Origin of the sequence: Streptomyces sp. NPDC051173 (genome assembly GCF_040689515.1) — a bacterium.
Taxonomy (GTDB): domain Bacteria; phylum Actinomycetota; class Actinomycetes; order Streptomycetales; family Streptomycetaceae; genus Streptomyces.
The window spans coordinates 1-57,671 of sequence record NZ_JBFBBD010000017.1; the positions used below are offsets into that span (position 1 = coordinate 1).

The 57,671-nt window shown below is 71.0% G+C and carries 44 protein-coding genes and 1 pseudogene (1 of these 45 running past the window's edge); 20 read left to right on the forward strand and 25 right to left on the reverse strand.

Annotated elements, in window-relative coordinates; genetic code table 11:
* Nucleotides 1–990, forward strand: a pseudogene (locus tag AB0435_RS12470) (hypothetical protein); the annotation flags it as partial.
* A gap of 79 nt (nucleotides 991–1,069) precedes the next feature.
* Here the strand turns inward: AB0435_RS12470 and AB0435_RS12475 are convergent.
* Both AB0435_RS12475 and AB0435_RS12480 read right to left on the reverse strand, forming a co-directional pair.
* Nucleotides 1,070–1,450 carry a hypothetical protein gene (locus AB0435_RS12475; protein ID WP_366426852.1) on the reverse strand — a complete coding sequence of 127 codons (381 nt, stop codon included), beginning with the start codon at nucleotides 1,448–1,450 and terminating at the stop codon, nucleotides 1,070–1,072.
* Nucleotides 1,447–2,046, reverse strand: a complete 600-nt coding sequence (locus tag AB0435_RS12480; protein WP_366426853.1) for a hypothetical protein — start codon at nucleotides 2,044–2,046, stop codon at nucleotides 1,447–1,449. Before AB0435_RS12480 ends, AB0435_RS12475 begins: the two co-directional genes overlap by 4 nt.
* 508 nt (nucleotides 2,047–2,554) lie before the next feature.
* Between AB0435_RS12480 and AB0435_RS12485 the strand changes: the two genes are divergently transcribed.
* From AB0435_RS12485 to AB0435_RS12495, 3 genes are all read left to right on the forward strand, one after another.
* The gene (locus AB0435_RS12485; RefSeq protein WP_366426854.1) at nucleotides 2,555–3,415 is read left to right on the forward strand and encodes a hypothetical protein; all 861 of its coding nucleotides are present in this window, start codon (nucleotides 2,555–2,557) and stop codon (nucleotides 3,413–3,415) included.
* 326 nt (nucleotides 3,416–3,741) lie between these two features.
* Nucleotides 3,742–4,011, forward strand: coding sequence for a hypothetical protein (locus AB0435_RS12490; RefSeq protein WP_366426855.1), 270 nt, complete (start codon nucleotides 3,742–3,744; stop codon nucleotides 4,009–4,011).
* The gene (locus tag AB0435_RS12495; protein ID WP_366426856.1) at nucleotides 4,008–5,288 is read left to right on the forward strand and encodes a hypothetical protein; all 1,281 of its coding nucleotides are present in this window, start codon (nucleotides 4,008–4,010) and stop codon (nucleotides 5,286–5,288) included. Before AB0435_RS12490 ends, AB0435_RS12495 begins: the two co-directional genes overlap by 4 nt.
* Here the strand turns inward: AB0435_RS12495 and AB0435_RS12500 are convergent.
* Nucleotides 5,285–5,710, reverse strand: a complete 426-nt coding sequence (locus AB0435_RS12500) for a hypothetical protein (RefSeq protein WP_366426857.1) — start codon at nucleotides 5,708–5,710, stop codon at nucleotides 5,285–5,287. The two genes, AB0435_RS12495 and AB0435_RS12500, sit on opposite strands and share 4 nt — an antisense overlap.
* 340 nt (nucleotides 5,711–6,050) lie before the next feature.
* Between AB0435_RS12500 and AB0435_RS12505 the strand changes: the two genes are divergently transcribed.
* From AB0435_RS12505 to AB0435_RS12515, 3 genes are read left to right on the forward strand one after another with little or no spacing between them, the layout of a single operon-like run.
* Entirely contained in the window at nucleotides 6,051–6,584 is a 534-nt protein-coding gene (locus tag AB0435_RS12505) for a hypothetical protein (protein ID WP_366426858.1), read from the forward strand.
* Between the two features lie 30 nt (nucleotides 6,585–6,614).
* Nucleotides 6,615–6,890 (forward strand): hypothetical protein, encoded by a 276-nt coding sequence (locus AB0435_RS12510; RefSeq protein ID WP_366426859.1) that lies wholly within the window; start codon nucleotides 6,615–6,617, stop codon nucleotides 6,888–6,890.
* Nucleotides 6,883–8,277: a zeta toxin family protein gene (locus AB0435_RS12515; protein WP_366426860.1), complete on the forward strand. Its 1,395-nt coding sequence runs from the start codon at nucleotides 6,883–6,885 to the stop codon at nucleotides 8,275–8,277. Before AB0435_RS12510 ends, AB0435_RS12515 begins: the two co-directional genes overlap by 8 nt.
* An 82-nt stretch (nucleotides 8,278–8,359) precedes the next feature.
* On the opposite strand, the gene AB0435_RS12520 is transcribed toward AB0435_RS12515, so the two are convergent.
* From AB0435_RS12520 to AB0435_RS12560, 9 genes are all read right to left on the reverse strand, one after another.
* Complete coding sequence (locus tag AB0435_RS12520) at nucleotides 8,360–22,750, reverse strand: DNA translocase FtsK (RefSeq protein ID WP_366426861.1); 14,391 nt, start codon at nucleotides 22,748–22,750, stop codon at nucleotides 8,360–8,362.
* 101 nt (nucleotides 22,751–22,851) lie between these two features.
* On the reverse strand, nucleotides 22,852–23,379 hold the full coding sequence (locus AB0435_RS12525; protein ID WP_366426862.1) for a hypothetical protein: 528 nt from the start codon (nucleotides 23,377–23,379) through the stop codon (nucleotides 22,852–22,854).
* Entirely contained in the window at nucleotides 23,372–25,096 is a 1,725-nt protein-coding gene (locus AB0435_RS12530) for a type IV secretory system conjugative DNA transfer family protein (protein WP_366426863.1), read from the reverse strand. The genes AB0435_RS12525 and AB0435_RS12530 overlap by 8 nt, the downstream gene beginning before the upstream one ends.
* Nucleotides 25,093–26,619: a type VI secretion protein gene (locus AB0435_RS12535; RefSeq protein ID WP_366426864.1), complete on the reverse strand. Its 1,527-nt coding sequence runs from the start codon at nucleotides 26,617–26,619 to the stop codon at nucleotides 25,093–25,095. Before AB0435_RS12535 ends, AB0435_RS12530 begins: the two co-directional genes overlap by 4 nt.
* Before the next feature lies 1 nt (nucleotide 26,620).
* Nucleotides 26,621–28,150, reverse strand: a complete 1,530-nt coding sequence (locus AB0435_RS12540) for an SCO6880 family protein (RefSeq protein ID WP_366426865.1) — start codon at nucleotides 28,148–28,150, stop codon at nucleotides 26,621–26,623.
* Nucleotides 28,147–30,024, reverse strand: a complete 1,878-nt coding sequence (locus AB0435_RS12545; protein ID WP_366426866.1) for a hypothetical protein — start codon at nucleotides 30,022–30,024, stop codon at nucleotides 28,147–28,149. Before AB0435_RS12545 ends, AB0435_RS12540 begins: the two co-directional genes overlap by 4 nt.
* On the reverse strand, nucleotides 30,008–30,745 hold the full coding sequence (locus AB0435_RS12550; RefSeq protein ID WP_366426867.1) for a hypothetical protein: 738 nt from the start codon (nucleotides 30,743–30,745) through the stop codon (nucleotides 30,008–30,010). The genes AB0435_RS12545 and AB0435_RS12550 overlap by 17 nt, the downstream gene beginning before the upstream one ends.
* A gap of 5 nt (nucleotides 30,746–30,750) precedes the next feature.
* Entirely contained in the window at nucleotides 30,751–31,062 is a 312-nt protein-coding gene (locus tag AB0435_RS12555; protein WP_366426868.1) for a hypothetical protein, read from the reverse strand.
* Nucleotides 31,025–31,879, reverse strand: coding sequence for a hypothetical protein (locus AB0435_RS12560; RefSeq protein ID WP_366426869.1), 855 nt, complete (start codon nucleotides 31,877–31,879; stop codon nucleotides 31,025–31,027). Before AB0435_RS12560 ends, AB0435_RS12555 begins: the two co-directional genes overlap by 38 nt.
* Nucleotides 31,880–32,134: 255 nt before the next feature.
* On the opposite strand from AB0435_RS12560, the gene AB0435_RS12565 reads away from it, so the two are divergent.
* The 3 genes from AB0435_RS12565 to AB0435_RS12575 are packed head-to-tail and all read left to right on the forward strand — an operon-like array spanning nucleotide 32,135 to nucleotide 34,113.
* Nucleotides 32,135–32,395, forward strand: coding sequence for a helix-turn-helix domain-containing protein (locus tag AB0435_RS12565; RefSeq protein ID WP_366426870.1), 261 nt, complete (start codon nucleotides 32,135–32,137; stop codon nucleotides 32,393–32,395).
* 30 nt (nucleotides 32,396–32,425) lie between these two features.
* Complete coding sequence (locus AB0435_RS12570; RefSeq protein WP_366426871.1) at nucleotides 32,426–33,511, forward strand: NlpC/P60 family protein; 1,086 nt, start codon at nucleotides 32,426–32,428, stop codon at nucleotides 33,509–33,511.
* An 11-nt stretch (nucleotides 33,512–33,522) separates the two neighbouring features.
* Nucleotides 33,523–34,113 carry a hypothetical protein gene (locus tag AB0435_RS12575; protein ID WP_366426872.1) on the forward strand — a complete coding sequence of 197 codons (591 nt, stop codon included), beginning with the start codon at nucleotides 33,523–33,525 and terminating at the stop codon, nucleotides 34,111–34,113.
* A gap of 16 nt (nucleotides 34,114–34,129) precedes the next feature.
* Here AB0435_RS12575 and mobF read toward each other — a convergent pair whose 3' ends face one another.
* A complete protein-coding gene (gene mobF, locus AB0435_RS12580) occupies nucleotides 34,130–38,047 on the reverse strand; it encodes a MobF family relaxase (RefSeq protein ID WP_366426873.1) in 3,918 nt (1,305 codons plus the stop codon).
* A gap of 394 nt (nucleotides 38,048–38,441) precedes the next feature.
* Between mobF and AB0435_RS12585 the strand changes: the two genes are divergently transcribed.
* On the forward strand, nucleotides 38,442–38,792 hold the full coding sequence (locus AB0435_RS12585) for a hypothetical protein (RefSeq protein WP_366426874.1): 351 nt from the start codon (nucleotides 38,442–38,444) through the stop codon (nucleotides 38,790–38,792).
* Nucleotides 38,793–39,011: 219 nt separating this feature from the next.
* On the opposite strand, the gene AB0435_RS12590 is transcribed toward AB0435_RS12585, so the two are convergent.
* From AB0435_RS12590 to AB0435_RS12610, 5 genes are all read right to left on the reverse strand, one after another.
* The gene (locus AB0435_RS12590) at nucleotides 39,012–39,623 is read right to left on the reverse strand and encodes a hypothetical protein (protein ID WP_366426875.1); all 612 of its coding nucleotides are present in this window, start codon (nucleotides 39,621–39,623) and stop codon (nucleotides 39,012–39,014) included.
* A 193-nt stretch (nucleotides 39,624–39,816) separates the two neighbouring features.
* Nucleotides 39,817–40,983 carry a hypothetical protein gene (locus AB0435_RS12595; RefSeq protein ID WP_366426876.1) on the reverse strand — a complete coding sequence of 389 codons (1,167 nt, stop codon included), beginning with the start codon at nucleotides 40,981–40,983 and terminating at the stop codon, nucleotides 39,817–39,819.
* Nucleotides 40,984–41,130: 147 nt separating this feature from the next.
* Complete coding sequence (locus tag AB0435_RS12600; protein ID WP_366426877.1) at nucleotides 41,131–41,382, reverse strand: hypothetical protein; 252 nt, start codon at nucleotides 41,380–41,382, stop codon at nucleotides 41,131–41,133.
* An 848-nt stretch (nucleotides 41,383–42,230) separates the two neighbouring features.
* On the reverse strand, nucleotides 42,231–42,773 hold the full coding sequence (locus AB0435_RS12605) for a flavoprotein (RefSeq protein WP_366426878.1): 543 nt from the start codon (nucleotides 42,771–42,773) through the stop codon (nucleotides 42,231–42,233).
* Entirely contained in the window at nucleotides 42,770–44,008 is a 1,239-nt protein-coding gene (locus AB0435_RS12610) for a helix-turn-helix domain-containing protein (protein WP_366426879.1), read from the reverse strand. Before AB0435_RS12610 ends, AB0435_RS12605 begins: the two co-directional genes overlap by 4 nt.
* A gap of 81 nt (nucleotides 44,009–44,089) precedes the next feature.
* Here AB0435_RS12610 and AB0435_RS12615 point away from each other — a divergent pair, with 81 nt between their 5' ends.
* Nucleotides 44,090–44,473: a DUF6415 family natural product biosynthesis protein gene (locus AB0435_RS12615; protein WP_366426880.1), complete on the forward strand. Its 384-nt coding sequence runs from the start codon at nucleotides 44,090–44,092 to the stop codon at nucleotides 44,471–44,473.
* Between the two features lie 11 nt (nucleotides 44,474–44,484).
* A complete protein-coding gene (locus tag AB0435_RS12620; protein WP_366426881.1) occupies nucleotides 44,485–44,685 on the forward strand; it encodes a hypothetical protein in 201 nt (66 codons plus the stop codon).
* Nucleotides 44,686–44,789: 104 nt separating this feature from the next.
* Here the strand turns inward: AB0435_RS12620 and AB0435_RS12625 are convergent, their stop codons facing one another.
* The 7 genes from AB0435_RS12625 to AB0435_RS12655 form a co-directional block, all read right to left on the reverse strand.
* Complete coding sequence (locus AB0435_RS12625; RefSeq protein ID WP_366426882.1) at nucleotides 44,790–45,047, reverse strand: hypothetical protein; 258 nt, start codon at nucleotides 45,045–45,047, stop codon at nucleotides 44,790–44,792.
* Nucleotides 45,044–45,400, reverse strand: coding sequence for a hypothetical protein (locus AB0435_RS12630; RefSeq protein ID WP_366426883.1), 357 nt, complete (start codon nucleotides 45,398–45,400; stop codon nucleotides 45,044–45,046). Before AB0435_RS12630 ends, AB0435_RS12625 begins: the two co-directional genes overlap by 4 nt.
* A gap of 103 nt (nucleotides 45,401–45,503) precedes the next feature.
* On the reverse strand, nucleotides 45,504–45,932 hold the full coding sequence (locus AB0435_RS12635) for a hypothetical protein (protein ID WP_366426884.1): 429 nt from the start codon (nucleotides 45,930–45,932) through the stop codon (nucleotides 45,504–45,506).
* A gap of 73 nt (nucleotides 45,933–46,005) precedes the next feature.
* Nucleotides 46,006–47,427, reverse strand: coding sequence for a replicative DNA helicase (locus AB0435_RS12640; protein WP_366426885.1), 1,422 nt, complete (start codon nucleotides 47,425–47,427; stop codon nucleotides 46,006–46,008).
* A 191-nt stretch (nucleotides 47,428–47,618) separates the two neighbouring features.
* Nucleotides 47,619–48,740, reverse strand: a complete 1,122-nt coding sequence (locus tag AB0435_RS12645; RefSeq protein ID WP_366426886.1) for a hypothetical protein — start codon at nucleotides 48,738–48,740, stop codon at nucleotides 47,619–47,621.
* A 524-nt stretch (nucleotides 48,741–49,264) separates the two neighbouring features.
* Nucleotides 49,265–49,897, reverse strand: coding sequence for a GNAT family N-acetyltransferase (locus AB0435_RS12650; protein ID WP_366426887.1), 633 nt, complete (start codon nucleotides 49,895–49,897; stop codon nucleotides 49,265–49,267).
* A gap of 3 nt (nucleotides 49,898–49,900) precedes the next feature.
* Nucleotides 49,901–50,659: a GntR family transcriptional regulator gene (locus AB0435_RS12655; RefSeq protein ID WP_366426888.1), complete on the reverse strand. Its 759-nt coding sequence runs from the start codon at nucleotides 50,657–50,659 to the stop codon at nucleotides 49,901–49,903.
* A gap of 495 nt (nucleotides 50,660–51,154) precedes the next feature.
* Here AB0435_RS12655 and AB0435_RS12660 point away from each other — a divergent pair, with 495 nt between their 5' ends.
* The 7 genes from AB0435_RS12660 to AB0435_RS12690 all read left to right on the forward strand — a co-directional run.
* Nucleotides 51,155–51,523 (forward strand): hypothetical protein, encoded by a 369-nt coding sequence (locus AB0435_RS12660; protein WP_366426889.1) that lies wholly within the window; start codon nucleotides 51,155–51,157, stop codon nucleotides 51,521–51,523.
* Between the two features lie 109 nt (nucleotides 51,524–51,632).
* Nucleotides 51,633–51,923, forward strand: coding sequence for a hypothetical protein (locus AB0435_RS12665; RefSeq protein ID WP_366426890.1), 291 nt, complete (start codon nucleotides 51,633–51,635; stop codon nucleotides 51,921–51,923).
* Complete coding sequence (locus AB0435_RS12670; RefSeq protein WP_366426891.1) at nucleotides 51,920–52,744, forward strand: hypothetical protein; 825 nt, start codon at nucleotides 51,920–51,922, stop codon at nucleotides 52,742–52,744. Before AB0435_RS12665 ends, AB0435_RS12670 begins: the two co-directional genes overlap by 4 nt.
* Nucleotides 52,741–54,159, forward strand: a complete 1,419-nt coding sequence (locus tag AB0435_RS12675) for a hypothetical protein (RefSeq protein ID WP_366426892.1) — start codon at nucleotides 52,741–52,743, stop codon at nucleotides 54,157–54,159. The genes AB0435_RS12670 and AB0435_RS12675 overlap by 4 nt, the downstream gene beginning before the upstream one ends.
* An 80-nt stretch (nucleotides 54,160–54,239) precedes the next feature.
* On the forward strand, nucleotides 54,240–54,602 hold the full coding sequence (locus tag AB0435_RS12680) for a hypothetical protein (RefSeq protein WP_366426893.1): 363 nt from the start codon (nucleotides 54,240–54,242) through the stop codon (nucleotides 54,600–54,602).
* Nucleotides 54,599–56,317: a hypothetical protein gene (locus tag AB0435_RS12685; protein ID WP_366426894.1), complete on the forward strand. Its 1,719-nt coding sequence runs from the start codon at nucleotides 54,599–54,601 to the stop codon at nucleotides 56,315–56,317. Before AB0435_RS12680 ends, AB0435_RS12685 begins: the two co-directional genes overlap by 4 nt.
* 87 nt (nucleotides 56,318–56,404) lie before the next feature.
* A protein-coding gene (locus AB0435_RS12690) for a hypothetical protein (RefSeq protein WP_366426895.1) crosses the window boundary here: on the forward strand, nucleotides 56,405–57,671 show its 5' portion. 1,082 nt of this gene lie beyond the right edge of the window; 1,267 of the gene's 2,349 nt are visible here — the first part of the coding sequence; the start codon lies at nucleotides 56,405–56,407; its stop codon lies beyond the right edge, outside the window.

Here is a 57,671-nt window from a genome sequence, read left to right on the forward strand (position 1 = left end):
GCCTCGGTGACACTGGCCGGTGCGGTGTCCGCGCTCTACGGCGTGGGCTCGATGGCAGCGGCGCAGATGGTCAAGCGGCTGGTCGGGCGCTGGTCCCCGCGCAATCATCACGTGACGTTTGCGCAAGACCGCGGTACCGTCATCCACAAACCTCACGTGACGATCGGAGGGGCTATGCCGACATGCGACGTGTGCGGCGGAGCATTGCCTGCGCGGCGCGGCCCGAGGCCGCGCCGGTACTGCTCCCGCGCCTGCCAGGGCAAGGCGTACCGCGCCCGCCAAGCGAGCGCCGCCCGTATCGCCAGCGCGGCGGAGGACGTGCAGTGGGCCGCCGAGTACGTCGGGACCAGCGGCCTCACCCTGGCCGCTCAGCTGGCCAACGCTGCGTCCAGGGCCGCCGCAGCCCTGGACGCGGGCAGGGCCGCGGACCGCACCGATCTTCAGACGCTGGCCCGCCTGTCCGCCGTACTCACAGCCCGCGCCCGCCAGGCCGCCGCACGAGCTGTAGCCCGCCCGGCGGCCATGGCGACCGCCGAGCAATCATCACGTGAGGTTTCGGCTGAGGACGCATCTTCGCCCGTACGCTCTGCCAGATCATCACGTGAGGATTGCGGCAGTCCCGGGAACGTCCCCACCGCGGCGGGCCAACCGAGTAGGCAGCCCCCTGCGAGGCGCAGGTCCCCCGGGTCCTTCAAGCGGCTGACGGCCTCTCAGGCCAAGGAAGTCCTGAGTACGGCCCAGATCATCAAGCACCCCGAGCACCGCGACAACCACACCTGGAACGTTGTCGACCAGGACGGGACGGTGCTCTACTGCGTGGAGCCGACCTACGGCGGCGCATCCCGCTCCGGCCGCAACGGCTGGCGCAGCGTGGTCCACGGCCTGCGCGGCGACCGCAGGCCCAGCCGGAGCGCGGCTGTCACCGACGGAGCGGGCCGCTGGCTGCGGATCGTCACCGCCAAGCCCCGCCGCACCATCACCGGCGACTGACAGTCCTCCCACTGGTCCACGACTTCGAGGTAGCCGGCCAGCACTTTGGAGTGCGGGGCGACACTGGGCCAGCGTGTGGTCAGGGCAATGCCTGGTGGAGGGTCGCCACCAGGGAGCTTGCCCACTCGGCGGCACCGGCGGTCACGCTGGCGGCCGCTGCCCCGAGAAGGGCGGAGGTCAGGCGGTCGGCCAGGATCCGCAGCCTCCCGATGTCGCGGGGCGCGTTGTCCTGGATCTCGCTGTCGAGGCTGTCCACGGCCCGGAGTACCTCTGCCTCACGGTCAGGGGCCAGGGCCAGCTGGCCGATTCCGGTCCGGATCAGCCGGGTGGCTTCCGCAAGGCCCTGCACATCGGGGCCTGCGGCGGTGTGCAGGGCCTGTGTGACGCTGCGGTTGTTCCAGGCGAGCTGGCTGTCGTGCACGGGGCCGTGGAACACCGGCCCGCCGCTGTTGCCCGTCATGTCTCGTCAGGCCCCCTGTCGGTCAGGTACGCGGGGAAGGCGGAGCGGAGCGCATCGCGCAGGCGCTCGGCTTCCGGTCGGGACGCTGCTGCGGCCGCCAGTTCGTCCATGATGCGGACCAGGCCCTTCCACACCAGGTACGCGTCCGGAAGCGGTTGCGTCAGCTGGGCCTGCACGTCTGCAGCCGCCCTGCGCACCGTGCGCACCGTGGCCGGGGGAAGATCCAGCCGGTCGGTCTGGTGCCGGACCTTCCTGATGGCCTTGATCTGAGTACGCACCGTGGGTGCGAGGCCGGTGGTGGGCAACGCGATGCGGGGCAATTCTCGCCCTTGCCATTGCCCGACGTTCCGGCTGCCGACGGCGAACTGGGAGCCGATGACGGGCCCGTTGAAGACCAGGGTGTGGTTGGAGAGGTGCTTGGACCGGGTGAACACTGCGCTGGGTGGCCGTGCCGGAGGCTGGGGACGAGGACGCGAGGGTGGCGGATCGGCCCACAGCCGGTCCCCGAGCCCGGCCCCCAGTTCCCGGTGCCAGAAGGCCGCTTCCTCCTGGCGGACCGCCCTGGCTTCGGCCTGTGCCTCCTGCTCGCGGGCCATCCGGGCATCGGCCCGCGCCTGTACATAGCCCCGGGGGCCTGTGCGCAGCCTGGGAGCCTCAGGCGGTGTTGTCCCGCGGGCCGGTGGCTCGCCTGTCCTATCTTCCGCGTGCACTCGCTCACTGTCCCGGTCGCGGACTTGCCGCTTCGGAACCTCGCGAGACACCGGCTGCGGCGACGGTGCCCTGAACGAAGGGCCTGACGGCTCGGGCCCTTTGAGGCGTGGCGGCTTGGGGCGTGGGGGCTCGGGCGATGGTGGAGGCATCGTGGCCTCCCCTTCTGCGCAGAGGGTCCTTCCCAGAGTGTGCCCAGGCCCCTCGATCGACTGAAGGGCGCATCGGGGGGCGCACGATGTCCCGCCCCCGCTCCCGCTCGCCGTACGGACGCCAGCCGACCAGACCACCGCCCAGGGCGGACCGATAGACGCCTCACCATAAGCGGTACCCGTGGACCGCCCTCTGCCGGTCCACGGCGGTGAAGGCTCGTGGTGGTGGTGTTGAATGATGGCGATGGCCAAGGGAGTTGGGCGCGGGCGCGCCCGGAGGAAGAAGAAGCCGGCGGTACGGCGGGCGAGCGAGGGCGCCAGGGTGCGCCGCCGGCGGGGCCTGGACCTCTCGGTGCCGTACTGCTCGAAGTGCGGGAGCACGCTGGTGCAGACGTGGCTGCCCGGCCCGTCCATGCAGGTCCTGGTCGACGCGGCGCGCCCGGGGGCCGGGGTGCTGGCCGTCTCGGTGCATGCGGACGACTTCCCGCAGGGGGTGCTCGCGGACCCGTGGCCGGTGATGTGCGCGGTGTGCGAGCAGGACTGCGGGAAGCAGCCGCGGCAGTGGGGGCATCCGCTGTACGCGGCGATGATGGCCGCGTTCGAGGCCGATAGGTGGCCGCGGGCCCGGCACTGGGAGGTGGAGGACCTCCACACCGACTGGTACGCGACCCGGCTGCGCAAGCTCGTCGGCGCGCACGAGGAACTCCTCACCGGCGAGCGGCCGTTCCGTTACGGCTCCCACAAGGAGTACGACCCGCCCGGTCGCGGCGCCCCCGAAGACGTTGGTCCAGCCGTAGACCAGCCGATGTCAGGAGCGGGTGCCGACCCGGGTGGTCCACACGTGGACCAGGGCCCGTCAGAGACGGGGCCGTGGGCGGCTGGTCTAGGGGTGGACCACCCGCCGAGCGTGGAGGAGGCGGTGGCCGGGGTGCTGGCCGCCCGGGCGGCCGAGGCGCGGTGGCTGGAGCTGCTCGGGGTGGCACTGCGGGCGGAGGACGCGCCGGGCAAGCGGCGGGAACTCGCGCGGCGCGCGGCGCCGGCGATGTCGCGCACCCTGGTGTTGCGAGAGCTGCCACCGGGCTCCGGCAATCCGGCCAAAGGGTAAATTTTCCTTGGATCGCCAGAAAAGCGACCCGCAGAACGGACCCTCTCGCGGCCGAACGCGCGAGGGCCGGTGTGATCGGGTCCGGGTGCCCACGAGAGGCCGCCAGCGGGCCGCCTGGCGTCTCCGGCCCCCTGGCGGCGCCTCAGAATCGTGCCTCGCACCGGCTACTGATGGGTAGCCGGGTATTCTATGAGGAATAGCCGCCAACTCCGGGGCGACATGGACATGATCACGATGGGGTGGGGATGATGGGCAACTTCGCACCGAATGAGCCGCTTGCGCGGTCTGTTCCGGACGGCGCCGCGGACCGCAGTCTGCACCAGCTGATGATGGACACCGTCCCCGTCCTCGCTGCCGCGCTCCGAAAGCCCGCGCCGCAACCGCAGGCCATCGGCCCCGTGCGCGTGGAACCGAACCGGGTCCGCTTCGGCGACAGTGAGCGACAGCGCCGCCGGGTCCGCAAGTGGCCCTGGGCCTGGTGGTGCACCGCCTGCGACGACGCCTACGGCGCGGGCCGGACAGAACAGGACGCCAAGCAGGCCGCCCGACAGCACCTCGAGACCAGCCACCCCGACCACGAGGAGGAGGGGGCATGACGGCCGCCCTCCCAGTTCCCGCGCCGGACGACGAGCTCCGCCCGGCGCCCGCCGCCGGCAGCTCCACCGAGATCCTTGACGCCGAACTCGTCCCCACCGGCCCCGAGTTGCCCACCCTACCGACCCAGTCCGGCCCGGCCCCTGCGGCGGCCGGGCCCCGATACCTCATCACCCAGCACACCATGCTCGGCCCCGGCCAGCTGCCGCCGCTCGCCGGGGCACGGCCGCCGTGGACGGACGCGGACTTCCGGCTGTCCGAGGAGGACCTGGCGGACCTGGAGGAGGAGGACCTCGCGGAGAACACCCGCATCAACCGCGACTCCACGGTCCGGGCGTTCGAGGCGTGGTGCGCGGCGCAGGACCCGCCGCGGCTGGCCTATCCGTGCACCACCGCCACCTACACCGCCTACGGGCTGCACCTGATCCGCGAGGGCAAGGCAGGCGTGTACAAACCGGACTCGGTGGGGCAGTACATGTCCCGGATCTACAACTGGCAGCCCGTCGACCTGCGGCCCGACCCGTCCCGCGTCAAGGGCCGCATCCGGGCCTGGAAGAAGACGTGGGTGCAGGCCGGCGGCACCGTTGACCGGTCCGCCGCGGTCACCCTGGAGTACAACCTGCGCATCATCGACGCGATCGACGAGTCCACGAACATCGGCAAACGGGATGCCCTCCTGGCCGCCCTCGCCTACTCCAACCTGCACCGCGAGATGGAACTCGCCGACCAGCTCATCAAGCGGGTCAAGGTCTACGACACCGGCCTGCACGTCACCACCGCGGTGTCCAAGACCGACCAGGCCGGGCAGGGCTCCGGCCGGTTCATCCAGGACCGGGCAGACCTGAAGCTGGTGCGCCGCGCCCGCGCCTGGCTCGCCGTGCTCGAGGGCTTCGTCGCCGCCGGCGGCGACGACCCGCTCTTCCGTGCGCTCACCCGCGGCGGCAACCTGGTGAAGTACCCCGCCGACCGCACGCGCGGCACCCGAATGCGGCCCGGCTCCCTCAACGAACGCCTGCAGTTCCTCGCCGAACAGGCCGGCGTGCCCTACATCGACGGCAAGAAAGTCACCAGCCACTCCTGGCGTGCGGGCGCCAACACCGACCTGGCCGAACGCGGCGTCCCGCTCGCCGAGCGCAACGTCGCCGGCCGCTGGGCACCGGCCTCGCACACCGCGGACACCGTCTACGACCGCCGCCACGGCGTCGGTACGCGCGACCCGCTCGAGCAGGTGCCGCTGTACGGCGGGAAGCACGACGAGACCACCGGGCCGACCAGCTAGGCGCACAGGGGCAACAGGTCCTGTGCCGCCTCCGCGGCGGCGCTCAGGAAGGCCTCGATGTCCTCGTCCGCGAACCTGGTGCCCAGGATGGTGTGTTGGGCCTGCAAGAGGGCGCAGGCCCAGGTGAACACGTCGTCGAGCTTCGCGCTGAACGCTGCCACCAGCGGGTCGTGGACGTAGGAGAGGTAGGGCAGGGGCGAGCGTCCGGCGCCGCCGGCCTGCCGGTAGCGGCGGAACCCTTCGACGGCACAGGCCATGAACGGCGCGTAGTCCCGGCCCAGCAGTTCGCGCATCTGGTTGAGCAGCGGTTCGGCCGCGTTGAGGCCCTTCGGCTGCAGGTCGTGGGCCCGTTCGAAGCCGAATCGCTTCTGTAGGTGCTCGACCAGCGCGGCACCGTACTGGAGATCGTCGTGGTGCGTCATGCCGCCATGCGTAGCCGATGCCGCGCGCCTGCCGCCCGACAGGAACGGGAGACGCGCCGCTGCCGTTCCCTGATCGGCCCAGTGCAGCCTCCCCTCCGGCAGCGACTCGATCCTCACCTCTCCAACGACCGGGCAGCCGAGCCGGTCACGGCCCCTCGGCTGCCCGGCTTCTGGCTGGTTGGGCTTACGCCCGCGCTGCTAGCCGGTGCCGCTGGCCCGCCCCGCTCTGCATCAATTCCCATAAGGGTTCACGGGTCCTTACCAATCAATCCCTGTAGCAGGATGACTGATCGTTCGATATCGTGGAGGCTGGCCCGCCCCAGGGAAGGTGTGAGAATCCATGCTTCGGATCCGCCCAGGTGCCCGTCTCTATGAGCCGGACGACCACCCGTTCCTCCCCCGCGAGCTGCGGGGCTACGACCCCACGATGAGCCCGCTCGAAGTGCTCAGTGCCGCCCGCGGCTGGTGGGTTCTCGCCGAGGCCGCAGAGAACGAGAAGTTCGCTGTTGTGGTGAGCCGCAACACCGGCCTGGTGGTCATGGCCGTGGCCATCGAACGCTGGGAGCAGGACGAGCAGGGCCGGCGCGCCTTCGCCGGCCGCATTCTGCCGCCCGGAGACCCGGTCCACGACCGCTACGTCGGTCAGCCCGACCCGACACCGAACGCGGTCCGCAGTGCGGTCACGTACTTCGACGACGACGAGTTCGACAACCTGCCGTGCCGGTGCGGCTGCGGGGAGCCGACCCGGGCCCAGTGGCGCCCGGGGCACGACCAGCGGGCCCTTCACACCGTCATCCGCGCCGACTTCGACGGGTCGGTGGCTGCCTTCCTCGACTGGTACCAGGCCCACCACCCCGGCGCCCAGACCGCCTGATCACACCCACTCACCACAGGAGATGGTCCCTTGAGTGCTTCCCGTAAGCAGTCCGACCCGTACGAGAACACGCCGACGTCCATGGTGTACGAGGAGTTCGCCGAGGCCGAGTCCCAGCTCAGCGCCCAGTACATCAGCCTGCACCGGGCCGCGACCGACGAGGCAGAGCGCGCCCGGCTGTGGCAGAAGGTCATCGGCCTGCGCGACGCCAAGCGCGCCGTGCCCGCGCACGACCGCGGCCAGCTCATCTCGCACATCCGCATATGGCGGGCAGAGCTGGCGGGGCTGAAGGCCGGCCGTGGCTGAGGCGAAAGACTTCTTCCTCTCCGAAGCCGAGCTGGCGGACATCTTCGCGGCCGAGGTCCGCAGCTTCGTCTTCTCCGGCTACACCCCGCAGAGTGATCCGGTGCTGGTGCTGCTCGGCGGCCAGCCTGCCGCGGGCAAGAGCCAGGCCATGGCCGCAGCGGAACAGCGACACGCAGACCGGCAGTTAGTACCGCTGACCGGGGATGAGCTACGCAGGTTCCACCCCCGCTACCAGGAGCTGCTGGAGACGCAGCCCCTGCTGTTCCCCAACGCCACCGGCCAGGCCTCCGGCGCATGGGTCCGAATGAGCATCGAGCACGCCCTGGACAACGGCTACAGCCTCATGCTGGAGGGGATCTTCCGTGATCCCCCGATGACGGTCGCCACCGCGGAGCGGTTCGCCCGGGCCGGCCACGGCGTGGAGGTCATCGGGCTGGCCGTTCCAGAAGAACGCAGCCGGCTCGACAGCCTTCACCGGTACCTCGCGGCGGGCCGCTGGACCCCTCCGAACGCCCATGACCTGGCCATTCGCATGATGCCGGAGACAATCGCGGCGGCCGAGGCCAGCACGGCGGTGCGGCGGATCACCATCACCAACCGGGCCGCTGACGAGCTCTACGTCAACGAGCGCGGGCCCGACAGCCGCTGGACGGCCGAGCCCGGCGCCGTCCAGGCGCTCGAGGCCGGGCGCGCCCGGCCTCTGCCGGCGGACGAGGCCCGCGGATGGCTGGTGCGCCACCGCGAGGTCGTCATCACATTCGCCGACCGCGCAGAGATCGACGACACCTCCCGTCCCGTCCTGCACCGCGTGACCGTCGACGCCGAGTCCATCGCCGTGATGGCCGACCCTGATCCCCGCAGCGCCCTGCGGACCGCGCACGCGGGGGAGCTGACGGTCCTGCGGACGCTGGTGTCCGAACCGCTGACGCCGGATGTCCCGGTGCAGCTGCTGCCGGACCGGGAACTGGCCAAGCTGCATGCCCGGCTCAAGCGCGGCGAGGAGGCCGCTCAGCGCGCCTCGCGCCCGCCGGGACGGGAAGAGGGATTCGATGTTGTCCAACGCCTGGAGGCCCAGGGGGCCCCACGGGAGCTGATCGCCCGGGCGCGGAACTCGGCGGTGGAAGACCGACAGTACGCCGAGCGGCGGGCCTCCACCGCGGCCGCGCGGGCGGATCGGCTGGGGCACCGGCGGCAGCAGACGGCTGCCGAGATCCAGCGGCGCGGCCGCCTGCCGGCGGTGCAGCGTCAGGCCGAGGACGGTGTGCGGCAGCAGCTGCAAGAGGTCCTGCACCCCCGGCGGCCCCAGGCAGTACCCCCGCCGGGGGTGCAGGCGCCTCGCAGGAAGGGACCGCAGCACCCGCCGGGCGGCCGCGGCCGGTCACTGTAGACGGGACTCAAGCGTCCACGTCCGCGCGTGTCGCGCTGGCCTGCGGTCATCCTTGTCTCAGGCCAGCGCGACGGCGTAGTGGCTACGCCGACATTCGTGGCGGCCGCGCCGCCGCATTCGGCGGGGTGGCCGCCACGCGCGGGCGCGGCGGGGCCTGCTGGGCAGCGCCGGGCGTTGTCACAGCAGCACGGCGGGAAGGGGTCTCAGCCCCTGCCCCGCCGCCGGTCGCCGTCTTCGCCAGACGCTTGGAGTGAGCTCCCGCGCTGTCAGCGATGGCCCGCAGCGTCTTGAGGTCCGCGTCAGCAAAGCGGCCCGACTCCGCCGCCTTCCGCCACAGGGCCCGAGCCGTCTTGGAGACATCCCCGTACGGGACCGTGGCCGGGCCCGGGCCGGTAGGCAGCTCCGCCGGCGGAAGACTCTCCCACGCGTCCTTGAACGCGATCAGGCGCGGGTGCCTGCTGGCCACCAGCTCTTGCCCCATGGGGGACTCGACCCACGTCCGGAAGTTCGCCACGACCTCGATCGAGGCCTGCACCGCCTCGTCCTTCGAGGCGTACGGGCGCAGCCCAGCGGGGCGCTTGGCCTGCGGCGTCTTCTGAGGCTCGGCCGGTGCCGGCTGGGCCTGAGCGGGCGGCTGCTGAACGCCAGCGTCAGCCTTCACCTGCTGCGCCTCGACGGCCTGCTGAACTTCGGCCTGCGCCTTCGGCTGCGGGGCTGGTGCCGTGCTCGCACGTGCCGCGGTGCTGTAGGCGAGGCTGGTGTCGCTGAGCGCCATGAGAGCGTCAGCGGTGGGGAGGTCGCCCGCGGTCGAGCGGCGGATCCGTTCGGCCCCGGCGGTGGCCCACTCCGCGATCTTCTCGCACACGCGTATCGAGACGCTCTTCCAGAATCCCTGGAAGCGGGCGTCTTCGCGCAAGGAGTTCCAGAACGCCCCGGCCTTCTCCTTGAACGTGTCCCACAGGTGCCGGGCGGCACCGCGAATGGTCTGCAACCGCTGCCACTCGGGAGAGTCCCGGAAGCTGGTGGTGGTGTGCTGGTCGACCTTGTCCAGGGCCTTGTTGACCGCATCGGCGACCCTCTCGGGCTCCGAGGCCGATTCGGCGGCCGCCGTCGGGCGGGCGGGCTCCGCGGGACGAGCACCTGCCGCCTGGAGTGCCTGCTCGAGCGTCCGCAGCGCACCTGCCGCCGCCTCCTTGACGCTTTCCGCAGAGCTGACGTCAGTGGGTATGTGCTCCTTCCAGGCCTGCAGCACCTCGCCAAAGAGCTCCCGAAGTTCACCGGTCACTGCTGTGCCCGTACGCGGCGGGGCTGTGGCCGACTGCGACTCGGTGGGAACGGCCACGGGCGGCTGCTGTGCGGCTAGTTCCGGCTTGATCTGCCATATGGGCTGACCGTCGAAGAAGTCGTGAAGAACGCGGCCGCGGCGGTCCCACTTGCCGTCGGGCAAGGTGTTGCCCGTCCACAGGGGCAACTCGGGGTGGCCGGGCGCCAGCTCAGCGGTGGGGGAGGTCTTCGGGGGCTCTGCGCCGGTGGCCGGGTCGAGTGCGGCCAGGGCGCCTTCCAGAGCCTCCTTCTCAAATAGAACGTCGCGGCCCTTGGCGCTGCTGGCGGGGCCGACGATGCCTCGTTCCTGCAGGCCTTCCATCAGCTCTTGGGCCTTCTCGGAGCTGACGCCCAGCCGGCGCTCCAGCATCGAGGTCGATCCGAACTGGGTCGAGACAAGCAGTTCGACGGCCTGGTTCAGCAGGCTGCGCTCGTCGGCGTCACCGCCTGGCGCCGTGGCCGGACCCTGTTGGGTCTGCTGCGGTGTACCGGCAGGAGACGGGGCAGGCATGACGGGTTCCTCCTTTTCAGTCGGATCCGAGGTGCTCAGTGCACGGGCCTGATCCGTCCCCTGCGCCTCAGCCATGGTCGCGTCCTCCCTCGACGGTGCCATGCTCTCCTGCCCCGAGGCGTGTCCTGCAGAATCAACAGCCGCAGCAGGCTCAACCAGCGACATGGATTGTTCCGGAGACTCCAACACGAGCGCTACATCAACCAGAGCCACACTGCTGTCTTCGCCCTGCTGCGAGACGCTGCTGGCCTCAGCCTCTTCCGAGAGCGCCGCGCGGCCCAGGCTGTCCACCTGGGCCTCCCCCGGAGCGGCAGGGGGCGCAACCGTGCGCTGCTCCTGCGCGTCAGGCTCCTGGCCCGGCCGGGTCGAGACGGTCGGCTGGACAAACTCCTCGGCATAGAGGGACTCGTAATCCGGTTCACCGCCGGCTTCGCCCCCGGGCTCGGCCACGGTTGTTCCCTCCAAGGTGTCTATTCCGGTGGTCGTCGACTGCTGCGGCTGAGCTTCCGATTCCTCTGGCGGAGGTTCAGCAGCCACGCGATCGCTGGTGCTGGCGGCCGTGTCCTGTAGCGGCTGTTCGCTCTCCTGGTCACCGGCGGGGGCGAGTGCCTCGGTCTGACGTTCTGATCGCGGCGCTGGGTCGCCAACGTGGCTTTCAGTGGCGTCGAGCTGGTCCTTCACCGACTCGGCGTCGCTCTCCTCGACGCTGCGAGGCGTGGTATTCAGCGTCGTGTCGCCGGGACCGGCGGTCTCGTCTCCGCCCTCCGGGTCCGCCTGGTCGCCCGTGACGGCGGGGGGAGCCTCCTCCCGCCGCTCGTCAGCGGCCGGACCTGACGGGCTTGGGGCCGGGGGTGACGCTGCGCGGCCGTCGCCATCTTGAGTCTCTGCGGTGACATCGCGGGCCTCGTGGTCATCCGGCACAGCGGCGGCATTAGGTATCTCGGCCGGCTCGGGCGACGGCGCGTCGGGGGCGCGCAGCTCATTGTCAATGCTGGTGTTACCGGGTTCGGCGGCCTGCGCCGGTTCGGACTGTTGGGTGGTCTGCTCCTGGTTCGGCGCGCTGCTGCGCTGGTGGTGTGCAGCCCGGGGGTCGTCGGGGCCGAAGACGTTGAGGAAGTACGCGGCCGCCGCGGCGCGGCGCTCGAGGTCGGCCAGGGCCTGTGTGGCGGTCGCGGGCTGGGTGCCGTGCAGCCAGATCAGGCTGTCGTGCACGGTCGCGAGGTCGCTCGCGATGCTTCCGCTGTGGCTTCGTCCCTCAGTGAAGGCGCGCAGGACATCGGCTAGCTCGGCCCGGCGTTCCACTGCGCCCGGCCCTCTCTGTGCCTGGGCCGGGAGCTGTGCCAGCGCTTCCCCAGGGCGGGCGAGGCTGCCGGTGAGGGAGCTGGTCATGGCGCTGTTCAGGCGGTCCTCGGCCGGGGGGCCTTCCTGGAGCGCGCGCACGACGAGGTCGGCGACTGCCGGTTCCTGGCTGCGGAATCGTGGACGTCCTCGGTCGGAGAAGCCGAAGACGGGCTTGGCCTCCCACAAGCCCGCGGCCCTGCCTCTGCCGGTTGCGTCACCGATGCCGTTGAGGTCTGAGACGTGGCCGATCAGGCGATCGTCCATCCAGACCTGGGCGTAGAAGTTGTTGAGCACCGTTTCGACGGGCTGGACGGTGGCCAGACCGGCGAACGAGCGGACGCGCTCCGCCCCGCCGAGCCGCTCGGCGGCCTGGGCGTCGCTCTCGGCGCCGATCTCGCGCCAGTACGGGGCAGCGGTGACCGCGGCCGCGGCCGCACCAAGGTCGGTGCCCTCCACCGGGGCCGGGACAGGAGTGTCCGCAGCGGGGGCGGCCTGCACGGCGTCGTCCTGGCCCGTGCTGGCGATGGGTTCTTCCGGCTGGTCAGGCTGGCTTTGTGGCCCAGTGGTCTCGGCCGACTGTTCGCTGCCTGATGCGATCCCCACAGTGTCGACGGCGGACGATTCGTCCTGAGGGGCGTTCGTGCCGGGTTCGGTCAGGCCAAAAAGTCCCAGCTGCTCCGCCGCCGGGTCCTGACCAGCAAGCGTGGACTGGGGATCGATCATCTCTGCTTCCTCGCCCTGAGGGGACTGCTGCGGGGCCGGCCCGGGTGGATTCTCAAGGGATTCGTCCGGTGTTTCGTCAGCGGCTCTTGGGTTCTGAACCTCGCCGACGGACGGTGCGGCAGCGGCTGCGCGTTCCTGGGCACGCTGTGCGAGGCGAGCGACATCCGCGTGCAGTCGGTGGATCTGCATATCCAGGTGCTGGCGGAGTTGGTGGAGGGGTTCACCGAGTCCGCGGTAGCGGACAGTGTCGTCGACAGCGTCGAAGAGGGCCATTGCGGCGGCCGCCGCGGTGGTCATCGCCGCGGCGTTGGCCCGGTACACGTCCGTGCCCGAGGCCTCAGCGTCGATCGCCCGGACGGCGTCACGCAGCGCCTGGAGCTGGGCTTGGGGGCCGTTACCGTCCGGCCATTGGAGGGCCGCCGCTTCCTCTAGAGCGGCGTGCCGCTCGTGAGTGCGCCGAGTCTGGGCGACCGCCTCGGCGTGGCTGTGGTGCCGGCCGAACACCTCGGCGTAGTCAGCGGGCAGGCGTCGTTCGCGGGGCACGACGAGGACCTCGTCCGTGTTGCGCAGGGAGAAGCCGTTGGCGGTCCCCTTGGCGACATCGCGCGTGGAGAAGCCGGTGGCTCCCTGGGGGTTGTGGGCGTACCGGATCTCGGTGACGGTCTCTCCGCGGGTGCCGCCCTCGGCGACGAGGTCACCGAGGCGGATCTGTGTGACGGCGCGGGTCTCGGGCCGCAGGTCCTCGCGGTGTCCGGCTGGGGTGATGTGCACCTGGTCGGGCATCGTCTGCACGGTGACGTCTGCCCCGATGGTCAGCTCGTTGCCTTCGGCGTCGTGGATCACTGAGTCGAGCAGGACCGCGCCCCGGTGGTAGTCGCGGTACGCCGGGTAGACGGATCCGGTGACGGAGACCGCCTCGGGAACCTCCCTGTCGAGGTGCAGGACGCCGGGCACGTCCAGCGTGATCGTGACCAGGTCGCCGGCGGCCACGGTCGCGCGGTCGACCAAGCGGGGCTCGTCCGGCGCCGGCGCGGCGGCCTCCGGGACCGCCGGTTCCTCGGCCGGGGCAGGCTCGATGTCCGTCTGCGGCTCGGGGGCAGTGCGAGCCGCCATGATGCGCCGCGCGGTTCCCAGCTCCTCCACCTCACCCAGCCGAACATCGAGGGCAGAAGCGATGTGCGGGGCGCACGTCGGGTCGCCACCGTCGACCCGGTACAGCGGCTGGGCCTCGGTGTCACCGTCGAACTGCCGGTGGCACTTCGCGCACACCCCGTCTTCGGCGACGTCCAGGGTGTGGTTGCGGGAGCGGGCGTAGAGCGGCTTGTCGGCGAGCTCGCGGGCCTGACGAGCCGCGCGCACCGCCGCGTCGATGGCGGCACCCCGCGTCTCTTCCTGCCACAGCTTGACCACGATCTCGCCGTCGACTTCGACGCGCAGCGTGTAGAGCAGGGTGAGGGAGGCGTCGTCCTGGTCGATCTTGACCACGAAGGGGATGTGGTCGGCAGTGACGGGGAAGGCGACCTCCCCGCGCTGGTAGCGCACCTCGTCCGCGCCGACGATGACCGGCACCGGCTCGCGCACCGGGGCCATCCCCTTCTTGGGCACGTAGTCGGCGTACGACGCGACCGGGCGGGCGGTGACGGCGTCGACCGCCAGCAGGCTCTCGAAAGGCAGCGGCTCCGGCGGCCCGTCGGCGGGCCGGAGATCGGTCGTCGCGCCGTTGATGCTGTAGCTGTAGCCGGTCTTCTTCTTCCCCCTCCGGCTGAGCACGTGGTACTCGCCCGTCACGCCCGTCCGGTCGGTGCTGACGTAGAAGGTGTCCGTGCCCGCGCCGGGCGACATGACCTGACCGGTCACCTGTGTGCCGGTCGCGGTGTCCTGCCAGGTCACCCAGGAGCCGATGGCGTACTCGGCAGGTTGCAGGCCCGGGCCATCCGGGCGCCGGGTCAGCCGTAGTGACGGCAGAGGCCTCCACGGCTCCAGGCCGTTGCCAGCCTTGTAGCTGCGCTGCCACTTCGCCAGCTCCTGGCCGCGCTCCTCGCTGCCCTGGGCGCTCTGGGCATTGCGGGTCTCTACGGCGGCGCCCAGCTCGTCGCGGCGCCGCCGGTATCCCTCTACGATCTCGGGCCGGTCGTCATCGGTGCGCACCCGCAGGAGGGTGAAGGCCAGTTGCCCGTCCGCGCTTGTGAGCCGCTCCCGCTGATCGTCGCTCGGCGCCGGCTCGGCGGACGCGGGAGCGGGTTGCGCCTCCTCCACGGTCATCTGGCCCTCGGGGATGCCCTCGGGCTCCTCCTCCGGCTCGGGGGCGGGGACTTCCTCCGGGGCCGGGGCCGGGACGCGCTCGGGCGGCGTCAGCCCGAACTCCCCGAAGAGGTCGACTGTTCCGTACGGGTCGCCACCCGCCTCCTGGTCAGCCCCGTCGGCGTCCTCGGGGCCGGTGTCCTCCTCGGGCGTCGGCGGCGGGGCTCCATCGGATGCCGCCGGGGTTTCGGGCGCTGGGAGGTCTTGCTCGACCTGTTCCTCGGCGGGCTCGTTGTTGCTGCTGGGGCCGGTTTCCTCGGCTTTCTGCGTGCCGCCGATGTGCCCGGCCATGACGCGGTCCCCGAAGCCTGCTATGAGGGTCTGTAGAGGTGTTTGTGGGCTTTCCTGGGTGGGCGGCAGGCCGGCGGCCGCGGTGTCCTCGGGCCGGGGCAGTTCGGTGGTGTCGCCGAGCGCGGCAAGGCGGGCGGCGACCTCAGGGTCGTGGCCGTGAACGGCGAGGTGCGCACGCAGGAGGGCCGCCTCGGCCTCGCGCTGGACGGGGCCGTAGGTGGCCGGGTCGAGGCGTGGGCCTGCCTCGTCCATGTCGCGCAGCACCGCGCCCGCCTCGGTCGAGGTCTGCTCGGCGGGAGGCTCTGCGGCCAGGCGGTCGAGGCGCTGTTGCAGGTCGTCGCGGCGGGCGGTGGCCTCCTGGCGGCTGGTCGTGACGGACACCGGCTCGTCGTCGGACGGCTTGCCGATCTTGTTCAGCGAGGCCTGGGCGGAAACCAGGGAGTCCACCAGGCTCTTGCGCTCCCGGACGCGGCCAAGGCCGGCAACCTGGCCGCGCAGCCTCTCCCGGTCGATGAGCAGCTGGTCGCGGGTGGTGCGCTTGGCCGCGAGGTTCCCTTCGTCCTCGGTCTGCCGCTCGGGGGCTTCGGTGATGGTCTTCACCAAGCGCCGCAGGACCGTCTCGCCCCTGAGTTCAGCGAGTTCGGCGGGGGTGGAGCGCTGGACAATGCCGGGCAGGCCGTCGAGGTGGAGGCGGACGAAGACGCTGCCGCCGTCCTCACGATAGGCCACGGCGACGAGGTCGAGGCCGCCCAGCCGCCCCAGCTTCGCGTCCGGGGTGGTGGCGCGGCCGTCGGGCAGGCTCTGCCCGACGCCGGTCAGGAGCTGCATCAGCGGCCCGGCCGCGTCCTTGTGCTTGGTGTACTGCGTCCCGGCGAGGGTGATGCGGAAGTCGTCGCCGAGAACGGGTTCGAGCTGCGGCAGCGCGCGGGCCCGCCGGGGGATGTCGTAGGACAGGTTCTCGATGTCGATGCGGAGCTCGTTGAGCCGGTTGCCGAGGATGGCGCGCTGGGTGGCGCGGTTGCGCTGGTCGAGTTCCAGGGTCCGCAGCTGTTTGCGGAGGTCTTCCTGCTCGATCAGGTAAGGGTTGCCGGAGATGATCGCCATGGCTTCCTCGTAGGGAAGGTTGGCGTCCTCCACCTCCATGATCTCGTCGTTCGTCGCGTCCACGCGGACCTTGTAGAGCTGGTTGAAGCCCTTGGCCTTGGTGGCCAGCAGCCCGTACATGCGGGAGTCGAAGGTGCCCTCCGTGGCCATCCAGACGATCTCGACTTCTTCGTTCTGGTTGCCGTTGCGGACGATGCGGCCGTCGCGCTGGGCCATGTCGGAGGGCCGCCAGTCCGGGTCGACGTGGAACAGCGACACCATGCGGTTCTGCCAGTTCCCGCCCTTGCCCATGCGCATGGTGGAGCCGACCAGGACGTTGATGCCGCCGTGATTGGCCTGGTGCGACAGCTTCAGGCGCTGGTCGGCGCGCTCGGCGTCATGGATGAAGGCGACCTTCTCGGCGGGCATGTCGCGGGCGACCAGGAGGTCCTTCAGCTCCTGGTAGGCGTTGAAGTTGCCGCGGTTGTTGCCGCCGGGTGTGCCGTTGTTGAGGAAGACGCCGATCAGCGCGCCCGGCACGGGGTGGGGGCGCTCGTCGGTAGCGCTGTAGTTGTAGCGGTTGTCCTTGGTCTCCTCGTACTTCGCGATGATGCGGTCCGCGAGGGCGACGAGCTTGTTGCCAGGCTCGGCGTCGGCATCGATCAGGCGTGAGTCCATGGCGATGACGCGGGCGTCGTTGTTGATCGCCAGGGGGTTGTCGATGCTCTTGTCGACGCCCCCGCCGTGGAAGGCCTCGTAGCGTTCGCCGAGCTCCTGCATGCGCTGGAGCTGGTCGGCGGTGGCCGGCACGAGCATGAGCTCCGGCTCGCCGCCCTTGACGGCAGGCAGGTCCAGACCCAGTTCGGCGGCGCTCTTGAAGTCGACGAGCGGGTGCCACAGCTGCCGCGCAAGACTGGAGACGTTGTGGAAGGACGCGAACCGCTCGACGGACTTGAAGCCCTTGCCGTCGGTGGTCATCTCCATCCGCTCGACCAGGCGGCCGTACATGCTCGCCCAGGCGTCGAACGTCTCGGCGTCGATGTCCCGCAGCAGGTCGGGGTCGGCCATCCGCACCACGGTGTGGAGCTCGCCGATCGCGTTGGACAGCGGGGTGCCGGTGGCCAGCACACCGATGGGGCCGGTGGGCTTGTTCAGCCGGGCCCACTCCAGGACCGCATGGAGGTGCTGCGCCTTGCCGGAGCCTTCCACGCGGGCGCCGGGGATCTTCGAGCGGACGGCCAGGTTCTTGTACTCGTGGAACTCGTCGACCGCGAAATAGTCGATGCCCAGGTCGTCCAGGTAGACCTGCGCGGGGGTGCGGACGGCGGCCGCGCGGGCCTTGAGCTCTTCCTCGAACTGTGCGGCGCGCTCTTCGAGCTGCTTGAGGCTGACCGACTTCCCGTCGCGCTTGCGCTCGCGGGTGATCTGCTCCCGCAGCAGGCGGGCTTCGTCGTTGTTGTAAAGCTCGTGGAACTCGGGGGAGAGCGGGATCGAGTCGAAGAGACTGTGGGAGGTGATGATCAGGTCGAAGTCGTTGGCCCGGATGTACTCCAGCATCCGGTCCCGCTTGCCGTCCGCCAGATCGGCACTGGTCAGGGCCAGGATGCGGGCGGTCGGGAAGAGGCCACGGACGGTACTCTCCCACTGCTCGACCAGGTAGTTCGGCACCGTGACCATGGGCTTGTTGATCTGCCCGGTGTTGCGCATCGCCATCATGCCGATGGTCATGGTCGCGGTCTTGCCCGCGCCGACCTCGTGGGCCAGGACCAGGCAGCGCTCGTGCGCCATGCGGGCAGCGGCCGCCAGCTGGTGGTCATACGGGGTGAAGTCGGGATCGAGTCCGGCCAGGGAGGGGGCGGAGCCGGTGAAATCACGCACCGCCCGCGCGTTCATCCGCGCGTTGTAAACCTCCGCGATCCGGGCGGCGCGCAGGGAGTCGTCCAAGGCCCAGGCCTCGAAGGCGTCGCGGAACGCATCCGCCTTCACCCTGACGGCCCGCGCGGCTTCCTCATCGTCCGCCGGCCGCCCGGTCATGGCCCCACCGTTGAGGACCTTGGACACCATCGCGAGGGGGCCCAGCCCGCCCGCGCTGTGACGCAGCTCGTCCTCCTCGGCAAGGTTGCGGCCCTTCAGGACGTGCCAGTTCCCGCCGCCGGAATGCTGGATCGTCAGATGCGCGTCGCCCAGGTAGCCCCGGAAAAAGTCCTGGACCATGTCGTCGGGGATCCAGGACGCGCCCAGACGGATCGCAAACTGTCCGGGCAGCAGCTCGCGCGGCTGGACCCGTTCCAGCTCGGCGACGTTGGTCTCGTACGCCCGGTCGCGGCGGGCGGCCTGCCTGGCGATGGCCAGCTTGGTGCGGACATCGCCCGAGAGGTAGTCGGGGCTGTGGACCAGGTCGCCGGTCAGCGGGTCGGTGAACACCAAGCGGCCCAGGAGCCGGCGGGCTTCGGCCGGCTCGACCTGGAGCATCCAGGCGATGTGGTCGAGGTCGACGTGGCCGCGCTCGGCGACGACCGCGGTCAGGGCCTGCTGCGGGTCGTCGGTGTGCTGCCCGAGCACGCTGCGGCGGGCAGCCGGGGCCCGCTCCAGCACCTGCGAGACGTGGACGGTCTCGGTGTCCGCCTCCCACCACTCCAGCGCCAGCACCTCGTACGCGGAGGGGTCGTTGAGGAAGTAGCCGTAGCCGGTCAGCCGCTTGCGTTCCTCGCCGCCGTCGGTCTTGACGGTGGCGTTCTGCTGCTGCCGGGGCCGGGTCAGAGCCCCGTACTCGTGGACGTAGCGCTGGTAGGCGGCCTTGGTCTGGCGGCGCTGGGCGTCGGCCAGGGCCCCGTCGGTGCCGCGGCGGTCGAGGTCGTTGAGCCCGCGCACCAGGTCTTTGAGCTCGATGAGCGCGGTCAGCTGGGCGTGCTCGGCCTCGGGCAGCTCGATGGCGAGGGGGTCGCCGCTGCTGTTGGCCTGCCACAGCTTGCCGTCGGCGTCGGCCGACAGGCGTCCGGTGAAGTCCGTGACGGACGCGGCCGGCCTCAGCCGCAGCCTGGGCCGGTGCGGGCCGTCGGGGTGGGGCTGGTACCCGCGCCCGTCCGAGACGGCCTTGTCGGTGATCTGCCGCAGGGCCGTGTTCAGGGCCACGGCCACGTCCGGGTCACCGTCAACGGCGACCTCCGGCCCATGGGCGCCCATGCGGCTGGTGAGGGTGCCCAGCACGTGCTCGGGGTGGGCGGTGAAGTAGTCGGAGACGGGCAGCGTGTGGCCGTCGAGGTCGCGCCGGGTGGAAGTCACCCAGCCCGCGTCGCCGGGCATCTCGCCCTCGGCGCGACGGCGCAGGAGCAGGATGTCGGTGACCACGTCGGTGCCCGCGGAGCGGGCGAAGGCCTTGTTCGGCAGGCGGACCGCACCCAGCAGGTCGGCGCTCTCGAAGAGCTCGCGGCGGGCCGCGTCCCGCTCAGCGTCCATCGTGTGCCGGGAGGTGATCAGGGCGACCACGCCGCCGGGCCGGGCCAGGGCCACCGACTTCACCAGGAAGTGGTTGTGGATCCGGTGCCGGGCCTTGTTGTGCTTGGGGTCGAAGAGGGTGAGCCGGGCGAAGGGCACGTTCCCGACCGTGGCGTCAAAGCTGCCGTCAGGGGCGATCGTGTCGGCGAAGGACTCGTTCAGCACCATGGTGCTGGGCGCGAGGAGCCGCGAGATCGCGGCGCTGGTGGGGTCGATCTCGACACCCGTCAGCCGGGCGGAGTCCGGGGCGGTGCCGAAGGTAACGCCGGCACCGGAGCCGGGCTCCAGGACCTCGCCGCCGTCGAACCCCAGGTCGGCCAGGGCCTGCCACAGGGCGGCGGTGATCTCGGGCGGGGTGTAGTGGGCGGAGAGGGTGGAAGCGGCGGCCGCGCGCCACTCGGCGTCATCCAGCAGCTCCCGCAGCGGGTCGCGGACGTCGGCGAGCGCCTCCCAGCGGGCCGCGGCCGCCGCGTAACCGCCTTCCCGCTCGCCACCCGGCCCGAAGACCGGATCGTCCTGCTGCGGGCGAGCAGCGAAGACATCCGGCACCGAGCCCCACCCCGACCAGCGGGCAAGGACCTGCTGCTCCTCGGGGGTGGCCGGGCGCTCCTCGGCCTGGACCTGCTTGAGGGTCTTCACCGCCGCCAGGTTGGCGTGAGCCTTGGCCCGCTCCCCCGCCGGCGCAAGGTCGTCCTGCGAACGGGGCCGGAAGCGGGTCGCTACCGGGGCAGCTCCGCGTCCCGGCTCTCCTCCTCCGGCTCCACCAGAACGATCTCCCTCAGTGCCTGCTCCCTCGCCATCTGCTGCGCCGCCTTGAGCTTGCCCGCGCGCCGCTCGTGGTCCGTCTCCTGCATCGCTTCGCCCATCCGCTCCTGCGTCAGCTCCGCGATCCGCTCCTGCACCGCCACCGCCAGCTCCCGGAAAAACTCCTCCGGGTCCGGCATCTGGGCCAGCTCCCTGGGCCGGTAGGTCTCCCAGTGCCGGCGGGCCGTCGTCTCGTACTCGCTCACCGTCTGTCTCCCCGTCCTGCGGCGCCGACGCGCCCGCGTCCGTCAGCGGCTCAACGCCACGTGCCTGCATTGTCTCGCGGACGTCGTCCAATCCCCGCAGCACGGCGGGCCTGGACCGCTTGGCCCGCTCCCTCGTCTTGCGGTCGTCGGAGTCCAGCTCCTCGTCGAGCATGCCGACCAGGCGGCGCCCCAGCTCCTCCAGCACCGGCAGGGTCCGCTCCGGCAGATCCAGGAAGTGCGCCATGTATTTGTTGCCGCGGTGGTCGAAATTCTGGCTGCGCGGGGACTCAGCCATGCGTTCAACCAGGTACCGCTCGGCCTTCCCGGTCAGGGAGGTGAACTCCTCCACGGCCCGGGAGACGAACGCCGGCGGCAGCTCAACCTCAGCCACCGGCCCCCAGGTGCGGGTGTCGCGGGTCTGCGGCGAGGCCTCATACTGCTCGATCAGCCAGCTCAGCGCCTCCGTGCGCCAGGCCGTGTTGGTCTGGGCGCCACGGCCGAGCAGGATCGAGACCTTCCAGCCGGGATAGGCCTCGGTCAGGTCGGCGTACCGGCGGCCGTCGACGAAAACGCGGACGTCGTCCTCGCGCACACCGGTGGTGTAGGAGCGGCTCTCCAGACGGATCCGCCCGTCGGACTTGAGCAGCGCCTCGAACTCGGCCGTGTCGCGTGTCTTCTGCTCGTCCCGCAAGGCCTCCAGGCGCGCACCGTGTGCCTGCTCGATGCGCTGCTTCGACGCGTAGTGGCCGGCGAACGCGGCGTCGTACAGCCGCTCGGAGCGCAGGGCCTCGATCGCCTCGGTGAGCTCGATGTCGTCGAGCTCACCGACAGGGGCCTGTCCGGGCTCCCAGGTCCGCAGGTGCCGGTCGGCTATCTCTACGCCGACCGCCTCTCGGCGGGCGTCGAAGGCCTCGCGCGCGACGCCCGGGTGAGTGCCGTAGCGGCCCTTGGCCAGGATCTCACCCTCGGCTTTGAGGTCTTCGTCGGTCATCTGGAGGACCGGCGGCCGCTCTTCGAGCTCCGCGGCGAGACGGCGGCCGTGCTCAGCCGCCAGCAGATCAGCGCGTTCCTGGCGGGCCACCTTCACCGGATGGTTCCCGTAGTCGCCGCGCAGCGACTCCGCCAGCTCCTGCCGCTCGGCGATGAGCTCGTCCACCGTCATGCCAGCCGGATCGGCGCGCTCCTGGTACGAGACGACGATGCGCCTGCGCTTCTCCTCGGTCAGCGGGGCAAGCTGCTCGTCGAGGCGACGGCGGCGCGTGCCACCGTACACGGCCGCGTCCCGCTCGCGGGTCAGGCGGGACAGCTCTGCGGCGAGCTGGTCGTCTGTCAGGTCCGCGGGGGCCAGGACCGGCTCCGGCGCCGGCGCGGCGGCGGTGGGGGCGGGGGCGGGCTTCGCGGCGGCCGTGGCCGTGCCGGGGGCGGCGGGGGCGAGGATGCCGCGCAGCCGGTCCTCGTCGGCCCGGATCTCGACTGCGCGGCCCTCCTCGTACAGCGCCCGGGCGAGCCGGTCCACGCTCTGGGCCCGGGCCACCGGTCGGGTCGTGCCCGCGGTGACGTAGGCCTTGGCGTGGCCGGACCAGGTGAAGCCGGCCGAGCGCATGGCCTTCTTGAGGTCGGCGTCGTACCGGTCGCTGCCGTGCACCATGGCGCGGTCGGCGGTGTAGTGGATCCACAGCTCGTCCCGGTCGGCAGGCTCCTGCTGGGCGATGAGGTGCTGCTGGACCGTGTGCTCTACGAAGTGACTCTCCCAGCGCCCGGCCAGGCGGCGCCCGTCGCGCATCTCACCGATCCAGGCTTCCTTCTTGGTGTTCACGTCGAACCGGCTGGCTGCGCGAGCGATCAGCAGACCGCCGGGCGCGAAGACGTGCAGCTCCCGGTCGACCTTGGCGTAGGTGTAGGCTTGGCCGTCCTCTGTCTCGTGCGTCTGCGTCTCGGCCGGCGGCGACGCCGCCCAGCGCTCGCCCGGCTCGCGGCCGCGGACCTGATCGAGCATCCCGCGCCCGTACGGCGACCGCAGCCGGTCGGACAGGCCGTCACTGTCCCAGTCGAAGGGCTGCCCGTTCTCGGCGTCCCGCCATGCGTCGATCGCCTCAGCGAGCGCACGGGCCTGATCGGCATCCTGGCCGGACTCCATCATCGCCACCGGCAGGGCGGTCCCCGCGTGGAAGACACCCCATCGGTACTGGTCAGCCGTGGGCAGCTGCGTGCGTTGGACGCGGGCGATGACGAGGGCTTCCCCGATCAGCTCTTCGTCGTATGCCCGGTCGGCCCGGGAGCGCGCGATGGCTCTGCGCTGGTCGGCTTCGGCCTTCGTCTCGGACACCCGGTAGGTGTCGCCTCCGCTGAGCCAGTGCTCGCGCACCTGCTCCGGTATCGAGAACCGCTCCCCCATGTTCATACTCCCGTTGGTTCATCCCCGGTCTGCTCGGGCGGGCAATCTTCCGCCCCGCCCCGTCGTCCAGGCGGTCTGGCACAGGCGCCTGTGTGTGCTGGCTACAGGGGCGGGTCGGCCGCCTCGGCCATCCGGTCCAGCTCGGCCTGGGCCGGATGCCGGGCTGCCGCGGTGGTCGCCTGCGACGTCGACAGGTACAGCTCGAAGGTCTCCGTCGCGCCGGGTGGCGGCGGGACGACCGGGGGCGGTTCCTGGTGGGTGCCGGTCGCGCAGGCGGCGAGTTGGAGCCGCGGGGTGAATGAGTGCAGCGTGTTGATCCAGTCGGCTTCGGCCAGTCCGGCCGGTGGCTCGCCGGCGTAGACGCGCAGCCACCCGGCGTAGAGCGCGGTGAGGTGCTCGACAACGGGCTGGTGCATGTACCAGCACCGCGGGATGGCGTTGTGGAGCGCGAAGGTGGTCCGGAGCCAGTCGACCCACTCGGCGAGCTCACGGAGCCGGGCGCGCCGCTCAGCCGGCTCCATGGCCGCCCACACCCACCGCTGCGGCTCCGGCTCCTCCGGCTCCGCTCCGTCTTCCTCGTCCGGTGGTGAGGGCCACTGGCCCGCGAGGTCGTCCAACGGGTCAGACACGGCTGATGACCCTCCTCAACATCCTGCTGGCCTTGTTCGTGGGTTTGGTCAAACTCACGCCTCCCTGCGCCGCGGCGGGGTTGAGGAGCTTCTTGAGGTCCTTGTCGCGGAACGTGAGCCGCATTTTGACCTTGATGGGCGGCAGGTTCGAGTACTGGGCGATGGCGGTGAAGTCGGGCAGCTGCTGCAGGGAGTGGATGGGGGCGAGGTCGGTCTCGGTGGTCGAGGTGTTGGTGGAGTACTGCCCCTGGGAGTGGCCGACGGACGTGCGCAGGGTCTCGGTGCGCCCGTAGAGGCCGGAGAAGTAGCGCAGGGTCTCCAGGTCGCCGCAGCCGGGGAGCAGCATGCGCAGGCCGCTCGCGGACAGCACGGTGTTCGCCTTCTGGGTGCCGAGCCGCTCGCGCAGCTGGGAGAGGTCGTGCCAGACGGTCAGGAGGTCGATGCCCATGCCGCGGCCGGTGGTCAGGATGTTCGGCAGGCGGGGGTAGCGGAGCATGTTGCCGGCCTCGTCGACCATGACGCCGAGGGAGGGGTCGAGCGGTGTGCCGGTGCTGTTGTAGCGGACTTCGGCGCCGTGGATGATCGACGCGATGATCGAGGTCAACAGCGGCGCGAAACGCTCGGCGTCAGCCTCGCTCGCAATGAGACACACGGTGCCGTTCTGATCCAGGAGCTCCTCGACCGTGAAGTCGGTGCTGCTGCACGTCTCGCGGACCTCCTCGTCCGCGTACACCCGAGCCAGGACGTTCAGGGAGAACTGGATGCTGCCGATGCCGTCTTCGTGCAGGCGGAGCCAGGGTGAGGCGTAGTCGTCGGCGACGTCGGTGTAGCCGTGCTGGAGGAGGACGGCGCGGACGTGGTCGACGGCGTCCTTGCCGAGGCCGAGCCACTTGCGCATGCCGTTGATGCCGCCGCCGGACAGGTGCGAGGCGAGCAGCACGCCTTTGAGGACGTTCTTGGCCTGGTCGATCCAGGGGGCGGCGCGCTTGTCGTCGCTGGAGGATGCGGCCTCGGCCATCCAGGCGGCCATGCGGTCGGCGGCCTTGGCGTCGGTGCAGTAGTCCACCGGCGACCACTTCTGGGTGGGCCGGCCGGGAATTCCGGCCGGTGCGATGACCCAGACCGGGCCCAGGGCCCGGCGGCGGGCGTAAATGATGTCCAAATCAGCGGCTTTAGTGGTGGTCACCACCAGCGGGCCTTGCCACTCAGCCGCGTTCGGCAGCACCAGGCCGGTCGTCTTACTGCTGCCCGGCACCCCGAAGACGGTCGCGGAGATGTTCGGGCGAGACGCCACGATCTTCCTGGTGCTCATGCCGCGGCCGGCCGTAATCTGGTTACGCCGCTTGTCCGGTGCCTCGTCGACCTTGAGCTTCCGCTCGACGCGCGCGCCGCCCCACTGCGCCCCGCCCTGCTGCGGGCTGCCAAAGCGCTTCCACAGCCACAGGCCGGCCCACCCGAGCACTGCCCACACCAGCACCGTCAGCGCCCAGAACAGCCAGCCGGGCGGGCCCGGGGTCCAGGCCTTCCCGGGGTCTTGGGCGATGGCGGTGATGATGGTGGTGACCGGGTCCGCCTTGGCCGTCGCCCAGCCGCGGCCAGACAGCAGCGCGGACGCCGGTCCCGTAACCAGCGTGCAGGCCGCGACGCCGATACCGCCGAGCAGCAGGCTCGGCGCCAGCAGTCCCCCGCTGCTGGCGGGCTTCCCTCCCGCACTCATGCCGTCATCCGCTCGTCTGTATGGAACAACTTCTTTTCCAGAGCCGTCAGGTGCAACTGGACCGGGTGGCTGCCGGCCTTGCCGACCTTCCACAGCGCGCGGCCCGCGTGGGCTTTGCCCCAGGAGCTGATCAGTTCGTACTCGGCGTCGGTGAGCCCGACCGCTTCCTGGATCGCCTGGAGCGGGCGGGAGTCCTGGGCAAGCTGAATGCGCGTCTCGCAGCTGCTGATCATGTCCTTGGCGATGGCGACGGCCTCGGAGTCCGCGGCACCCACCGCCTCGAAGTCCGTCAATCGGTGCGTGGCCAGGACCTGGATGGTGCCGTCGGCGCGGGAGAGCCGCAGGTCGGAGTCGATCTTGCGGACCATGGAGGACCCTCCGGAGCGCATCGCCCGCCACAGCTCGTCACGAACCACCAGCCGGGGCGGGCCCGGGGTATCGATGGCGGCCTGCGCCCAGGAGCTGACGCAGGTCAGGATCATGCTCACAATGTCGTCGCCGTAGGACTTCATGCGGGAGATGTCGACGCACTGGATGGGGGCGGAGAAGTCCAGTTCCGAGCTGGTCTCGGCGTCGAAGAGGCCGCCGAGGTGGCCGTTGACCATCGCGCCGAGGGCGGCCCGGATGGAACGGGTGAGCTCGCGCGTGGTCTGGATGTCCTCGTCGCGGACCCGCAGCTCGTACGCCATCTCCTTCGTCGGATCCTTCAGCGCCGCATGGACGGCCGGCAGCGTCGGCGGGGTCAGCTTCGTCTTCCCGGCCAGTTCCCCGGTGACCTCCCGGATCGCCGCCGAGACCGCTTCTTCCTCCTCTGCCAGCAGCGTCCGGCGCAGCTGGAGTTCGAGCAGGGCCTTCAGGAGCGACAGCCGACGGCGGTGGATCTCGGTGAGGCGGGTCATGAGCTCGCCGCGGTCGGTGACCTTGTCCAGCCCCTGGCCCAGGGGGCCGGCGTCCAGCGGGTTGAGGCGGCCCTTCATCCCGGGACCCAGGAGGAGGGGTTCGTAGCCGAGGTAGCGGCACAGGTCCCCGTACTCACCCTTGACGTCCCCGGCGATCAGGGTGTGGGTGCCAAACGCCATCAGCCTCAAAGCCAACGCCTTGATGTGGGCAGACTTCCCCGACCCGGGGATGCCGGTGATCATCACGTTGGGGTTGGTGACCAGCCCCTCGGCCACCCACACGCTGGGGTGCGCGGAGAACGCGCGCATCGACAGGACGTTCCAGCCGATGTACGCACCGACCGGCGGCAGGCTGCTCGCATGCAGGAACGGGTACAAGCCGGAGACCTGGGAGGTGTCCGCGCGGTGTACCTCCGGACTGGCCTCATTGGCGGCGCGCCCGGCGTAGGCGGCGTTCACGCCACGCCGCGGCGGCACAAAGCCGATGCCCTCGCGCGTCTTCTTCTTGCCCTTGGGCGCCGGTGCCGGGCGGGGCCGGCCGTCGCCGAGTAGCTGCCCGAAGTCCTGGGTCGGCAGGGATGTGTCGTCGTCCCGGTCGCGGGAGCGCAGAAACGGCAGCGCCATGTCAGATCACCGCCCGTCGGGCGGGCAGGCCCTGCCCGAGCGGCAGGGCTGCGGCGGCGAAGCCGGCGTCCTGGGCGCCCCACATGCGGCGCAGCTCAAGGCCTGCGGCGGCGCCGTCCTGCTGGAGCTCCGCGCACGCGGTCTCCAGCTCCTCGGGGTCGGTGACGGTGACGGTGATCAGCCCGGTGAAGCGGACGATGCCGTGACCGGAAGCGCGGGCCATGTCCTGCTCCAGGGAACGGGCCATCTCGGCCCGCTCGTCCATCGACTCGATCCGCCCCGTCTTCGCCCGCAGCCGGCGCGCCACGTCACGCTTGGTGCGCTCCTTCGACAGCTCGGCCCGGGCCCGGCGCGGCCCGAGCGGCTCGTAGGCCAGGGTCAGCGAGCGGCGTGCGGTGGGCCTCGGGCGCAGGAGGGATTGCAGACAGGTGGCGTAGACGGAGGAGGCGGGCCAGCTGCGGACCTGGTAGGTCACCGATATCGCACCGTCGTGCTGGTAGGTGCCCCATGCGGTCTGCGCTGCGGCGGGCCCGGCGAGCTCCGGGTCGACGCCCGGCTCGACGCCGTCCCATCCGCGCTGTTCGGCGGCGCCGTTGCGCAGCGCCATCTCGCTGACCGCGTCTGGGTCGTAGCCGGTGCGGATGACCTGGGCCAGCTCCCGGGGCGCGAGGCGGCGGACGACGGTGAGGTCGGCGGCCGCGAGCGCGGAGTGCATGGCGGTGATCTCGCGGACCAGGACCGCGCAGGCACCGAGCCGGCCGCCGCCCGCACCCTTGATCGCCAGGCGTGCCCGGGACGCGGACAGGGTGAGGGTCAGGAAGGTGGCGCGGGTGTTGGCTACGGTCCCGCCCCGCGCGGCGAGTTCCTGCACCACAGCGACCGCGGCCCGCGGGGCATCGGGGTCGGTGTGTGCGGCGGTCCAGGACTGAAGCGCGGTGCCGTCGTCCGCCTGGGACCGCTCGTGCACCGCGATCCGCACGATCGGGCCGCCCTCGACGCACTGGGCGCGCAGGAACGCGCCCCACGCGGCGACGCGGCGGTTGATCTGGTCGGTGTCCTCCAGAGCCAGGCCCGGGTAGCGGATCTCCAGCACGGCGCTGTAGGTGTTCTCCAGCGGATCGTAGACGACGGCCAGCTCCTCCTGGCCGCCGGTGGGGGCGGCCAGGATCCGCAGTCGGGCCAGAACGCCGGGCAGGTCCATCGGCTGCTGGTCGTCCGTACGGCGTCGGGGGGCGAACACCCCGCTCAGGAACACGTCTCTGCCTCCAGCCACGTTGATCTGATGACGGATAGCCAGCGAGGCCCACTCATCCGCGGTCATGCCGTAGATGCGGACCGTGGCCAGCGCGAACAGGACGATGGCGAGCGGCACGCCGATCAGCTCGCCGGAGATGTCCTGGGCGTAGATGGGGATCAGGATGGACAGGGCGGCCGCAGCGACCAGCACGCAGCCGGTCAGCGACATCGAGCCCATGAAGCCCTGGCGCTCGGACTGCCAGCCCGAATACACCAGGGGTCGGTCCTGGCTCACGTCGTCCCCCCACTCTCACCGGGCCCCTGTTTCGGGGGCGGCGGCGCGGCCGGCGCGGAAGGCCAGCTCATATCGACGTCCTGCGGCTGCGCCGGCTCTGACGGTCTGCTCATGTCGGTCCGTGCCGCGGGCGGCGTCGACGGCCAGCTCATGTCGACGGGGTCCGACTGCGCGGCACTCGCTTCGGCCGGGGCTTCGCCTCGCGGCGACGGGGCGGGCGGCGGCTCCGCGCTGTCGAGCGGAGCCGAGGGCGGCGGCCCCGAGCGGTCCGCCGGTCCTCCCGGCGGGGGCGAAGGCGGAGCAGCTCCTCCGCCGCCGGTGTCGTCCGCGGGGGCCGGGCCGGCGGGCGGCTCGCCGCTGCGCGGGGGGATGCTGATGTGCCCGCCCATGTCCTTGCCCGGGCCGAGGTCGGCGTGGGCGGCCATGGCCTCCATGCTGCCCTCGGTGAGCTCCTTGCCGGCCTTGGCGACCTGGAGTGCCATGGCGGCGGCACCGAGCTTGCCCATGCCCGCCAGGCCCGAGGCCATCCCGCCGGCGCGGGCCCGGCCTGCGGCACCGTCCTGGGCGACCGCGCCGTCGTTCTCGGCCTCTACGGCTTGGGTGAAGGAGCGGCCGTTGCCGACCGCGCCGGCCCCGGACGGAGTTCCGCCGCCGGACCCGAAGAGGCTGGCGGCCGTGCCGCCAGCCGCCCCGAGCAGGCCCGAGGCAAGGGAGCCACCGGCGCCGACGGAGGTGAAGGTCATGAATTTGGCCAAGGTAGGCCATGCCACGGCCGCCAGGACGAGGGTCAGGAGGCCGACGAGCATGTCCTTGAGGCCCTTGGCCTGCCCGGTGGTGGAGAACCCGATCACGAAGATCAGCACGACGACCGGCTCGATCAGGATCAGCGCGATCAAGGCGCTCCTGGCCTTGGGGAACCACTCCTTTGTCGCCTGCATGATGCCGCCCGTACCGACGATCGGCATGCAGGCCACCAGCACCTGGATGGCCGCCTGCCGCAGCAGCATCTCGCCCCACAGGACCAGCGAGACCAGCGCCGCGAGGATCGCCAGGAGCAGCACCAGCGCGGTGTTGGTGATCCCGTCGAAGTTGAAGGCGTGGTTGAGGGAGTCCTTGAACGCCTTCTCACCACCGCCGTCCCGGTACTGGTCGATCATCCACACGCTGATCTCGTGCGCTGCGCCGAGCGCGGCCTGGGTGACGGCGAGCGAGGCAAGGGTGGTGACGGCCCACTTGGCGAGACCGGCGATGGCCGTGGCAGCGGCGACGCCTTCACCGCTGTAGCCGGCCTTCGCGAACTGCCAGATCATCAGCAGGAGCGCCACCAGCGAGGAAAGCGCCCAGGTCATGCTGTAGACGTTGAGCAGCCCCTTGTTGTTCAGGTCGATGACCGACACTTTCAGGAACACGTCGGTCAGACCGTTCAGGATCTCCGTTGCTGCCTTCCCGAAGTTTCCTGAGACGGCGTCGAACGCGGCTGTGGCGATGGTGCCGACCGGGTCTTTAACAACGTCTTCGACCTTCTTGGCGGCGTCGCAGACCCCGCCCATGATGTCTGGGTCGCCGTGTCCTCCGCACTTCTCTCCAGATTCTGGAATTTTCCTGCCCACGGTAAGCGAGAGGAATTCCGTGCACTCCTTCCCTTTCCATTTTCCGGGGTTGTCGCCGCATTCTTTTCTGGAGATCGCCCCACAGGGCTTAGCAGCTTCTGACTTGGATTGCTTGTCTTTCCAAAGCTGGATGCACTCGGCAAGACTCGTCGCAACCTTTGGCTTCGGGTCGGCGAACGCGTCTACCGGCGCCACGGCCAGCAGGGCGATCAGGATCGCGAACGCCGTTGCAGTTCTACTGAGCCAGTCACTTCTCATACGCAAGGGCGCGCCATCCTTCCGCGAGAGCCTGGGGGCTACCCGGGACAGCTGATGACGGCTTGCTGTCCGGAAGGTCATTGAGACTGTCAAAGCTCATCTTCCAGTCGCCATCTGCCCAAACCATGATGGCTCCCCGTACCTGGTTCGCGTTCTCGCTGACGCCTTTGACGGAGATGGTGGCGTCGACGAGGAGCCATACCGTCACCTTGTCCGACTCGGCTGACGCGACGGAATATGCACGGGCCTGGTTGACGTAAAAGTTAGCGGTGTCTGATTCTCCGTTCTCCGGAAGGCCTCGGGATTTCCTGACCTGTTGCGCAGACATGCGCGCGTAAGACCCGATCATTCCCAGATAGTTCGGTTCGGCGATGACTCTCGCCTGCCGTTCTGCCGCCTCAGGAGTGAAAAGGTCGTTGGCGTCGGTGTAGTGAGCGGCAGCGGAAATGGCGCCTTCCAGGGTGTGGGGGTAGCCAACCGGTACCCCCTCCTTCACCTCTTTTGCCTTGGGCAGCAGAGTCGGGGTGTTCGAGCCGCCGGTCGGGGCTACCGCAGGCGCGGATGCAGACGGGCTGACGTCGTGCTTGCTGGCGTCGTCACTGGAGCCCCCGGGGCCGAGGACGAAGAAGGCTGTGACACCCGCGCCGCCGATCAGGATTCCGGTGGCGAGCAGTGCGAGACGGCGGCGCGCGGCCCGGCGGCGTTGGTCGAGTGAAGCGAGGGACATGGGCCTCAGCCCTGCCCAATGTTGTAGAACGCCTTGACCAGACCGAAGACAGTGCCCACGCCTGCGGCCGCGACCAGGGACCACAGCACTGATCGCTTGCCGCGGGCGGCCATGTCAGGCCTTTCCGTGTTGTGGCCGACACCGATCAGCGCGCATCCGAGGATGAAGCCCAGCAGGCAGGCGATCAGCGCTCCCGTCAGGGACCAGCCGATCAGGTTGTCGGTGGACGTGCCTATGTTGCCGGGGAGGTTCTTGGGCTGCTTGGGGCTCAGCGGGTCGTCAGCAAGGGTGATCAGCGGCTTGAGGTGCGAGGCCACGGTGCGTGATTCCTTCCGTGTAGGCGGCGGGGACGGCGGCGTGCGGGAGCGTCTCGCCCCAGGACGTGTGCGCCGATGACAAGACGGCTGCCGCCAGCTGGCGTCCGGCCGCCAAGGTCCGGGGTTTGAGGCGGGCGGCGTCGCGCAGGCCGTGCGAGCGGATCCGCTCGTCGTACGGCACCTGGACGATCGAGCCGACCTTCGGCTGAAGCATGGTGGCGCCGGCTTTGACGGGGGCAGGCAGCCGTCCCTCACTCATGGCCACCACGGCCACGACCATGCGGGCCAGCGGCAGCCCCTCGGCCTCGGCGGCCATCACCGCGGTCTGCAACGCGGCCATCCCCTCGCCGGTCGCGGCAGCGCACAGCACCGGGACCGCACACGGCAGGGAGCACCAGCGGGCGCCGAGCCCTGCGGTGCCGGTGTGGCGGGAGGTCATCACGTCCTGGGTGAACCGGTGCTCAGTGTCGGCGATGACGGCCTGCCAGCCGCCGAGCGCGGCGAGCTGGTGCCACGCCTCCGGCGCGTCCGGCAGCGCCAGCGGGGCGACGTGCCAGGGCAGGTGATCGGTCATCACTTGCCAGGGGTGGGTGCCGGATGCTGCGGCCACCGCGGCGGCTGCGCGGGCCTGAGGTCGAGTGGCGGGCCGGTCCGGCGGGAGCGCCGCGAGGCCTTCGCCCGCGGTCGCGATCCATCCGGGCCAGGGCGACGCGAGGCGGGGGACGGTGTCGAGCAGGACCGTTTCGCCCTGGAGGGCGAAGGCGTCCGCGAGGAGGCCTGCGACCGCTGAGCGGCCGTTGCCGCCGGCTGCGGCCATGACGGGCACTACCAACCGGACGTGCGGTTCCAGCTGTTCCGGTTGCGGAACCCCCCTGGCCATAGCTGCACCGCCCCCAACGTGCCTCGATGCCTGCGCTCGCCAGACGCAAGTTGATCAAAGGACATGTTTAGCAAGGAGCCTCTGAGTCTGTCTATGACTTTTAGTGACCGTTGTTCACTGCTGTGGTTTCAGTTGTGAGTTGGTACGGTCCTTGATCAAACCAGTATGTCCGGACTGTTTGGGAGGCCGTTGGTGGCATCCATCGGAGCTGACGACGCCGGTCAAGACCGCGAGGGCGACACCACCTCTCGTTGCGCGTGCAAGGCACAGCCGCGGGAGTGGCCCGAGGTCCTCACCGCGAGGGAGACCGCCGAGTACCTGCGGCTGGACTACCAGCTCGTGATGCGGATGACGCGTGCCGGGGACCTGCCGTCGCTGAAGGCGGGGCGGACCTGGCGCTATCACCGGCGGGCTCTTGAGCAGGCCATGGGTGCGGATGCCATACGCCGGTAGGTGGCGGCAGGGGAGGGAACGGGGGGCGGGGTGGCCAAGAAGCTGCTGATCAGCGCGGGGGCGGGGGCGGCCGCGTTCTTCACGCTCATAGCCGGGGTGACGATCCAGACCACGACATCAGACGTCGCGAGCGCGAACCCGAACACGGGGGCGATCGGCGGTGGCCTGAAGGGGGTACCACCCCAATTCGCGCCATGGATCGAGAAGGCTGCCGGCGCCTGCCCCGGGCTGCCCGCGCCGATCCTGGCGGCACAGATCGAAGCAGAGTCGAATTGGGATCCGACCGCCCAGTCCAAGGACCCCAAGACCGGCGCGGTGATCGCCCAGGGGCTCACCCAGTTCATCCCGGAGACCTTCCGCAGCTACGGCAAGGACGCCAACGGCAACGGCGTCGTGAGCGTCTTCGACCCGCCGGACGCGATCATGGCGCAGGGCGCATACATGTGTGACCTGCTCAAGGACGCCAAGAAGTCCGGCTACCAGGACGACCCGATCAAACTGGCCCTGGCCGGCTACAACGCGGGCTGGGGAGCGGTAATGCACTACCGCGGCGTACCCCCGCCGTCCTTCGCCGGGGGCCAGACCTACAGCTACGTCCGGGACATCATGGCCAGTGCAAAAAAGTACACCGCACCCACCGCACCCAGCGGGCCGGTGGACCTGCCCAAGGACTTCTCCATCCCGGCCCACGCCCCGGACACCGTCCGCAAAGCCGTCGCCTGGGCCCTCTACCAAAAGGGCGGCTGGTATCACCTCGGGGGCGATTGCACCAACGCGCTCGGCTCGAACCCCGCGCACTGGTGCGACTGCTCCAGCCTCATGGAACAGGCATATCGAGCCGCCGGGGTGACCATCAGCCGTACCACCTACACGCAGGTCAACGAGGGCCAGGCCGTGAGCATGGATGCGCCGTTGGCCGGCGATCTCGTCTTCACGCCCGGCTCGGGCGGATCCGCCTCCTCGCCCGGCCATGTCGGCATGTACATCGGCAGCGGCCTGATCATCGAGGCACCCCGCACCGGAGTGCAGACCCGGATCGTCCCGTACAGCAGCTGGCGCAACAGCAGCAGCCCGATCACCCGCATCGTCGCCGTCCGCCGCATCGTCCCCCAGTAACCGGGAGCACCATGAACACCGACCAGACCGTTCACGCCCCCTGGGGAATCGTCAGTCCCAGCTTCTGGCACACCGCCGGCTCCGCTACCCCGGCCACGGCGGTGCCTGCCCCGGCCGAGCCGGGCGCCGCGCCGCCCGCGGTGGGGCAGACGGAGGTGCCGCCGCCGCCTGCGGAGTACCGCTGGCGGATCGCGGCGGTCACCGCGGCGTGCGTCCCCCCGGTCGACCCGCAGCGGCTCGCCGTGGCGAACGTGGAGGCCGAACAGATCGACCGGGAGTTCACGGCCGCCTTCGGTGCCGCGCACTCGCACACGATCAACGTGCGGGAGCTGCGCGGCTGGATCGCCCACCTGATGGGACAGCCGGCGGCGGCCGCCCGCTGGTACCTGCACACCACCGGCCTCCAGGCCCACGTCTGGGGCACCGAGCATGAGTTCACCCGCGCTTCGGCAGGCCGTGCGGTGCAGCAGTGGAAGGGGGTCACCGACCCCGCCGAACGCCTCGCCCTTGGTTCCGAACTACTGCCCATGCTCCGCGCCGTCACCGGCGAGACCAGCGACGCCACCCTCGCCGTCCAGGCGGTTGTCGAGCCCCCTGCCTGAGCGCGCCGCGCTTCGCTCAGGTGACCCTCTGGCCGGGTGAATCGGGCCGGAGGACCGGGTCGGGGCCCTGCCGGTTCTGCTGAGCGCCAGCCGTTTCCGCACGGCGGGCCGTCTGCCGGGCGCCCTGCTCCGCCTGGTGCTGGCCCTGGGCCTGCGCTGCGATCTGCCGGCGCAGCTCCCGCTCCGCCCGCAGCGCGGCGGCGGTCGTCCGCAGCGTCTCGGCCCGGGCGCGCAGCCCGCCCTCCTGTCCGCGGGCATGCTCGACATCCTCGGCGCGCTGCGTATCGACCTGCTGCGCGAGAGCCGGCAGAAACTCGCGCATCGCGGCGAGCCGCTCCATCATCTCGTCGAGTTCGCGGGGCGGGGCACCGGTGGCGCCCTGCTCCCGGAAAACCCCGGCGTACGGAGACAGCTCGACGGTCTGCCACGCCTCGCGCTGCGCGGCCCGGGCAGCCTGCCGGGCGCGCTGCTGCTCCTCGTGCGCGTCCGCCATCTGCTCGGTGTACTGCGCGAGCAGCTGCTCCTGCTCGCCACGAGATGTGCCCGCGGCAAGCAGCGTGATCCGGTTGCGCCCGGCGGCCGTCTCCGCCTCCTGACGCATCGCCCGGGCCCTGCCCCGCTCGTCGTCGGCCCGGTCGGCGTTCTCCGCCTCCTGCACGGCGAGCGCAAGAAGCCGGTCGGCCTCGCCCAGAACGGCGGCAGCCTCATCGGCGATGCGCCGGCCCGGTGAGACGTGCGCGGTGAGCTCGGCGGCCGCGCTCACCAGCTCGCGCGCCTTGTCGGCAGCCGCGCGCTCGGCCGCCGCCGCCTGCTGCGCGGCCTTGGCGATTTTGGTGCCGAGAAGGACGTCGGACAGCGCACCGTACGGGCGTGACACGGGGTCGTCCCACGCCGGAAACTCCGCCTCGGCCTGGGGTACGGGCGGCGCAACGGGGTCGGGGGCCGCGCGCAGCTGGTCGCTGACCATCTGCGCCGGACGGTCCTGCTTGAGCAACGCGCCGTACGCGTACAGGGCGCGGTCCAGAAGTTCGGCCTCGCTGCGCGGCTCGCCGAGGGCGGCCCGCGTCTCCTCGTCCTCCAGCGCGGCCGCGGGCAGCCACAGGTGGTTCTCGCCCTTGGCCCGGGTGATGCCGGGGTAGAGGCTGAAGCTGTTCGCACCGAGGCCGTACATCAGGCTCGTCTGCGCGGTCAGGCCCTGGGAGGCGGCGATGGTCATCGCGTAGCCCAGGCTGAGGGCGCCCTGGCTGATCTGGGCTGGGGTCAGCCATGCCTGCTGGTGACTGACCGTGCCGTCGGACTCTTCGCGCCGCCAGGTGATCTGCACCCTGCGGTCGGCGGAAATGTCGGTGACCACGGCGCGGTAGCCGTTGAGGACATCGAGGCCGGCTCCGCGACGGCGCGAGCGGTAATCGTTCTGCCGCACGCGCACGACGTCCCCGACCCCCAGGGTCAGGGTCTCGCGGCGGGGCAGCACGAAGGTGCGCGCGGGACCGAGTTCCCCGGCGGCGCGGCGCAGGGCCTGGGCGCCGGCATTGAGGCTGTCGACGTCTTCGTTACGGGCAGCCAGGACAACGAGGTTGGCCAGCACTTCATACGCATCCGGCCAGCGCGTGCGGGCCTGGTCCCAGGCGGCGAGGATCTCGGCGCGGGCCGCGTCGGCGGTGTCGGTGGCGTGCACGCGGCCGCCGTCGGCGAGGATCCGCAGCGCCCGCTCGCGCTGCACCGCACCCTGGCGCCACACCTCGAGGGCGGCCCGCTCGCCCTCGTCCTTCTGGCGGCGGTTGTCGGCGAGGAACTCGCCGCCCACCAGGCGGTGCACCTCTTCGAAACCACCGCCGGGGCCGATCGCCTGGAGCTGCTGCGGGTCACCGATCGCGATGACCTTCGTGCCGGTGCGGGCCGCCTCCGTGAGGAGGACGGCCATCGCCCGGTCGTCGGTCATGGCAGCCTCGTCCAGGACCAGGACGTCCACGCCGCGCAGCCCGGTGCCGCCCTCAATCCGGATGAGCCAGGACGCGATGGTGCTCGACGGGATACCGGAGCCCTCGTACAGGTTCTGTGCGGCGACGGCGGACAGGCAGGCGCCTGCGTAGGTCAGGCCGACCGCGTCCCAGCCGATCCGGCAGGCCTCCATCAAGGTCGTCTTGCCGGAGCCGGCGACACCGATCACGGCGTCGATTCCGTGCCCGGCGGTCAGCAGCCGCTCCACCACGCGCCGCTGCTCGGCCGACAACTCGAAGCCGGCTGCCACCTGGAAAACGCTGAGCGCGGCCGCGGCCTGGTCACCGGTCAGGCAGGCGGACCCGTCGGCGTAGCGGGCGCGGGCCTGGTCGACGATGACCTGCTCGGCCGCGAGGATGTCGTGGGTGGTGTAGCGGGCGGTGCTCGACATCAGGACCGAGCCGCGGTGCGGCAGCGTCCGCGCGTAGCCCTGCACCTTAAGCACCTCATCGGCGAGGCCTTCGAGCTCGGCGTCGCCAAGACCGTACGGGCAGGCGTTCGCGACCGCGGCGAGCAGCTGCGCGTGGGTGAACGCCTTCTCGTGCGCGGTCAGGCCCCGGGTGGGTGAGAAAACCTCGGCAGCGATCTGCGCGGGCGGCGGCACCTGGGGACCGTCGCCGGGGCCCACGACCAGTCCGCTGCCCGGACCGGGCGGTCCCGGCGCGGCGACCGCGATCATCGCGTCGACGTCGATGCCCAGGTCCTGAGCCTGCTGGCGCCAGTTGGCCCGCAAGTCCAGTGCGCCGGTGTCGTGTTTGGCGTGGCGGGTCTCGGCGGAAACGCGTTGCTTCTCCTCGCGGCTGGCGTCCGCACCGGCGACGGCCTCGACCTGTGCGGCGCGGCGCGAGTAGTGCTCGCGCAGCGCCTCGGGGATGCCGACCAGGTTCCAGGACCGCGTGGCCGCGTCGCGCTCGTAGCGGACCCCGAACCGCTCGCCGGCCAGAGCGCGCACCCGGGCCTTGAACAGGGCGTCGAAGGCGCGGGCGTGCCGGTGGAGGTCCATGCCGCCGTTGGCTATCGCACGCCACTGGCCATCCTCGCAGCGGGCGAGGTTAGCGATGACGATGTGGACGTGCAGGTGCGGGTCGCCGGGGGTGTCGTCGTCGACCGGGCGGGCCGACTGGTGCTCCACGGTCCAGCCCAGCAGGCCGCCGGTGCCGATGCGGTGGAGCTTGCCGTCCTCGCTCGCCAGGCCGTAGCCGATCCACTTCTCCAGCTGCGCGAAGGCGTCGCGCTTCGCCTGGTGAACGAGATCCCGGAACGATTCTTCACGCTGCTCGGCGAGGAGCGCCCAGAGCACCGAATCACCCTTCGGCAAGTCCGCGACGAGGTCGTAGGCGCGCACCCGGACATTGACGCGCTCATCCTCGTGGGCTCGCGCGTCGGCGAGTTCCACGGCCTCGTAAATGTCGGCGAGGTCGAGCCCAGCAGCACGGGCGAGCCGGTGAAGGGAGTCAGCCTGGAGACGGTGGCGCTCGCCCTGCTGGTGGACCATCCGCGCGAGCGTCTCGTACTTCTTCTTCTGCTTGGGCTTGCCGCGGAAGAGGTCCTCCGGCTCCACCCCGGCAGCCGTGGCGGCAGCCTCAATGGCTTCCACGAGCCGGGCACCGGTCAGCTGCGAGCGCGGGTGCGCGCGGAGCTCGGCGCGCACCAGGCGCTCACCGGTGACCGGGTGGATGCCATTCGCCAGCGCGCGGGCCGCGTCCTTGCCAGCCTCGTCGAGAACTGTTCCGGCCACCAGACCGGCGTCCGGCAGGCCTTCGCCGATCCACACCAGGCCGCTGTCAGCCGCTGCCTGCATGCGGTAGTCGACCTGTGCGTCGGCAGCCGGCGGGGCTACGCCCTCGGTCCCGGCCTGGGCGTAGCAACCGGAATTGCCAGAGAGGCGGTACTCAACCTGCTCCATGTCCACGATGCGCGTGACCCAGGCCATGTGACGCCGCCCCCTCCCCCCGGTCTTTCAGCGGCGAAGCCGCGTACGTCCCCGCAGGGGACGTACCTTTGTCCATCCGTTCTTGATCTTTTGGCCTCTGACGGTAGCTCTGGGACAGAAGGCAGTCAACGGAATGAACAGATGCTGTTGGGACCGGTGAGAGGTAATGTGAGGTGATTTGAGGCTGATACAGCAGAAGCGGAATGCCCTTGCGTCAACGAGCATTCGGACTTCGAGGTACGGCAGAGCCGTCCAGGGAGCGAGGAATTCACCGGCCGGGGTGGAGGGATCCGGATCCGGCCTCGGGTGTACGACAACCGCAGTGGCCGGGAGCAGGGCGTCGCGCCAGCCCAACTCGATTCCTTCCTGACCGGTCGACAACTACGATCCGATCATGGCTACAGCAGAAGAGATCATCAGGCAGGCGCAGGAGATAAACGCCGCGCGTGAGACCGCCCTGGCCCCGCTCGCCGACCTCATGGCAAGCCGGAAGCGCCTGCGGGACGAACTCGAAAAGACCGAGGAACCGTACGCCCGCGCCTACGTGGAAGCGCAGGCCGCCGGCTGGACCGCCGAGGAACTGGAGACCCTCGGCGCAGAGGAGCCGAAGCGCCGCCCCAAGGGACGCCCCCGAGCGACACGCAGGCCGGCTGCCCCGAAAAACTCTGCGCCTTCCTCCTCGGCAACCGCCCCGGAAAATGCCTCCGCACCCGACGCCGCCTCGCCGGGAAAGCCGCTTCAGTAGACGTCCTCCAGCATCCGAAAAAACCACCGGATCTGACCGCGGGACGCTCGTGCGCGGCCACGCGTCCGGTTCCGGGACATGCGGCAGCAACAGCCCCTCACCGGCGTGCCGCACCTTCCGCCCCGACATGTGAGAGAGCCCCGACAGGCAACCTGTCGGGGCTCTCTCACATACCGCACCTGCCAGTGCTGTCGGCGCGCGGGATGCGGTTACCGGTCGCTACTGCGCCTGTTTGCGGGCCGCGGTAATGATCCGCTTCCAGGTGTGGACGGACTGGCCATGCGCCTCCGCCAAGTCGTCGGCGATATCGCCGACGGCCCGGTCGGGCTGTGCTGCCAAGGCTTCGACTGCAATCTGCACACGCGGGTCTGGCTTGGTGGCCGCGCGGCGGCCGGCGGTACCGATCCGGTTGGTGGTGTCGTGGTACTCCCATAGCTGCCGTCGGGTGCGGAACTCGCGCACCCCTCCCTTGGGAAGGAGCTCGGTACGGATGGGCCCCGGCCAGCCCTTCGGCGGGTTGTTCCGGTACTGGGCGATCATGTTCCGAGGCAGGCCCAGCACCCTGGCCTGGTCGGCCGGCTTGAGCTCCTCGTCAGGGTCACCGCTGCGGTCGATCGCCTTCGCCGCGTTGCGCCGGGTGCACTGAAAATCCGCGTACCAGCGGTCCCACGCGTCCAGGTCCCAGTGCATGATGCCGTCGATGATGCGGGCGGGCGGGTGACCGTTGTCATCCCGGTCCTTCCACAAGTTGTCGAGGCTGGCGCGACTGTAGCCGGTGTGCGCAATGAGGTCCTTCCGGGAGCCGTACCGGCGGCCGTCAATGGTCTGCATCAGGGGTGCGCTCTCTCCGTTGATCGTCGTCGGTACCATGGTGACGCGTTCGGCTTCGCGGCCTGGTTGAGGGCTCTCGGTGACCGAGCGCCGAAGCGGCCGACGAGTTTCCCCGTCGGCCGCTTCACTTCTTCTTGATCTTCGTGGATTGCCGTGCGGGGCGAGCGGGGACCCCTGCTCGCCCCGGTGTTCGTTACGCGGCGGCCCAGACCTTCGTGGCGGTGCCGCCGAAGTAGATCTGCTGGCCGCTGGCGGTGTACCCGTACCGGCTCCCGGCTTCCGTCGTCAGCCGGACGACCTTGACCGGTGTGCCGGTCAGCTGCTTGCGGTCGCGGGCAAGCCAGACGCGGCCGTCGTCCTGCACGTCGCCGTACACGAAGAACGGCGTCGCGATGCCCTTGAGGGTCCGCCACTCGGCCGCCTCGGCAAGGCACAGACCCCAGGTGCGGGCGATGGCGAGCGCGGCCGCCTCCTTCGTGGTGAAGAAGCCGACGATGCCGTCTCGGCTGGCTGCCTTCGGGGACCATGTGGCCCATCCGCCCCGGGCGAGACGGGCGGGGGTCTCGTCGAAGATCACACCGAGGTGCTGGGTGCCCTTGAGTACGTCGTGCTTCATCGTGCCGACCTCGTCGGGCACGACGCGCAGACCGGTGCTCGCCGGGGCGATCCACTCGCGCCGGTGGGCGGCGATGTACTCCGCGATGGCGCGGGCGCAGTGCGCGGAGTCCTCGGCCAGGGATGCCCCCTCGGGCGCGGCGTCCAGGGTGTCGACGTAGTCGCCGAGGCCGTCGCAGAGCGAAGCTCCCCACGGCTCGTCGTGCTGGGGCACCGGGCGGCGGGCGTCCTCGCCGGAGGAGATCAGGAAGTGCGGTTCGAGGCGGGCAGAGTCCTCGGCGGTGCGCGGGTTGAACGGCACCACGAGCCAGCTGACTCCGCCCTCGCCACCGTCGTACGCGGTGAGGCCGCAGGTGGACAGTGCGCCGCGCAGGACGTCGGCCTCAGTGAGCGTGGACTCGTGCTCGCGGATGTAGGCGATGACAGCCTCGGCAACGGCGGCGGTGTCGGCCGCGCACTCCTTGTCGTCGCCGTCGGAGTCGTAGACGGTGGCGAAGTGCTCCTGGTCGGCGTCGTTCCAGTACGCCTGCCAGCTGCGGTGCTCCTCCACCTCGTGGTGCGCCTGCACTTCCGCCCCGTCGGTGGTGGTCGCGCTGATGCCGATCTGCGAGGCGTCCGCGAGGGTCAGCAGGACGTAGGTGCCCGCGCTGTCGCCCCACATCTCGGGGGACAGCCCGACGGTCCTCAGTTTCTCGAACAGCGGGCTCTGCGCAGGCGCGGGCGTGGTGGTGGTCTGCGTGGTCATGGTGGTCGTACTCCTGGTTGAGGTTTTCGGTGACGCGTGACGACGGCGCGGCCGATGCTCAAGCAGCGGTGCTGCGGCATCGTTCCCGTGGCCGCGCCGTCGTCCGGCCGCACATGGACGTGCGGCCGGGGCGGTGGAAGCTGTCGGCTACAGGCAGTCGCGGCGGGCGATACCGGCGGCGTGCGCGTGGCTGACGGCGAAGATCGGGCTGACGCCGCCGAAGGCGTCGTAGGCGTCCCACGAGAGCTCGTCCCAGAGCTCCTGCGCGTCGAAGGGGTCAGCGGGGGCCTCCTCGACGTGCCAGACCTCGTAGCCGTCCGCCTCATCCCTACCGACGACGAAGAACTCGCGCTCGCGCTTGACGAGGTCGACCGGGACGGTGGCAGTGATGGTGTTCATGGCGTCTCCGTGGTTGAGGTTTTCGGTGGTGACCCAGATGGGCCGAGGTGCGTCGGGCGGGTTTCCCGGCCGCTCCGACGCATCTAATTCAAGTACCTTTCTGGTTCATGGTCAAGCCCTCTTCGAACACCAACTTGATCTCTCCGCCTGAGCCGCCGACGAGCCGCTTCTACCTCAGCCACGGCCAGTCAGCCACGACGAGAGGGACCGTCGACAGAGCACCCGCCACGTGTGCCTCCAGCAACCCCTCACCGGCATCAACCACGCCTTCTTTGTCTGCGCCGCGACCACCGGCCACGGCGCGGAAATCGGCGTCCGCGACCGGCCCCTTCTCGGCGGGTCCAGCGTCGCCGGCGCGCTGTTGAGGGCCGGGGGGCGGAGCCCCTGGAAAGGCCCGCCGGCCCGCACGCCGAACACCTCCGGGCCCTGACGCCGGGTGGCGTTCAAGATCCCGCCGTCCCACTCGCCCCCATCTGCGCGGCTGGACGAACGCTCCGCGTCGCGACCGTTCTCCGTTGACAAAAACGGGCGTTTTAGTAACTGGGACACCGACTTGAGCTTGCATGTCGAACGCCTCCCGGCTGGGGTGCCGGGAGGCGTTCGGTGACGTCGGCGTTCGGTGACGTCGGCGTTCGCTGCACGCCTACTGGTCGGGCAGGTAGACGGCCGGAACGCAGATCGCCAGCGCGTCCGGGTCGGGATCGCGCCGGCCGGTGCGGGGGCGGAGCCCCCGCGTTGCTTGAACCAGCACTCCCCCGACCACCCGCACCACACACTCACCTCTTAAGAGGTGAGTTGCCCAGCGGCCGGTCTCCTGGCGTTCGCGGGCCTGTGCCGTACCGCGTCCGTCAGGCGGGCAGCGCGTCGATGGCGGCCTGCCAGGGGTAGGCATCGAGGTCGCCCTTGCGGGGCGGGTGGGGAATGAATCCGCCGTCGCCGAGGAGCAGGTGAACGCCTGCCTCGCGCAGGGTCGTGACACTGCCGGGGACGGCGGGGTGCTGGCTCTGGGCCGTGTTCCAGTGTGGCAGGGCGACGGTCGGCAGGCCGAACCCCAAAGCCTCGGTGATCAGTCCGAGAGCGAGCGTGTCGCTGATGCCCAGCGCCCACTTGTGCAGGGTGTTCGTGGTGAGCGGGGCGACGAGAATGGCGTCCGGTTCCGGCAGCACGTCCGGCTGCGAGGGCAGTTTGTACTGCCAGCGGACAGGGTGGCCGGTGAGCTCTTCCAGGGCCTCGATCCCGCCGTCGGAGTCCTCGCTCGCCCACCGGTACGCAGACGGGGTGAGGATCGCGCAGACGTCCCAACCGGCGGCCTGGGCGGCGCGGATGGGCACGTCGAGACGGCGTGCCGGCGGGGCCGCACAGGCGATGAGGTACAGCGTTCGAGTGGTCACCGGGGCAGTCCACAGCGGTCGGCCAGTGCGCGCAAGCGTGCCTCGGAGCTCCCGGCGCCGAGCAGTCGCAGGTCCTCCACCAGGGTCTTGGTCCGCGGGCGGCACAGCACTTCCTCGGGCGCGAGCCGCTCGGCCTCCAGCAGCGTGTCGACGGCCTGTGCCCGCAGCCCGGCCTGGGTCTCGGCGTACGCGCGGTCGGTGAGCAGGTGCGCGCGGCGCTCGCGCGGCAGGGCGGCCAGGGCCTCGCCCGGGATGTCTGCGGCGACGGCGAGGGCGTCGGCGCCTTCGGAGAGCTGCACGTGCGCGGCGACGCGGTAGAGCTTGCAGTTCGTCGGCCCGAAGCTGGTCCACAAGGCGTTGCCGTCGGCGCCGAGGCGGGCGGCATGCTCGTCGGCCTGGTCGAGGAAGGCGGGCACGGCGCGGGCGAGCGCGGCCGGGGTGCGGTCGTCCGCCTCGGCGGCCGCGGCCTGCGCCATCGCCGCTTTGAGCCAGAGCATGCCCAGCACCGACAGCCCGTCCGGGCCTTGCTGGAGCAGGTCGCCCTGGAGCCGGTGCGCGGCCGCCGTGACGAAGGCGACGGCGGCCGCGGCCTGGCCGTGGTGGGTCATCGCGTCGGCGAGATGGCGGGCGGCGGAGGCCTGGATGACGGGGTCCTCGCTGCGTTCGGCGGCCGCGACCGCGCGCTGGCCGGCCACCACCGCGAGCTCGCTGTCGCCCCACTTGATGGCGGCCGCCTCCGTCAGCTCCAGCGTCAGTGACAGCAGCGCGTACGCGTGCAGCTGGTCGTCCCCCTGATGACGGTCGGCGGCGCGGGTTGCGTCGACCAGCAGCTCGGGGATCTGCACGCCCAGCTGCGCGAAGTGGCCGGCCTGGAAGCCGCTCCGCGCGTACACCAGGGAGCGGCGCAGATTCTCCACCGGTACGGGCTCGGCGGAGGAATCGTCGCTCCTGCCGGTGAGGACGTCGTGGCGGTGCAGCGCGGCCCGTACGGCGTCGATCTCGGACTCCGCCGGGCACAGGACGGCCGGGTCGCTCAGGAGGCGGTCCACCGTGGTGCTCAGGCGCACGGCCGCCATGCGTACCACCGACAGCTGTGGGTCGGCCTGGCGGCGGCCTCCCTCCAGCTCCTGCACCCACCGCAGCGACCGGCCCATCAGGGCCGCGAACTCCTGCTGCGAGTAGCGGCGGCGGTTGCGCCAGTAGGCGACGCGGCGGCCGAACTGGATACCGTCCATCGGGGCTCCAGAGGCGGAAGGGTCGACGACCCACACACATCGTGTGGGCCCATCCCGGTATACCGCTCCTACGGTCCGGACATGGCCAAGTCCGAAAGCAATTCCCCCCTCCACGCACAGCTCACGCCGATGATGACCGGTGACACCGCACCGCTGGACACGCAGCGTATCCGCGCCACCATCGCCCGCGCCCTCATGGAGCGCCCGGTCCTGCCCCGCCCCGAAGAAGTGCAGGAGATCACCGGCACCCTGCACAGGGACGTTAAGGTCCTGGCCAAAGAGGTAGAAGAGCGACGTGACGAGCACCGCTGGCACTCGACCGGCTGGTACGAGTGGCACGCGGTGCTCGGGCGGGCGCACGAGGACCTCCGCCGGGGCCCCGGCGCCGGGCTGCGCTCGGCCGTCATGCACATGCAGGAGCTCGGCCGCACCGCCGAGCACATCCTCAACTGCCTCGACCAGTAGCCGCACCCGCCATGACGACCGGGCCCCGCACCGCGCGGACCATCCGGCCCGCCGACATCGTCGACGTCGGCGGGCGCCGGCGCCGCGTCGCTGCTGCCAGCACCGACCACTCCACCCCGCAGTCTCCCCGCATCATCCTGCGCTTCACGGACGGCGGGCCGACCCTGTGCCTGTCCCCCAGCACCCGACTGCACGTCACCCGCACCACGTAGCTCCGCCTGCGGCCCCTCCCCTCTCGGTCACGGACGGCAAGAAGCCCCGGGCACCCGCCCGGGGCTTCTCCTCGTCGATCTCCGCTGCGGCATTCACCAGCCCATCACGGGAAACCGATCAGCCAGACGACCGTCACCTCGACCCGATCCGGGAACACCCGGTAGCCGATGGAGACCCGCGCCTTGTCGAGCACCAACCGCCGCAGCGCGTTCGGCCCACGGCCCTCAAACTCGGTGCCCACCTCGTACGGCTGGGTGGCAAGCACGCCCCGCTCGGCGTCGAGAACCGCGCGCCGCTGATCGGGCGCCAGGCCGCCAATGCCGCGGCGGGCGTCGTCGGTGTAGGTGACGCGATAGGTCACGCCTGCGCCTCCCGAGGCTCCAGCGTCGCCGGGTCGTAGTCGGCCCACACGTCGTCGGAGGAGTGCGTCGTCGCCGTGCCGTCCGCCGAGTCCGCAACGGCCGCCCGGATCACCGGGTGGACCTGGGACAGCCACACCGCCCGGTACTCCGCGAACAGGGCACGTGCCTCGTCGAGGCCGGCCGGATCAGTGGTGCGGATCGCGCCGAGCCGGGCGTCGAAGGCGGTGAGGTCTGCGGTGGACACCGTAGCGAGCGCCGCGCGCAGCTCAGCAACGCTCTGGGGCCCCTCGTCCAATTCCATCCGGTACGGCGAGCGAGTCGGGTACGGCGCCTCGGCCGGCTGTGCACTCATCGGGAGCCTCCTCCTGCTGTCGGTGTCCAGTGTGCTCGATTCCGGCGTTCGGGAGGAGCGGGTTGGGCCCTCCCGGCCGTCGACTTGCTGAGCCTACTGTTCGTCATGCGGCACCGGCCGGTGCCGAGGCACTGGTCGGCTGGCGGGCGGCTGTCTCGGCACGGAGGCGCTCGTGCCGGGCGACGGTGAGGTCGGCGAGCTCGGCCGCCAGCCGGTGGATAGCGCCGGCGTGCGGGTTGCCGATGGATGTCACGTTGAGGACGGCGAGGAGGTGGCCTCGGGAGTGGGACGGGATGAAGACGGGTGCGCTGCGCTTGCAGTCCTGGTACGTACCCCGGTCCATCTGCCCCAGCTCGCGCCGTACCCGTTCCAGGCGCTCGACGCGGTCGTCGCCGGCCTCACGCCAGACACGGATCACGGTGTCGAGGATCTCGCGCATCCCCGGGTAGGCGGCATTCCACAGCTCGACGACGCGGGCGGCCTGGTCCTCGTCGAGGTGCCGGTTCGTACGGACGGTCTCCATGGTGAGCATCTGTGTTCTCCGGTCTCAGGTGCCGGGGCGGCCGGTCCGGGCCACCCCGGGAAACGGGAAACGCGCAGGTCAGTCAGCGCGCCATAGAGGCCAAACGCCCCATATGCCCCTGGAATGCCAGTTCGATAATTCGCCCAGATGCCCCATTCCGATTTTTGGCGATGATGGCCTCGACGGTGCCCGCCTTGGGGCCGGTGTCGGTGCCGTCCTCGGCGAGCTCGCGGTGGAGCAGGACGATGATGTTGGAGTCCTGTTCGATGGCGCTGGAGTCCTTGAAGTCGGAGACCAGGGGGCGCCGGCCGACGGCGCCCCGGTTGAACTGGGCGAGGGCGACGACGGGGATTCCGAACTCCATCGCCATCACCTTGAGGCCCCGGCTGATGTCAGCAACCTCCTGGGCACGGCTGGAGTTCTTACTGGCGCCCTCGGGGGTCATGAGCTGGAGGTAGTCGGCGACGACGATCGCAGGCGCGTGCCCGCGGGCCGTCATCCACCGGATACGGGCCCGGATCTTCGACAGGGTCAGATGCGCGGAGTCGTCGAGGACGAAGTTGTGCGCGTTGGCCATGCGATCGGAGACCTTGGCGATGCGTTCCCAGTCCTGTTCGGTGCACTGGCGGCGAACCAGCCGGTCGACATTGATGTTCGCTTCGGCGGCGGTGAGCCGGGCCATGAGCTCGCCGCCTCCCATCTCCAGGCTGATGACCAGCGCGGGCCGGTTGCGCTTGAGGGCGACGTGGGCAGCAAGGTTCATGCCGAACAAGCTCTTGCCACCGGCGGTGGCCGCGCCGACGGTGATCAGCTGGCCGGGCTTGAGCTGGATGACGTCGTTGAGGTCCCGCCACGGGGTGTCCAGCGCGCTGGGGTCCTCGCCGGCCTGGAGCTCGTCGAGGAAGGTCTCCCACCGGTCGGCGACCGACAGGGGCGGCGCCGCCTCGGTGGTCCCGGTCGCGGCAGCCTGAACCTCAGCCATGGCGTCCGCGGCGATCCGGTCTGCGTCGTCGGTGGCGGCGTACCCCATCTGCACCATGCGGGTGCCAGCCTGGATGATCTGCCGCAGCGCCGCACGCTCGCGGATGATCGCGGCATAGTGCGGGCCGTTCGCCGTCGTGGGCACGGTCTGGACGAGGGTGTGGAGGTAGGGGGCACCGCCGATCTTGGCGAGTTCCCCGCGCTTGGTGAGCTCGGCAGCCACGGTGATCGGGTCGATCCTCGGCGTGGCGCCCGTGCTCGCCGCGTACATGTCGAGGATCGTGCGGTAGATCGTCTCGTGGGCGGGCTTGTAGAAGTCCGCTGGGTCGCGCAGCTCCGCGTCGATCTCGTCGATGACGCGGGCGGTGCTGCTCTGGGTGGCCAGCATCGTCGCGCCGAGCACCGCCTGTTCGGCGTCATTGTCGTGCGGCGGCGTGCGGTCGAACCCGCCGTCCGCGGGGCGGGGGCCCTCGTCCGGGAAGACGTCGGGGTCGGTGGTTCCCTGAAGTTCTGCGATGCTCATAGTGAGCCTCCTGTTCTGGGAGTTTCGAGCGGCGGCCGGGGCCTGGCGAGGATTTCCGGCCGCCGTCGTGCTTGATCAAATAGGCCACGAAGGGATCTGAGCGCCCCCCAGAGCGTCGAGAGGGGCTTTCGGGCCCATCCGGGCCTTCAGTGATCACTCAGGCCGCCAGACGGCCGTACGCGATCTTGGAGTCAGGCACTCGCGACGGCCGGGCGCAGGGGGAAGCAGACCGGGCAGCGAACAACGGTGCGCATGCCGGATTCGTCCTCGACCGTCCGCATCCGAGTGATCTCGTCGCAGTCCAGGTCCCCGCAGTACCCGGGCAGGCTGGCAGTGGGCTGCGCGGAGGGGCGGGCCTGGTTGGGCACGGTGCGTGCGGTCGCCGCGGCACGGTGCCGACGGACCAGGTTCTCGATCCGAGACTTCAGCGCGCCTCCGGGGTTGTGGGGCAAGGGCCCCTTGGTCAGCTCGGCGATTAGTGCGTCGTCCAGCTCCCAGCCCTGGGCCGTGATGCTCTCCACCAACAACGGGGCGTACCGGCGCGCGGTCGGACGTCCGACCGCCCACGGAGCGGGCATCTCCTGAAGGAACTCCTCAGCGGCAGCAACGGCCTCCGCGTCGAACGTTTCCTCCTCCGCCTCCTCCCCCCGCGCAGCGGGATCGGTGTGCTCCTCGGGGATGCCGTGAGGCGTGAGGGGGTTGGGGGAGGTAGTTACCACCACCTCCAGGGGGGGTGTGGGGGGGAAACCGCCATTGGAGGCATCAGGCGCGACCTGCGGTTTTGCCTCATCCACCTGACCAGGCGATCCACCTGACCCGGTGAATGGAGGCATTAGGTCTGACCTGCGCTTTTCTCCATTGGAGGCATCGGGTCCGGGCCTGACCCCTTCATTGGAGGCATCAGGTGCGACCTGCGGTTTTGTCGCTTCATTGGTGATGTACTCGATCTGCTCCTGGGGCGGCTTCGGCCGCTTCGAGATCTCGTACCGGGCGCCGCCGAGCGTCCCGCCCTCCAGCCGGACGCGGTAGGTACGGACGTAACCAGCCTTGCGGATCAGCGCAAGCTCGCGGCGGACAGCGTCCTCCCCGAGCGGCCGGCCGTTCCCCGACTTCCAGCCCATCGCCCGAAACCAGTTGGTGAGCTCTGGCACATCGAACTCCTCGCCCGGCGGCATGAACCACAGAGCCTGAAGAACAGCGATCGTGAGCGGCTGCCAGCCGTGCCCGAAGAACGTCTCCTCGGTGATGGTGACCGAGGGCTCCGGCTCGATCGCCCGTGCCCACGTCTCGCGGCGGGTGTGCTTGTTCGTCACTGGGCACCCCCGAGCAGTGTCACGTGCAGGAGGGCGGGAACAGGCCGGCTGACCGTCGCCGCTTGCTGTCCGTACGGCTGCCCGAGCAGACCAGTGCGGGCACTGCCTGGACTGAGAGCTGTGACGTGAGTAACACCACGCCCTAGTGCTTCACCCAAGGGGGTGGCGGTGGTAAAGGGGGTTCCAGCGAGAGGAATCGCCTGGTCAACCCGCTGTTTCAGGCCGTGCACCGTGTTCGCCTTCCCACGGTCGGCGAAACGGGAAGTCACTCCTACTGCACGAACCGGCGCCGGGCCCGCTATCGTGGACCCGTACGCGGTTCGACGCGAGCGAGGGGAAGCTCCCGAGCCGCTACCGCGAACGTTGGGCCGAAGACTCGATCAAACTTTGGCGAGAGAGACGAGTTCTTCGGCTGTTGGCCCGGACCTTTTGGTCCGGGCCTTCTGCTTTCTGTGCTCCTTCAGTTACGAAGGGACGTTGCGCATCGTATCGCCCGGCGTGTCAGCCGCCGCATCAATACCAGCTCAGCCGGGCGCGCCTGACGTGACCTCGGGCTTCACCCGCATTGGAGGGGCCTCCCCGCTCCCCTGCGCCTTTGCTGAAGCGTCGGCGGAGGCGAGCTGACGGCCCGGGCGGGTGGTGATCGAGGCGGGGCGCTGTGCCAGCCACCCGCTTAGACGGTGGGCGGGGGCCTCGGTCCGTACGTGGCGGAAGCCGCGGCGCAGGTAATAGTTCTGGAGACGGGTGTTGTCGCGCCAGCAGTCGAGTCGGACCCATGGGAGACCGCGGTCGCGTGCCATGCCGCCGGCCCAGTCGAGGATGCGGTCGCCGAGTTCCAGACCGGCCTCGCTCGCTCTCCGCGCCGTGATCAGCTTCGCGATGTAGACGGCCGTGGCCGGGTGGTCGTCCTCGCGCCAGAAGTCGGTGTCGGGCGGCGCCAGGGTGGCGGTGGCCAGCAGTCCGCCGTCGCCGTCGTCCACCACCCACGTGCGGCCTTCGTGGATGTTGTGCTCCCACTTCGCCAGTGCGGGGCCTCGGGTCCGCGCGTCCCGCCATTGGTTGATGCCGGCGTCCTTGAGCCACTCTTCGGCCTCCATGCGGAGGTCGCGCAGCGCGGGCATGTCTGCCCCGGTCGCGGGTCGGATGGTCCTGGGCACCGGTCAGACCTCCAGCTCGTAGACGAGGCGGTGCCGGTCGCCGGGGGCGATCGTGATCATCACGCGAACGGGCGCGGTGTCGCCGTAGCCGATGCGCACGTGCTCGGCCACGGGAGTTCCGGGCGGGAGGTTCATGCGCTCGGACTCCTCCGGAGTCGGCATCCGCACGCCGATCTCGTCCCGGACGTGCCGCTGGGGGTGCCCGATGTGGGCGAGGATGCCGCCCGGCCGCGACACGTCCCGCTCCTCCATGAGTTCGGATCCCTGGGCGATGCTGCCGGGGAAGTAGGAGGTGGAGAGCTGGAACGGCTGGCCGTCCACGGTGCGTAGGCGCTCGCGGCGGACCACCTCCTCGCCGGGCTGGATCCGCAGCCAGGCGGCGACATCTTCCGAGGCGCCTTCGGTGGCGACGCTGATTTCCTGGGCGGGTTCGCGGCCGGCTTCCTTGATGGCCGTGGCCCAGTCGTCCATGACGGCCGTGTCCCGTCGCGTGCCGAGTTCGAACTTCGTCAGGTTCCAGGTGATCGGCCGGGATGCCCGTACGCGCCGGCGGCCGCCCTGCTCGCCGACGACGAGCCCCTCGACCTTGAGCACGTCGATGCCCGCGCTGACCGTCCGGGTCGTGACCCCGTAGTGGTCGGCGAGCTCCCGGCTCGTGGGCAGCACCTCGCCCGGGCGCAGGCTGCCGTCTCTTATCTGCGCCCGGATGTCGTCTGCGATCGAGCGGGCGGTGGCCCGCTGATCGCGCTTCGCCTTCTCCATGGCCGCTGAGTGTACCCACAGAGAACCGACTTTGGTACATAAGAGCGCCGCGCGGTCGCGCTCTCAACTCAACTTAGGTACTTAACTCTTGACGGGGTGCCACCTAAGTGATGTACGGTCCTTCATCAACGGCGCAAGTTATGTACCGAAGTTGAGGGACATGGTTACGCCGTGATGGGGCACAGCTGTGTCCCGGATGCGTCCTCGGAACCGGCCTTCGGGCTAGGCCGGGAGAGCGCAACTTCCTTGAGAACTCCACAGCGTGCGAAGAGAAAACGCCCTCTGCGCTGGTCGCTGCACCTGAGCGGCCCGCGAGGGATGCCCAGACAGATTCGGTCCGACGTGTCCGCCTCGACGCGGGATGCGCCCCGGCCGTGGCTGTCTGGCTAGACGAACCACCTTTAAGCGCCCGAAAAGGGCGCGGCCCCGGACAAGGCGCTCCAACGCCCCCGGGGCCACTTCGGAACCAACACTCACGCAAGGAGTGGATCCCGCATGAACAGCATGACGGAACCGGTGGCCATCGGGCGAATCTCGTCCGGTCACACCAGCCGCACCACCCGGATCGGGCTGTCGCTGGAGCTCGGAATCGACACCGACCTCATCACCGGCAGCGAGTACGAGATCCCCGAGACCCTGAGCGAGCAGCAGCGCCACGAGGCGCTGTTCGCCTGCTTCACCGAGGATTACACCCGCCGCGAGGCCCTGGCCGACATGGTCGCCTCCAACTTCCTGGCCCTCGACGAGGTCGCCCACGCCGTCGCGCACCTGGAGGTCATGGCCTCGGTCCTCGACGACATCGAGGACGAGGACAACCGGCATGGCTTCGAGCCCGAGGCGATGGTCTGGGGGCGGGCGGCATGACGGATGACGACCGCAAGACGCTGTCGGACAAGCTCCGCGAGACCAACCGCCGGTCGACCGGCAGCGACGCGGGGAAGAACGCCGTGACCGCCGGATCGGCGGTGGCGCTGTGACGACCCGCGCCGAACTCACCCGCATCGGGCGCCACGTCGTGCGTGGCGCCGACGAGCTGCACCCGGTGGCGCTGGTCGCCCTCGTCGTGGTGCTGCTGGGCCTGGCCTACGGGGTCGGCCTGATCCTGGAGCCCGCTCTGATCGCGGCTGTCACCGCCCTGGTCGCGGCGGTCAAGGCCGCCGCGGTCCTGGGGGCCGCCGGCCTGGCGGGCCGCTGCGCGGTCCGCGCCGCCCGCCGCCACTTCTCCCGCTCCGGTACGCCGCGCTCCAAGGAGGCCCACGCATGATCCGGATCGTCCTGACGCGCCGCCTGACCGCCCTGACCGGTCAGCGGGACCGCGCCGAGGCCCGCGTCCCGGCCGTGCAGCTGCGGCTGGCCCGGCTCAAGAACGACCGCGACCAGCTGCTGCGCGACTTCGACGAGCGCGCCGTCCTCGCGCAGGAACAGGCGGGCAAGCTGGAGCGGAACCTGCGAGAGGAGGAACAGCGCTCCGAGACCCTGGCCGACCAGCTGAGGCAGGCCCGCGAAGAACTGGCCGCGCTCCGCACGGTCGAGCGCTGGCTCCAGGAGACCGTCGAGCACTACCTCAACGCGGCGGAGGCGCCGGTGGAGGTCATCGTCCACGACGGCGTCGTCCACGGCGTCGAACGATCCCGGGAAACGGCAAAGGAGACCGTCCGCCGGGTTGATCCGGCAGTCACCTCCTGGTCGCCGGTATCGCCGGATGAGGACCCGCGCGTCGGCTGGAAGATCGCCACGCGCCGCCTGCCGGAGGTGGCGCGGCCGCCGCACGACGCAGAGCTCCAGGCGCATTACTGGCCCGAGGCCGACGCCCCGCACTTCCCGAGGCCGGGGCGGTCGCCGGAGGCCGACCAGCTCCCCGACCCCTTCTCGGAGCTCGCCCGCAGCCTCTGGCTGATGGCCGATCACCTGGAGAAGGCCCAGTGCACCGAGTGCGTGGATGCGCTGAGCACGGTGTCCTTCGGCGACCTTGTGGGCCTGGCCTGCGTGGCCACCAACCGTGACTGGCCGAAGGCCCTGGGCCTCGTCAACGCGGAGCGTGAGCGCCGCCGCGTGGCGGCTCGTGGGGAGGCCGTGTCTCAGTGACGACCTACCAGACCGAACCCCCGGCCACCCACAACGGCCATCCCCCGGCGGAACCGCCGTACGGGCAGGTGCCCATCGGCGGCCCGTCCCCGCGGCGCGAGGAGCGGCGCCGCGATCAGAGCACCGAACGGGCCGAGCGGCGCGAAGACCTGCGGCAGGACCGCGAGGAGCGGCGCCGCGACCGTGAGCACGAGCGCCAGCTCAAGACCAACGAGCGCAACGCCAAGGCCGCCCGGAAGCGCCAGGAGCGTGAGGCGCGGGAGAAGTCCCGGGGCCGCCGCCGCAGGGAACGCCGTGCTGCCTGGCAGGCCGCTCAGATCAAGCTGGCCCACCACATGCCGCTGTGGGGCCTGCCGGTCGTCGCCGTCTCCATGGTCTTCGGCTGGACCGGACAGGCATCGGCCGCCGCTGCCCTCGGGATGGGCATGGCCGCTGTGGGCGTCCCGGTCCTGACCGAAGGCATGACGCTCACCATGGCCGGTCTGACCGGGCAGGCCATCGAGCAGAAGCGCCCGCACCGGTGGCTGCTGCGGACCACGGTGATCACCGCCGTGATCGCGGCGGCCATCAACGCCGCCGGGCACCTGATCGAGGACCACTCGGCCGCCGGCTTCTACCGGGCAGGCACCTACGCCCTCGCCTCGCTGGCCGCCGTGGCCCTGTGGCTGGTGGTGATGCGCTCCAAGAAGGCCGCGCTCTCCAAGCAGACCGCGGAGGACGCCGACCGGTGGCGACGGCTGGGCCGCCGCCACCCGATCCTCGTCCGGCGCGCCCGGCGCCTCGCCGACAACACCACCGTCTCCATGGACTCCGCGTACGAGACGGTGTGGACCCGGGCCCACGGGGCCGCTCCCGACGAGCCGTCGATCCGCGAGATCCGCGCCGCCCGGCGGGCGGAGTACCGGCGCGCTGTGGCTGAGTCCTGGGACGGCCGGCACCGCTGGATCGGCCGGGACACACCGCCGCCGGTGGTGGTTCCCGACGCTTCGGATCCGGGCCCGGACGCGGTCGTCGAGACCGCGTCCGACGATGCGCCCGAGGTGATCCCCGCGCCCTTCCTGCCGGTCGCCCTGACGATTCCCGGACTGGACGGACAGTGGGTGGCGCACCGGGTGCCGGTGCATCCGCTCACCGCTTCCCGCCCGCCTGCGGAAGCGGTTCCCGAAGAGGCCACAACCCGCTTCCCGCAAGGGAAGGACGCAGGTGTGGACCCCGTCCGGGAGCAGGTCGCCGACGACCGTCTGGAGACGGCCCGGGCCCTGGTCGCCGAGGTCCTCGACGCCGGTGGGGACCTGATGAAGGAACCGTCAGCACGGCAGACCGCGAAGCGGCTGGGATGCAGGCCGGGCACCGCCCGCGCCTTCCTCGCCGAGGCGCTCGCCGAGCACGGAATCACCCGGCCCAAGCGCCGCTGACCCCGCCGCTTCCCTCACCCGGGACGCGCCCCGTCCCCCTGCCGGGGCGCGTCCCGGGACCTTCCCCCTTTGGAGACTTCGTGTCTGCCCGACTCCTGTCCGCCATCCGTTTCCTGGCCTCCGTCGCCGTCGGCACCATGGCGGTGGCCACGCCCCTGACCGCCGGCGGAATCGCCGGACTCTACGCCCACGGCGACTTCAACCCGCTGCTCCCGGACGCGGTGCCCGTGCCCACCGGACACAGCCTCGGCCTCGCGCTCGGGGCGGCCATGTTCATTGGCATCGCCGTCGAGGGCCTGACCGGCGAGTGGTTCGCCAAGACCCGGGCCCGCGTCGGCGGCACGCCCTGGCACACCTGCCCGGCCTGCGCCCAGCACGTCGACACCCCGGCCGACGAGTTCTGGCCCGTCCCGGCCCTGCCCCACCGCAAGGAGGAGCAGTGACCACAACCACCGACGACCTCGCCCTCGACGAGGACCTCCACGAGGACCTCGACGACGGCGACGCCGGAGCCGACGAGACCGGGTCCGCGCCGCTGCCGGCCCGGCCCTCCACCCCGACCCCGCACACCCCCGGCGGGATCCCCGGCGTACCGCTGACCGTCATCGGCGCCAACTCGACGGTCGCCGCAGTGTCCGCCGCGGTCGTGACGGCCGGGGCGACGACGACCGGCCTGGCGGCCGCCGGTCTGGCGGTCACCGCCGTGGGAGCCACCGCCCTGACCCGCCGCGTGGCCGCGAAGACCGCCGAGGGCCGGGCCAGCACCACCGGCGGCGGGAAGTCCGCCGGTGGATCGGCCCGCACCCGCACCGGTTCCTCCTCCGGGGGCCTCGGCGGCCGCCGAGGCGCGGCCGGCGGAGGCAAGGTGCCCCGGGCCCGGGGCGGCTCCGCCTCCGGCTCCCGAAGCACCGGCGCCGGTGGTCGCGGCGGGGCCCGCGCGCTGCGGGCCTCCGGCCAGAGCGCTCAACGGCGGGCGGCCGCATCGAGCGCGGCGAAGAACGCGCGGGGGACGCTCGGCGCGGTCAAGGACGCCCGCGCCGCCCGGAAGTCCGCCGCCCCCACCCGGGCGCAGCAGCGGGCGAAGGACACCGCCGACGCCCGACGTCTGAGTGACGCCCGGCGGGCGGCCAAAGCCCAGCGCAAGGCCGGACGCCGCGCCGCCAAGGGCAAGGGCACCGGCGGCGGTTCCGGCTCGGGCCGCACCGGCGGCCTGGGGCTGCGGAAGTCCCCGAAGCCCACCGGCCTCGGCGGCGGGCGCGGGGCGCAGTCGAAGGACCAGGGGCGCGGCCGCCGTGGCGCGGCCGCCCGCCGGGATGGCGCCCGGAAGTTGTCGATGCGCGAGCGCGCCCGGCAGGCCAGGCGCCGCGCCCGGGACCGGTTCCGCCGGGCGCAGGACCAGCGCACCGCCCGCCGCCTCTCCCGGCTGCGGGACGTCCGTCGGCGGGCCCGTGCCCGGATGCGGATGTGGCGGCGGCTGACCGCCTCGGCGCTGCGCTGCTACGGCCGCAAGGTCCTGGCCGCCGGCCTGAGCATCCCCTTCTTCGCCATCGGCCTGATCACCCACCCCATCGGCGTCCGGTTCGGCTGGCGCTGGTTGCAGTACCTCGGCCCGCGCGTCTACCGGCGCCTGGCCAACGCCGCTGACCGGGCCCGCGCTGAGCGCGACCGCACCATCCGCGACGCGTACGAGACGGCCGTCGAGGCCGCCGAGCACGACGACCACGCCGTGGCGGCGAAGGTCCGCCGCGCACCTCGCCACCACGCCCACGGCATGAGCACAGGAGGTTCCACCCACATGTCCACCCCCGCCGGCCCCGGGTTCCTGTTCAACGAGTCCGCCGCCGACATGGAAGCCGCGGCGCAGGCGTACGACCCCGACGGCATGATGCACGTCCACGACACCATCGCCGGCTTCCCCGACGCGCTGGATTCGGTGGCCAACACCTTCGCCATCCTCGCGAAGAAGGCCGACGACGAGTTCCCGCTGGAGCCCGAGGTCGGCGCGGCCCTGGATGACATCTACAAGGCGCTCCAGCAGGCCATCGACGCGGCGGAAGAAGCGTTCAAGATCTTCGGCGTCGTGCACGAGCAGGACATCAAGCGGCACACCGACCCGCGGAACAACGCGGAAGAGAAGTGGGACACCACCAACAACTAGCCCCCGCTCCCCTGCCGTTCCGCCCGGGCCCGCACACGCGTCGTGTGCGGGCCCGGCCCCTTCACCCCCTGTCAGGAGCTCTAGAAGGTGACCGAGAAGACTGTGAGCCGCGACCGCCGCTCCCCCAAGGAACTCACCCTCACGAAGAAGAAGCCGGGCGACGACACCCGGCTGCCCCCGCTGGACTGGGCCCGCGGACACGGGCCGATCACCGGCGCCCTGTCGGCGACGACCGGCGCCGCGGCGGTCGCGCTGCTGGGCACCGCGACCGGGATGCCCGAAGGCTGGCCGCTGGTGATCGGCGCGGCCGGCGCGATCGGCCACGGCATCGGCCACAGCGTCCGCCGCAAGCTGACCGTACGCTCCGTCGTCGCCCGCGCCGCCTCGTGGCTGGTGGCTGGCGGCTGGACGACCTGGGCCATGGCCCACGGCCCGCTGTCGTGGGCGGCGGCCGGTTCCCTGGCCGCCCTCGGCGTGGGCACCTGGGCCGCCGCCTCGCACACCGCCGCCTGGGAAGAGATCGCCGAGGAAGAGCGGTTCTCCGCCGCCGCTCAGGCCGCGTCCGCCGAACTCGACACCAAGCGCCGCGTCATCGCCCGCGAGTGGCAGGACCGCATCAAGCGCGTCGCCACCGTCGACGTCAAGGTCATCGCGGTCGAGTTCTGGGAGACCGGCGCCGGCTACTCCCTGGAAGCCGAACTACCCGGCGGCGGCGTGACCTGGGACCGCATCGGCGCCCGCTCCCGCGCCCTGGCCTCCGACGCCCGGCTGCCGCTCGGCTGCACCGTCCGCGTCGAGGAAGGCGAAGCGCAGGGCCTGGTCGTGCTCGACGTCATGACCAAGAACATCATGCGCGAAGAGAGGCTGTACCCCGAGGACTACAGCCCCCTGTCCCTCCTCACCGGCATCCCGTGGGGCCTGCGCCCCACCGGGGAAGAGATCGCCGTCTTCCTCCGCGAGGCGTGCGCCCTGATCCTCGGCCCGCCCGGATCCGGCAAGTCCACGTTCATGGACGTCATCATCGCGGGCTTCGCCCGCTGCGTCGACGTCGTCACCTGGGTGATCGACCTCAAGCAGGGCGCGGTCGGCATCCCGTGGGTGACCCCGTGGCTGGAAGCCCGCGGGCTGATCGAGCCGGACGACCCGGACGATAAGGCACCCGACGGCACCAAGCCGGGCATCGACTGGCTCGCCTCCACCCCCAAGGAAGCCATCCGCATGCTCAAGGCGGCGCTGCGCATCAACCGGGCCCGTCAGCTGCACTACCAGAAGCTGATGCGGAAGATGGACACCACTCTCCTGCCCATCTCGCCGGACCTTCCGCAGATCGAGATCCTCATCGACGAGGGCGCCG

Bases quoted from the DNA above. Each gene is read 5' to 3' on its own strand.
- AB0435_RS12475 (WP_366426852.1), bottom strand. From the start codon at position 1,450: ATGACGGGCAACAGCGGCGGGCCGGTGTTCCACGGCCCCGTGCACGAC.
- AB0435_RS12480 (WP_366426853.1), bottom strand. From the start codon at position 2,046: ATGGCCCGCGAGCAGGAGGCACAGGCCGAAGCCAGGGCGGTCCGCCAG.
- AB0435_RS12485 (WP_366426854.1), top strand. From the start codon at position 2,555: ATGGCCAAGGGAGTTGGGCGCGGGCGCGCCCGGAGGAAGAAGAAGCCG.
- AB0435_RS12490 (WP_366426855.1), top strand. From the start codon at position 3,742: ATGATGGACACCGTCCCCGTCCTCGCTGCCGCGCTCCGAAAGCCCGCG.
- AB0435_RS12495 (WP_366426856.1), top strand. From the start codon at position 4,008: ATGACGGCCGCCCTCCCAGTTCCCGCGCCGGACGACGAGCTCCGCCCG.
- AB0435_RS12500 (WP_366426857.1), bottom strand. From the start codon at position 5,710: ATGACGCACCACGACGATCTCCAGTACGGTGCCGCGCTGGTCGAGCAC.
- AB0435_RS12505 (WP_366426858.1), top strand. From the start codon at position 6,051: ATGCTTCGGATCCGCCCAGGTGCCCGTCTCTATGAGCCGGACGACCAC.
- AB0435_RS12520 (WP_366426861.1), bottom strand. From the start codon at position 22,750: ATGGGGGAGCGGTTCTCGATACCGGAGCAGGTGCGCGAGCACTGGCTC.
- AB0435_RS12530 (WP_366426863.1), bottom strand. From the start codon at position 25,096: ATGAGTGCGGGAGGGAAGCCCGCCAGCAGCGGGGGACTGCTGGCGCCG.
- AB0435_RS12535 (WP_366426864.1), bottom strand. From the start codon at position 26,619: ATGGCGCTGCCGTTTCTGCGCTCCCGCGACCGGGACGACGACACATCC.
- AB0435_RS12550 (WP_366426867.1), bottom strand. From the start codon at position 30,745: ATGTCCCTCGCTTCACTCGACCAACGCCGCCGGGCCGCGCGCCGCCGT.
- AB0435_RS12560 (WP_366426869.1), bottom strand. From the start codon at position 31,879: ATGGCCGCAGCCGGCGGCAACGGCCGCTCAGCGGTCGCAGGCCTCCTC.
- AB0435_RS12575 (WP_366426872.1), top strand. From the start codon at position 33,523: ATGAACACCGACCAGACCGTTCACGCCCCCTGGGGAATCGTCAGTCCC.
- mobF (WP_366426873.1), bottom strand. From the start codon at position 38,047: ATGGCCTGGGTCACGCGCATCGTGGACATGGAGCAGGTTGAGTACCGC.
- AB0435_RS12585 (WP_366426874.1), top strand. From the start codon at position 38,442: ATGGCTACAGCAGAAGAGATCATCAGGCAGGCGCAGGAGATAAACGCC.
- AB0435_RS12590 (WP_366426875.1), bottom strand. From the start codon at position 39,623: ATGCAGACCATTGACGGCCGCCGGTACGGCTCCCGGAAGGACCTCATT.
- AB0435_RS12595 (WP_366426876.1), bottom strand. From the start codon at position 40,983: ATGACCACGCAGACCACCACCACGCCCGCGCCTGCGCAGAGCCCGCTG.
- AB0435_RS12600 (WP_366426877.1), bottom strand. From the start codon at position 41,382: ATGAACACCATCACTGCCACCGTCCCGGTCGACCTCGTCAAGCGCGAG.
- AB0435_RS12610 (WP_366426879.1), bottom strand. From the start codon at position 44,008: ATGGACGGTATCCAGTTCGGCCGCCGCGTCGCCTACTGGCGCAACCGC.
- AB0435_RS12615 (WP_366426880.1), top strand. From the start codon at position 44,090: ATGGCCAAGTCCGAAAGCAATTCCCCCCTCCACGCACAGCTCACGCCG.
- AB0435_RS12620 (WP_366426881.1), top strand. From the start codon at position 44,485: ATGACGACCGGGCCCCGCACCGCGCGGACCATCCGGCCCGCCGACATC.
- AB0435_RS12630 (WP_366426883.1), bottom strand. From the start codon at position 45,400: ATGAGTGCACAGCCGGCCGAGGCGCCGTACCCGACTCGCTCGCCGTAC.
- AB0435_RS12635 (WP_366426884.1), bottom strand. From the start codon at position 45,932: ATGCTCACCATGGAGACCGTCCGTACGAACCGGCACCTCGACGAGGAC.
- AB0435_RS12640 (WP_366426885.1), bottom strand. From the start codon at position 47,427: ATGAGCATCGCAGAACTTCAGGGAACCACCGACCCCGACGTCTTCCCG.
- AB0435_RS12655 (WP_366426888.1), bottom strand. From the start codon at position 50,659: ATGGAGAAGGCGAAGCGCGATCAGCGGGCCACCGCCCGCTCGATCGCA.
- AB0435_RS12660 (WP_366426889.1), top strand. From the start codon at position 51,155: ATGAACAGCATGACGGAACCGGTGGCCATCGGGCGAATCTCGTCCGGT.
- AB0435_RS12670 (WP_366426891.1), top strand. From the start codon at position 51,920: ATGATCCGGATCGTCCTGACGCGCCGCCTGACCGCCCTGACCGGTCAG.